The 57,671-nt window shown below is 64.5% G+C and carries 49 protein-coding genes, 1 tRNA gene and 2 rRNA genes (2 of these 52 running past the window's edge); 26 read left to right on the top strand and 26 right to left on the bottom strand.

What is annotated here, in order from left to right; all coding sequences use genetic code 11:
* From LAQ73_RS08105 to LAQ73_RS08090, 4 genes are all read right to left on the bottom strand, one after another.
* A 23S ribosomal RNA gene (locus LAQ73_RS08105) occupies positions 1-1,507 on the bottom strand; it reaches 1,409 nt to the left of the window's first position.
* A gap of 218 nt (positions 1,508-1,725) precedes the next feature.
* Positions 1,726-1,797 (bottom strand) — tRNA-Ala (locus tag LAQ73_RS08100).
* A gap of 137 nt (positions 1,798-1,934) precedes the next feature.
* A 16S ribosomal RNA gene (locus LAQ73_RS08095) occupies positions 1,935-3,407 on the bottom strand.
* The 16S and 23S rRNA genes sit together here with 1 tRNA gene alongside, the layout of an rRNA operon.
* Positions 3,408-4,180: 773 nt before the next feature.
* A complete protein-coding gene (locus tag LAQ73_RS08090) occupies positions 4,181-4,489 on the bottom strand; it encodes a non-histone chromosomal MC1 family protein (protein WP_224267781.1) in 309 nt (102 codons plus the stop codon).
* A 240-nt stretch (positions 4,490-4,729) separates the two neighbouring features.
* Here LAQ73_RS08090 and LAQ73_RS08085 point away from each other — a divergent pair, with 240 nt between their 5' ends.
* Both LAQ73_RS08085 and LAQ73_RS08080 read left to right on the top strand, forming a co-directional pair.
* Positions 4,730-4,927 carry an AbrB/MazE/SpoVT family DNA-binding domain-containing protein gene (locus LAQ73_RS08085; RefSeq protein ID WP_117593990.1) on the top strand — a complete coding sequence of 66 codons (198 nt, stop codon included), beginning with the start codon at positions 4,730-4,732 and terminating at the stop codon, positions 4,925-4,927.
* An 81-nt stretch (positions 4,928-5,008) separates the two neighbouring features.
* Complete coding sequence (locus tag LAQ73_RS08080; protein WP_224267780.1) at positions 5,009-6,064, top strand: quinone-dependent dihydroorotate dehydrogenase; 1,056 nt, start codon at positions 5,009-5,011, stop codon at positions 6,062-6,064.
* Between the two features lie 88 nt (positions 6,065-6,152).
* On the opposite strand, the gene LAQ73_RS08075 is transcribed toward LAQ73_RS08080, so the two are convergent.
* From LAQ73_RS08075 to LAQ73_RS08055, 5 genes are all read right to left on the bottom strand, one after another.
* Positions 6,153-8,744, bottom strand: coding sequence for a valine--tRNA ligase (locus tag LAQ73_RS08075; RefSeq protein WP_224267779.1), 2,592 nt, complete (start codon positions 8,742-8,744; stop codon positions 6,153-6,155).
* A gap of 92 nt (positions 8,745-8,836) precedes the next feature.
* Positions 8,837-10,090: a trans-sulfuration enzyme family protein gene (locus LAQ73_RS08070; RefSeq protein ID WP_224267778.1), complete on the bottom strand. Its 1,254-nt coding sequence runs from the start codon at positions 10,088-10,090 to the stop codon at positions 8,837-8,839.
* Between the two features lie 186 nt (positions 10,091-10,276).
* Positions 10,277-12,073, bottom strand: coding sequence for a phenylalanine--tRNA ligase subunit beta (pheT, locus tag LAQ73_RS08065; RefSeq protein WP_224267777.1), 1,797 nt, complete (start codon positions 12,071-12,073; stop codon positions 10,277-10,279).
* Entirely contained in the window at positions 12,073-13,575 is a 1,503-nt protein-coding gene (pheS, locus tag LAQ73_RS08060; protein WP_224267776.1) for a phenylalanine--tRNA ligase subunit alpha, read from the bottom strand. The genes pheT and pheS overlap by 1 nt, the downstream gene beginning before the upstream one ends.
* Positions 13,576-13,855: 280 nt before the next feature.
* Positions 13,856-15,016 (bottom strand): NAD(P)/FAD-dependent oxidoreductase, encoded by a 1,161-nt coding sequence (locus LAQ73_RS08055; protein ID WP_224267775.1) that lies wholly within the window; start codon positions 15,014-15,016, stop codon positions 13,856-13,858.
* Positions 15,017-15,119: 103 nt separating this feature from the next.
* Between LAQ73_RS08055 and LAQ73_RS08050 the strand changes: the two genes are divergently transcribed.
* On the top strand, positions 15,120-16,118 hold the full coding sequence (locus tag LAQ73_RS08050; RefSeq protein ID WP_224267774.1) for an ornithine cyclodeaminase family protein: 999 nt from the start codon (positions 15,120-15,122) through the stop codon (positions 16,116-16,118).
* Positions 16,119-16,143: 25 nt separating this feature from the next.
* Here LAQ73_RS08050 and LAQ73_RS08045 read toward each other — a convergent pair whose 3' ends face one another.
* From LAQ73_RS08045 to LAQ73_RS08030, 4 genes are all read right to left on the bottom strand, one after another.
* Entirely contained in the window at positions 16,144-16,509 is a 366-nt protein-coding gene (locus LAQ73_RS08045) for a hypothetical protein (protein WP_224267773.1), read from the bottom strand.
* 102 nt (positions 16,510-16,611) lie between these two features.
* The gene (locus LAQ73_RS08040; RefSeq protein ID WP_224267772.1) at positions 16,612-18,297 is read right to left on the bottom strand and encodes a tryptophan--tRNA ligase; all 1,686 of its coding nucleotides are present in this window, start codon (positions 18,295-18,297) and stop codon (positions 16,612-16,614) included.
* Positions 18,298-18,359: 62 nt separating this feature from the next.
* Positions 18,360-19,415 (bottom strand): tRNA-intron lyase, encoded by a 1,056-nt coding sequence (gene endA / locus LAQ73_RS08035; protein WP_224267771.1) that lies wholly within the window; start codon positions 19,413-19,415, stop codon positions 18,360-18,362.
* Positions 19,416-19,482: 67 nt separating this feature from the next.
* On the bottom strand, positions 19,483-20,232 hold the full coding sequence (locus LAQ73_RS08030) for a topoisomerase DNA-binding C4 zinc finger domain-containing protein (RefSeq protein ID WP_224267770.1): 750 nt from the start codon (positions 20,230-20,232) through the stop codon (positions 19,483-19,485).
* Between the two features lie 146 nt (positions 20,233-20,378).
* On the opposite strand from LAQ73_RS08030, the gene LAQ73_RS08025 reads away from it, so the two are divergent.
* From LAQ73_RS08025 to LAQ73_RS08015, 3 genes are all read left to right on the top strand, one after another.
* On the top strand, positions 20,379-21,404 hold the full coding sequence (locus tag LAQ73_RS08025) for an ABC transporter ATP-binding protein (RefSeq protein WP_317988500.1): 1,026 nt from the start codon (positions 20,379-20,381) through the stop codon (positions 21,402-21,404).
* Positions 21,397-22,260, top strand: a complete 864-nt coding sequence (locus tag LAQ73_RS08020) for an ABC transporter permease subunit (RefSeq protein WP_224267769.1) — start codon at positions 21,397-21,399, stop codon at positions 22,258-22,260. Before LAQ73_RS08025 ends, LAQ73_RS08020 begins: the two co-directional genes overlap by 8 nt.
* A gap of 64 nt (positions 22,261-22,324) precedes the next feature.
* Complete coding sequence (locus LAQ73_RS08015) at positions 22,325-22,921, top strand: TetR/AcrR family transcriptional regulator (RefSeq protein ID WP_224267768.1); 597 nt, start codon at positions 22,325-22,327, stop codon at positions 22,919-22,921.
* 50 nt (positions 22,922-22,971) lie between these two features.
* Here LAQ73_RS08015 and LAQ73_RS08010 read toward each other — a convergent pair whose 3' ends face one another.
* Positions 22,972-23,349 carry a PGF-CTERM sorting domain-containing protein gene (locus tag LAQ73_RS08010; protein ID WP_224267767.1) on the bottom strand — a complete coding sequence of 126 codons (378 nt, stop codon included), beginning with the start codon at positions 23,347-23,349 and terminating at the stop codon, positions 22,972-22,974.
* A 459-nt stretch (positions 23,350-23,808) separates the two neighbouring features.
* On the opposite strand from LAQ73_RS08010, the gene LAQ73_RS08005 reads away from it, so the two are divergent.
* Positions 23,809-24,147 (top strand): hypothetical protein, encoded by a 339-nt coding sequence (locus tag LAQ73_RS08005; protein ID WP_224267766.1) that lies wholly within the window; start codon positions 23,809-23,811, stop codon positions 24,145-24,147.
* Positions 24,148-24,415: 268 nt separating this feature from the next.
* Positions 24,416-25,072, top strand: a complete 657-nt coding sequence (locus LAQ73_RS08000) for an HAD family hydrolase (protein WP_224270698.1) — start codon at positions 24,416-24,418, stop codon at positions 25,070-25,072.
* A 15-nt stretch (positions 25,073-25,087) separates the two neighbouring features.
* Here the strand turns inward: LAQ73_RS08000 and LAQ73_RS07995 are convergent, their stop codons facing one another.
* The 3 genes from LAQ73_RS07995 to LAQ73_RS07985 form a co-directional block, all read right to left on the bottom strand.
* Entirely contained in the window at positions 25,088-27,424 is a 2,337-nt protein-coding gene (locus LAQ73_RS07995; RefSeq protein ID WP_224270697.1) for a DEAD/DEAH box helicase, read from the bottom strand.
* A 189-nt stretch (positions 27,425-27,613) separates the two neighbouring features.
* The gene (locus tag LAQ73_RS07990) at positions 27,614-29,008 is read right to left on the bottom strand and encodes an MATE family efflux transporter (RefSeq protein ID WP_224270696.1); all 1,395 of its coding nucleotides are present in this window, start codon (positions 29,006-29,008) and stop codon (positions 27,614-27,616) included.
* A 107-nt stretch (positions 29,009-29,115) separates the two neighbouring features.
* On the bottom strand, positions 29,116-29,787 hold the full coding sequence (locus tag LAQ73_RS07985; protein WP_224270695.1) for a helix-turn-helix domain-containing protein: 672 nt from the start codon (positions 29,785-29,787) through the stop codon (positions 29,116-29,118).
* 178 nt (positions 29,788-29,965) lie between these two features.
* On the opposite strand from LAQ73_RS07985, the gene LAQ73_RS07980 reads away from it, so the two are divergent.
* The 12 genes from LAQ73_RS07980 (at position 29,966) to glmM (ending at position 42,844) form a co-directional block, all read left to right on the top strand.
* On the top strand, positions 29,966-30,376 hold the full coding sequence (locus LAQ73_RS07980; RefSeq protein ID WP_224270694.1) for a hypothetical protein: 411 nt from the start codon (positions 29,966-29,968) through the stop codon (positions 30,374-30,376).
* Entirely contained in the window at positions 30,373-31,911 is a 1,539-nt protein-coding gene (locus LAQ73_RS07975) for an alpha,alpha-trehalose-phosphate synthase (UDP-forming) (RefSeq protein WP_224270693.1), read from the top strand. Before LAQ73_RS07980 ends, LAQ73_RS07975 begins: the two co-directional genes overlap by 4 nt.
* Positions 31,908-32,747 carry a trehalose-phosphatase gene (gene otsB, locus LAQ73_RS07970; protein ID WP_224270692.1) on the top strand — a complete coding sequence of 280 codons (840 nt, stop codon included), beginning with the start codon at positions 31,908-31,910 and terminating at the stop codon, positions 32,745-32,747. The genes LAQ73_RS07975 and otsB overlap by 4 nt, the downstream gene beginning before the upstream one ends.
* 68 nt (positions 32,748-32,815) lie before the next feature.
* Positions 32,816-33,748 carry a lipoyl synthase gene (lipA, locus tag LAQ73_RS07965; protein ID WP_224270691.1) on the top strand — a complete coding sequence of 311 codons (933 nt, stop codon included), beginning with the start codon at positions 32,816-32,818 and terminating at the stop codon, positions 33,746-33,748.
* Positions 33,749-33,869: 121 nt separating this feature from the next.
* On the top strand, positions 33,870-34,061 hold the full coding sequence (locus tag LAQ73_RS07960; protein ID WP_224270690.1) for a hypothetical protein: 192 nt from the start codon (positions 33,870-33,872) through the stop codon (positions 34,059-34,061).
* Positions 34,062-34,132: 71 nt separating this feature from the next.
* On the top strand, positions 34,133-35,500 hold the full coding sequence (locus LAQ73_RS07955; protein ID WP_224270689.1) for a M20/M25/M40 family metallo-hydrolase: 1,368 nt from the start codon (positions 34,133-34,135) through the stop codon (positions 35,498-35,500).
* Between the two features lie 378 nt (positions 35,501-35,878).
* Positions 35,879-36,982, top strand: coding sequence for a pyruvate dehydrogenase (acetyl-transferring) E1 component subunit alpha (pdhA, locus tag LAQ73_RS07950; RefSeq protein ID WP_224270688.1), 1,104 nt, complete (start codon positions 35,879-35,881; stop codon positions 36,980-36,982).
* Positions 36,982-37,974, top strand: a complete 993-nt coding sequence (locus LAQ73_RS07945) for an alpha-ketoacid dehydrogenase subunit beta (RefSeq protein ID WP_224270687.1) — start codon at positions 36,982-36,984, stop codon at positions 37,972-37,974. The genes pdhA and LAQ73_RS07945 overlap by 1 nt, the downstream gene beginning before the upstream one ends.
* A 3-nt stretch (positions 37,975-37,977) precedes the next feature.
* Positions 37,978-39,600: a dihydrolipoamide acetyltransferase family protein gene (locus LAQ73_RS07940; protein WP_224270686.1), complete on the top strand. Its 1,623-nt coding sequence runs from the start codon at positions 37,978-37,980 to the stop codon at positions 39,598-39,600.
* Between the two features lie 4 nt (positions 39,601-39,604).
* Entirely contained in the window at positions 39,605-41,032 is a 1,428-nt protein-coding gene (lpdA, locus tag LAQ73_RS07935; RefSeq protein WP_224270685.1) for a dihydrolipoyl dehydrogenase, read from the top strand.
* Between the two features lie 42 nt (positions 41,033-41,074).
* A complete protein-coding gene (locus LAQ73_RS07930) occupies positions 41,075-41,395 on the top strand; it encodes a hypothetical protein (RefSeq protein WP_224270684.1) in 321 nt (106 codons plus the stop codon).
* Positions 41,396-41,479: 84 nt separating this feature from the next.
* On the top strand, positions 41,480-42,844 hold the full coding sequence (gene glmM / locus LAQ73_RS07925; RefSeq protein WP_224270683.1) for a phosphoglucosamine mutase: 1,365 nt from the start codon (positions 41,480-41,482) through the stop codon (positions 42,842-42,844).
* A 39-nt stretch (positions 42,845-42,883) separates the two neighbouring features.
* On the opposite strand, the gene LAQ73_RS07920 is transcribed toward glmM, so the two are convergent.
* From LAQ73_RS07920 to LAQ73_RS07905, 4 genes are all read right to left on the bottom strand, one after another.
* Entirely contained in the window at positions 42,884-44,110 is a 1,227-nt protein-coding gene (locus tag LAQ73_RS07920; protein WP_224270682.1) for a DUF7118 family protein, read from the bottom strand.
* 3 nt (positions 44,111-44,113) lie between these two features.
* The gene (gene hisI / locus LAQ73_RS07915; RefSeq protein ID WP_224270681.1) at positions 44,114-44,473 is read right to left on the bottom strand and encodes a phosphoribosyl-AMP cyclohydrolase; all 360 of its coding nucleotides are present in this window, start codon (positions 44,471-44,473) and stop codon (positions 44,114-44,116) included.
* A gap of 49 nt (positions 44,474-44,522) precedes the next feature.
* Positions 44,523-45,572: an A24 family peptidase gene (locus LAQ73_RS07910; protein ID WP_224270741.1), complete on the bottom strand. Its 1,050-nt coding sequence runs from the start codon at positions 45,570-45,572 to the stop codon at positions 44,523-44,525.
* Between the two features lie 89 nt (positions 45,573-45,661).
* Positions 45,662-47,065 carry a GntP family permease gene (locus LAQ73_RS07905; protein WP_345778396.1) on the bottom strand — a complete coding sequence of 468 codons (1,404 nt, stop codon included), beginning with the start codon at positions 47,063-47,065 and terminating at the stop codon, positions 45,662-45,664.
* A gap of 452 nt (positions 47,066-47,517) precedes the next feature.
* Between LAQ73_RS07905 and LAQ73_RS07900 the strand changes: the two genes are divergently transcribed.
* From LAQ73_RS07900 to LAQ73_RS07890, 3 genes are all read left to right on the top strand, one after another.
* A complete protein-coding gene (locus LAQ73_RS07900) occupies positions 47,518-47,754 on the top strand; it encodes a hypothetical protein (RefSeq protein ID WP_224270680.1) in 237 nt (78 codons plus the stop codon).
* Complete coding sequence (locus LAQ73_RS07895; RefSeq protein ID WP_224270679.1) at positions 47,751-48,104, top strand: type II toxin-antitoxin system PemK/MazF family toxin; 354 nt, start codon at positions 47,751-47,753, stop codon at positions 48,102-48,104. The genes LAQ73_RS07900 and LAQ73_RS07895 overlap by 4 nt, the downstream gene beginning before the upstream one ends.
* 305 nt (positions 48,105-48,409) lie before the next feature.
* Positions 48,410-50,791 carry a PAS domain-containing protein gene (locus LAQ73_RS07890; RefSeq protein WP_224270678.1) on the top strand — a complete coding sequence of 794 codons (2,382 nt, stop codon included), beginning with the start codon at positions 48,410-48,412 and terminating at the stop codon, positions 50,789-50,791.
* Between the two features lie 234 nt (positions 50,792-51,025).
* Here LAQ73_RS07890 and LAQ73_RS07885 read toward each other — a convergent pair whose 3' ends face one another.
* Entirely contained in the window at positions 51,026-51,220 is a 195-nt protein-coding gene (locus LAQ73_RS07885; protein ID WP_224270677.1) for a hypothetical protein, read from the bottom strand.
* A 155-nt stretch (positions 51,221-51,375) separates the two neighbouring features.
* Between LAQ73_RS07885 and LAQ73_RS17735 the strand changes: the two genes are divergently transcribed.
* Positions 51,376-52,080: a tyrosine-type recombinase/integrase gene (locus LAQ73_RS17735; RefSeq protein ID WP_224270676.1), complete on the top strand. Its 705-nt coding sequence runs from the start codon at positions 51,376-51,378 to the stop codon at positions 52,078-52,080.
* A gap of 183 nt (positions 52,081-52,263) precedes the next feature.
* Here the strand turns inward: LAQ73_RS17735 and LAQ73_RS07875 are convergent, their stop codons facing one another.
* Positions 52,264-52,656 carry a hypothetical protein gene (locus tag LAQ73_RS07875; protein ID WP_224270675.1) on the bottom strand — a complete coding sequence of 131 codons (393 nt, stop codon included), beginning with the start codon at positions 52,654-52,656 and terminating at the stop codon, positions 52,264-52,266.
* A gap of 607 nt (positions 52,657-53,263) precedes the next feature.
* Here LAQ73_RS07875 and LAQ73_RS07870 point away from each other — a divergent pair.
* Complete coding sequence (locus LAQ73_RS07870) at positions 53,264-53,773, top strand: class I SAM-dependent methyltransferase (RefSeq protein ID WP_224270674.1); 510 nt, start codon at positions 53,264-53,266, stop codon at positions 53,771-53,773.
* A gap of 252 nt (positions 53,774-54,025) precedes the next feature.
* Here LAQ73_RS07870 and fer read toward each other — a convergent pair whose 3' ends face one another.
* The 3 genes from fer to LAQ73_RS07855 form a co-directional block, all read right to left on the bottom strand.
* Positions 54,026-54,415, bottom strand: coding sequence for a ferredoxin Fer (gene fer / locus LAQ73_RS07865; protein ID WP_224270673.1), 390 nt, complete (start codon positions 54,413-54,415; stop codon positions 54,026-54,028).
* A 102-nt stretch (positions 54,416-54,517) separates the two neighbouring features.
* On the bottom strand, positions 54,518-55,657 hold the full coding sequence (locus LAQ73_RS07860) for an inorganic phosphate transporter (RefSeq protein WP_224270672.1): 1,140 nt from the start codon (positions 55,655-55,657) through the stop codon (positions 54,518-54,520).
* A gap of 67 nt (positions 55,658-55,724) precedes the next feature.
* A complete protein-coding gene (locus LAQ73_RS07855; protein ID WP_224270671.1) occupies positions 55,725-56,912 on the bottom strand; it encodes an inorganic phosphate transporter in 1,188 nt (395 codons plus the stop codon).
* 152 nt (positions 56,913-57,064) lie between these two features.
* Between LAQ73_RS07855 and hisA the strand changes: the two genes are divergently transcribed.
* Positions 57,065-57,671, top strand: the 5' portion of a protein-coding gene (gene hisA, locus LAQ73_RS07850; RefSeq protein ID WP_224270670.1) for a 1-(5-phosphoribosyl)-5-[(5-phosphoribosylamino)methylideneamino]imidazole-4-carboxamide isomerase. The gene runs 116 nt beyond the window's last position; the window shows 607 of its 723 coding nt (coding positions 1-607); its start codon is at positions 57,065-57,067; its stop codon lies beyond the right edge, outside the window.

Here is a 57,671-nt window from a genome sequence, read left to right as displayed (position 1 = left end):
CACTGGAATATTAACCAGTTACCCTTTTGTCTCATTCGAGTTACGGTGAGACTTAGGATCGGCTAACCCTCGGCTGATTGGCAGTGCCGAGGAACCCTTGCTCATTAGGCCGTCGGGGTTTTCACCCGACTCTCGCTGCTACTGTGACCAGAATTTTCGTCACTGAGCGGTCCACGACGAGTTCTCACCCGTGCTTCCGCCCGCTCAGAGTGCCGACCTACTGGATTACTCTGTAAGAGTACCGCCGGGTCTCGGAAGTGGACTTGAGCCCCGATCATTTTCGACGCCTCAAACCTCGGCCGGTAAGCTGTTACGCTTTTCTTAGAGGGTTGCTGCTTCTAAGCTCACCTCCCGGCTGTTTAGGGCTCGAGACTATCTTCGATTGCACTTAGTCCACATTTTGGGTCCTTAACCCAGCTCTGGGTTGTCTCCCTTACGGTCCACAGGCTTACCCCGCAGACCGGACTCCCAACGTCTACGACGTCTGTAAGTTCGGAGTTTGACAGGGAGGCCGACTCCTCTCGGAGGCGGGTCTCCCAATCGGTCGCTCTACCTCACAGACTATCTCAGTTGAGGTCATGCTTCGACATGTTTCGGTCGGAACCAGCTGTTGCCGAGTTCGATGGGCCTTTCACCCCTACACATGGGTCACGAGAGGGTATTGTAGGACACCAACTCTAACAGGCCTCCACGTGGCTTTCGCCACGCTTCACCTTGCCCCCGTGTAGATCACTCGGTTTCGGGTCGTACCCACGCGGCTCCCCGCCCTTGAAGACGGTGACCCTGGCCGTGAGGCTGCGGTCGTATCGGTTTCCCTGTGCCTTCCTCGATAATCGAGTTAGACTCGCCGAATAGGTACACTCTCTGGTTCGTTTTTCAAAACGCACGACGCGACATCGGCTCCTCACGAGTTCTACTGCAGGATCGCTCCTGTGTCGTTTGTCGTGAGGCCTTTCATGCCCCGTCGTTCCATCGCCACCTGATTTCAAGCTCTATTGCACGGTCCTTCTCGGAGTGCTTTTCAGCGTTCGCTCACGCTACTTGTTCGCTATCGGTCTCGAGGAATGTTTAGTCTTGGCTGAGGATGCCAGCCAAATTTACGAGGGATATCCGACCCCCGCTACTCTGGAGTTGACCCACGGTCGTTCATTGACGATACGGGGTTGTCACCCTGTATCACGCTTCGTTCCAGAAGACTTCTCGTCAATGGCAGACCGATGTTGGTCAGTCCGAACACCACATTGCCCGTGAGGGCTTCGGTTTGGACTGTGTCGTCTTCACTCGCCGTTACTAACGACATCGCGGTTTGCTTTCTTTTCCTGTCGGTACTAAGATGTTTCAGTTCCCGACGTTCCCTATTGCGCGAAGGCAATTGTGAAGGGATTCCCATTAGGAGATCCTCAGTTCTTAGCTTCCATGCAGCTCCCTGAGGCTTATCGCAGCTTGGCGCGTCCTTCTTCGGTTCTCGAGCCGAGCTATCCACCAGATGGCAAAGTAGCCATACGATGGTATAGTGATGGACACTGTAATCCGTTCGATTGAACGGGTCCAGTGGACGTCTGGATTGCACGTACACACGGTTTCATGACACGCGCCGGAGTGAATGGTCACGTGTTCAACCCTTCCCACCCGCGCTTACACGGGGTGGTGCATCGGTCTTGCTTCGGACTTGAATCGAGTGGCGTCTCCCACTTAAGGGACACGGTCTCGGGTCGGTCCGAGTGATGGACCCACAGGGATTCGAACCCTGGGCATCCTCCTTGCAAAGGAGGCACTCTACCACTGAGCTATGGGCCCACTCCTGCTTTCAACCAAGCAGGAGCGTCTTTTGAGCCAACGTAGTTCTGAGGTGCCCGACCGACAGAGCGGTCGTCGGCGAACTCAGGATTGCAATGAAAGGTGTGCCACCCACGTCGGGGTGGTCACGGGTCAGTAGGAGGTGATCCAGCCGCAGATTCCCCTACGGCTACCTTGTTACGACTTAAGCCCCCTTGCGAAGCCCAGATTCGACTACCGTGTGGTAGCCTCATCCGGACCTCACTCGGGTGCTTTGACGGGCGGTGTGTGCAAGGAGCAGGGACGTATTCACCGCGCACTTCTGATACGCGATTACTACCGAATCCAGCTTCATGTGGGCGAGTTTCAGCCCACAATCCGAACTACGACCGGGTTTCTGAGATTACCGCCCTCTTTCGAGGTTGGAACCCTTTGTCCCGGCCATTGTAGCCCGCGTGTTGCCCAGCACATTCGGGGCATACTGACCTACCGTTGCCCGTTCCTTCCTCCGTGTTAGCCACGGCAGTCTCCTTAATGTACCCAGCCAGCCGGAGCTGCTGCTGGCAATTAAGGATGCGGGTCTCGCTCGTTGCCTGACTTAACAGGACGCCTCACGGTACGAGCTGACGGCGGCCATGCACCTCCTCTCAGTAGCTCAACATAGAGGTCATCAACCTGATGATCATCGCTACTGTCGATGCTGGTGAGATGTCCGGCGTTGAGTCCAATTAAACCGCAGGCTCCTCCGGTTGTAGTGCTCCCCCGCCAATTCCTTTAAGTTTCATCCTTGCGGACGTACTTCCCAGGCGGCCTGTTTAGCGGCTTCCCTACGGCACAGCACCCACTCGTAGTGGGTGCCACACCTAACAGGCATCGTTTACGGCTAGGACTACCCGGGTATCTAATCCGGTTCGAGACCCTAGCTTTCGTCCCTCACTGTCGAGTCCGTCTTCCCAAGGTGCTTTCGCCATCGGCGGTCCGTCCAGGATTACAGGATTTCACTCCTACCCCGGACGTACCCCTTGGGTCTTCCGGCTCCAAGCCGTGCAGTTTCCACCGGACGCCCATCCGTTGAGCGGATGGATTTCCCGATGGACTTACGCGGCCAGCTACGGACGCTTTAGGCCCAATAAAATCGGTCATCACTCGAGCTGCCGGTATTACCGCGGCGGCTGGCACCGGTCTTGCCCAGCTCTTATTCGTGTACCATCTTACGGTACACAAAAGCGAGGACTGTATGCCCTCGCACTCGGGGTCCCCTTGTCGCACTGTCGTGCAGTGTAAAGGTTTCGCGCCTGCTGCGCCCCGTAGGGCCCGGAATCTTGTCTCAGATTCCGTCTCCGGGTTCTTGCTCTCACAACCCGTACCGATTATCGGCACGGTGGGCCGTTACCCCACCGTCTACCTAATCGGCCGCAGCCACATCCTACAGCGCCGGAGCGTTTCGAGTACTCGGCATTCCAGCGTGAGTACGGTATGAACTATTAGCCTCAGTTTCCCGAGGTTATCGTTCTCTGTAGGGTAGTTTGGCCACGTGTTACGGAGCTATCCGCTACGAGTCTAAGCTCGTACAACTAGCATGGCTAAATCGGACCCCGATAGCAATGACCTCCGGCAGGATCAACCGGAATGTTCCTGACCCTGGTGGGTCAGGGGGTGGCGGGATTTGCTCCCTGACGGGAGCGAATCACCGTTATAGGTATTGCATGGTCCGAGTTCGGCGACGAGACCGTCGGTCGGTCGGGTGTCACCGAACTACGTTGGCTCACATCAGATTCCGTCTGTACGGCGGACCGCAGGGGCGGAATCCTCATTTCCTTCGGACTTAGGTGGAAGCAATTCGCGGGTATAAACCCGTCGGATTCGCTTCGACCCAGCCCGCGATTGATGGCCGAGTTGAACGGCCTCGCAATCGCGTCGTATCTTGTTTTTCCGCATTACCTCCGAATGCCCTGATACACTTAAGGGCATCGGATGTCGGTCGCCGTCGGAATCGATATCCGGCGGCGACCTCTGCGTACTTCGACTGAACGCCCTTAGCATATAAGGGCGTCGTCTCGGGATTGCCGCAGGGTCCGTGCAGAGCACGACTTCGGGGCAACCCCGGTCACCCCGTCGGGGCGACCTTCGCATTATCAGCAAAGACAGGGTCACATAAAAGACCGTCGAACCGAGACCACTTCGTCATGCGGTTTCACACCGTGAGAGAGTCAGAGACATGCGGGAGTGTCGAGTGGTGATGTGACTCGGAAAGAAGTATCGCACGGCAGGAGGTCGACCGGTCATCCCACGCGTCGCACGTGCGGTCTGGTCGAGTGGTAGCCGCGCGTCTGGGCCTCCGAGCACGCGGTTGAAAATCCTATCGGAGAACGACGCCTGCAAAAGATGTCCGGATGACGAATCCTTACTCTTCGATGTGTTCGATGCCTTTCTTCGAGACGTTCGCCTCGGTGATGTCGTCGGGCATCCAGTCGGGTTTGTTGTCGGGGGCGGTCTCGTTCCACGCCCAGCCGTCGTAGATGTGGACCTTGTCAGTCCCCTTCTCTCGGAGCTGAAGCTCCGTCCGCTCGGCGCTGTCCTCGGAACTACCCGGTTCGAGCCGTCTGGCCGCCTTCAGCGCCGCCTGACGGGGGGTGTTCCCCGAGAACACACTCGACTCTGTTCCACTCGAATCTCGAAGCGCGAAATTACGCTTACCGTCTTCACGTACCATGGTTTTCTGCTCTCCATGGCAATCGAACACACGGTTTGATATAAATATATCGGCTAAATGAGCACTATCCGACGAAACGCTTAAATATCGTCCCCCCGCGTGCTGGCGATTAGCGGTCGAAGGAACCATCATTCTGACCGAATACTCCGTCTCTGTTGTTGTTTTCGCTCGCGCGCATGCGAAGCGCGGTGAGACAACACTTATGTATATCCTACAGCGAGGTTCGAGTAGACAACCGCGATGGTTCGGAAAAAGAAGCTCAGCCCGAGTGGTGCCAAAGACGAAAACGGCGAATACCACAACGTACACGTTAACCTCCACGAAGACGAACTCGCGGTCGCCGGTCTCGAGATCGGTGACGAGGTGTTCGTCCGTGTCCGCGACAACAAGATCATCATCCAAAAAGCCGACCCGGACGAAGTAGAGCACGACTTCTGAGAGCGTCCGTGTCTCGATAACCCCACCCGCCGAGCGACGCGTTCGGCGGATTAATGCGCCAGCGTCGACAGGGTACGCACGATGCGACCGTACGACGCGACGAAACCGGCGCTGTTCGCGCTGCCGCCCGAGTCGGCCCACCGAGCCACCTATCGCGTACTCCGCGCCGTACAACACACCCGAGTGGAGGGCGTACTCGCACACCGGTACACCGTCGACGACGCTCGCCTAAACGTGAACCTGTTCGGCGAGCCGTTCTCGAACCCCGTCGGCGTCGCCGCCGGCTTCGACAAGAACGCCGAGATCCCCGCCGTTCTCGCCGCCCTCGGGTTCGGTCACGTCGAAGTCGGCGGTGTCACCGCGGAGCGCCAGCCCGGCAACCCCCGCCCCCGAATGTTCCGTCTTCCCGAGGACCAGGCCATCATCAACCGGATGGGCTTCAACAACCACGGGGCCGACGCGGTGGGCGAACGACTCGACGCGGGCGAGCTCCCAGACGTGCCCGTCGGCATCAACATCGGTAAGTCGAAATCGACTCCCTTGGCCGAGGCGGCCGACGACTACCGCTACACCTACGAACGCGTCGCCGACGCGGGCGACTACTTCGTCGTCAACGTCTCCAGTCCGAACACGCCCGGACTCCGCGAACTCCAGAACCGCGAATCCCTGGAACGCATCCTCGGCGCGCTCAAAGACGCCGGGGCGTCGCCCCTTCTGGTGAAGTTTTCCCCCGACCTGCCGGAGCCGGCTATCGAGGAAGCGCTCGCCGTCGTCGACGACCTGGCTCTCGACGGCGTCGTCGCTACCAACACGACGACGGAGCGACCCGCCTCGCTCCGCAGCCCGAATCAGGCCGAACGCGGCGGCCTCTCCGGGAAACCCATCGAGCACCGTGCGACGAAGATGATTCGCTTCGTCGCCCGCCGAACCGACGTCCCCATTATCGGCGTCGGCGGCGTCTCCGACGCGGAGGGTGCCTACGCGAAGATACGCGCCGGAGCGAGTCTCGTCCAGTTGTACACGGCGCTCGTCTACGAGGGACCGAGCGTCGCCCGCGACATCAACGCAGGACTCCTCGACCTGTTGGAACGTGACGGCTTCGACAGCGTCGAAGAGGCCGTCGGCGTCGACACGTAGACTTCAGCGTCGACCTGTAAAGTAGCAGTTCACGCACGCGGGCGTCGCCCGCGCGACGGTTACGGCTCTATTCCGCAGCGAGCATCGCTCAGTTCCGCACGATGACGATTGCGTCGCCGGCTTCGAGCATCTCTCCCTCGCCGGTGTACTGCCGTTCGCGGTCCACGCTGAACATCTCCGAGTCGAGTTCGACACCCGCGACTGACAGCGACTCCTCGCCGAGCTCGTACTCGCCGGCCTCCAGCCCGGCCTCTATCTCCGGCACCTGACTGCCGTACTCGGGACCGACGACCGAGTAGTCGAGGTCGATACCCGTCACGACGGACTCGATCTCGGGTTCTTCTTCGAGGGTTGACAGCGACTCGACGTGCATCACCCGCTGGATCTCCTCCTGGAATCCGGCGACGTTGCCGTACACGTCGACGCTGTCGATGGAGGCGTTCAGCGACAGTTGGGCGTCGCTCTTGTACTTGCGGAGCGCGCCGACGACGGCCATCGCCGTCTCGCCGGCCTCGTGGTCGGCGTCGAGGCCGAGGGGGTCGGGCCAGTCGGTGTTGTGGATGCTCCGGTCGTCGTACAGCTCCCGCCAGAGCTCCTCGGTGATGTGCGCGAGAAACGGCGCGAACAGTTTGAGGAAGCGCCGGTGCGCCGTCTGAAGCGCGTACGCCGCCGACTCGTCGTCGCGCTCTTTGGCGATTTCGAGGTAGTCGTCGCAGAACGTGTGCCAGAAGAAGCTCCGGAGGTGGTCTCTGGCCTTCGAGAACTCTCGCGATTCGAGCTTCTCGGTGACGAATCGGATGGTGTCGTCCATCTCCGCGAGCAACCAGCGGTCGATGGCCCGCAGGTCGTCGGGCTGGTCGAGACGCTCGTCGGGGGTGAGGCTGTCGACGAGTTTCGAGGCGTTCCACAGCTTTCGAAGCAACTTCTCGCCCGCGACGATACCCTTCTCGTTGTACGGCAGGTCGTCGCCGACGGCGCTCCCGGCCGCCCAGTAGCGCGCGGCGTCGACGGGGTACTCGTCGAGCACCTCGTCCGGCGAGACGATGTTGCCCAAGGATTTGGACATCTTCACGCGGTTCTCGTCGAGCACCATCCCGTTGATCATCACCGAGTCGAACGGCACCTCGCCGGTGTGCTCGTAGCACTTGACGACCGTGTGGAACAGCCAAAAGGAGATGATGTCGTGACCCTGCGGGCGCACGTCGAACGGGTAGATCTCCGGACGCTCCATCGCGTACTCCTCGCTCTCGGGGTCCCAGTCCCACCCGGCGTTGACGAGCGGCGTCAGCGAGGACGTCGCCCACGTGTCGAACACGTCGTCCTCGGGGACGAACTCGTCGTAGCCGCACTCCGGGCAGGCGTCGACCGGCGGGTCGTCCGACAGCGGGTCGACCGGCAGGTCTTCCTTGCGGGCGATGACCTCGTGGTCGCACTCCGCGCAGTACCAGACGGGAAACGGGATGCCCGAGGAGCGCTGTCGGGAGATGGACCAGTCCCACTGGAGCCCTTCGATCCAGTTTTTGTACCGGGTGAACATCTTCTCGGGGAACCACTCCATCTCTCTCCCGGCCTCCAGATACTCGTCGGTCTTGTCGAGCAGTTTGATGTACCACTGCTCGGTGACGAGGAACTCGACGGGCGTTCCGCAGCGCTCGTGGACGTTCACCACGTGGGTGATGGCGCGGCGGTCGAGCAGGTAGCCCGCGTCGTCGAGGTCCGAGACGATGGCCTCGCGGGCGTCGTCGCGGTCCAATCCGGCGTACTCGTCGGCTTCCTCGGTCAGCGTGCCGGACTCGTCGATGGCGATGCGGAGGTCCAGGTCGTGCGCCTGGTACCACTCGATGTCGTTCTGATCGCCGAACGTACAGCACATGACGATGCCGGACCCGGTTTCCATGTCGACGCGGTCGTCGGCGATGATCGGGACGGATTGACCGAATAGCGGAATCGTCGCCTCCTCGCCGACCAGATGCTGATTCTCGTCGTCGTCGGGGTGGACGAAGACGGCGACACACGCGGGCAGGAGTTCCGGCCGCGTGGTCGAGATGACGAAGGACTCCGCCGAATCCGTGACCTCGAACTCGATGTCGTGGAAGTGACTCGGCTGTTCGTCGTCCTCGGTCTCCACCTGCGAGATGGCCGTCTCGCACTCGGGACACCAGATGGCGGGCGCGCGCTGGCGGTATTCGCGGCCCTGTTCGTACAGTTCGATGAAGGAGAGCTGGGAGGCGCGCTGGACGCGCGGTTCGATGGTTCGGTAGGTGCGGTCCCAGTCGATGGAGATGCCGAGCGCCTGCATCTTCTCGGTGAACTCCGATTCGTACTCGGCGCAGACCTCCCGGCAGAGCTGTTGGAACTCGCGGCGCTCGTAGTCTTGGTGTTCGATGTCGAGTTCGTCCTCGGTCAGTCGCTCGGAGGCGATGCCGTTGTCGTCGTAGCCGAACGGGAAGAAGACGTTCTCGCCGCGCATCCGCTCGAAGCGGGCGACGAAATCCTGCAGGGTGAAGCCGTACACGTGGCCCCAGTGGAGACTCCCAGACACCGTCGGCGGCGGCGAGTCGATGGAGAAGACCGTGTCCCCGTCGACCGCGGCGTCGTCGTAGTCGTACGTCTCCTCGTCGAGCCACCGCTTCTGCCACTTTCGTTCCGTGGCCTCCGGGTCGTATGCTCCACTGGGCATTCTCGGACGTGTCTACTCCCCGGACCGCTGTTAAACGCCTCGGTTGTCCGGCAGGCGGTACTGCGTCCGAGGGCAGGGCGAAGCGGCGAGACTCAGTCGTCGGACATCGCCGCCGCGTCGCTGCCGGCCACCGAGTGCGACGCGAGCGCCGCGAAGCCGGCTTCCAGATCCGAGACGAGGTCGTCGACGTGTTCGACGCCGACCGAGAGGCGAATCAGGGAGTTGGTGATGCCGAGTTCGTCGCGTTCGGCCTGCGACAGCGGCGAGTGCGTCATCGTCGCCGGGTGTTCGACGAGCGACTCGACGCCGCCGAGACTCACCGCCAGCGAGAATTCCGAGAGGTGGCCGAGGAACTCGGCGGTGCCGTCGAGGTCGGCGTCCAGTTCCACGGAGAGCACGCCGCCGTAACCGGACATCTGCCTCTTCGCCAGGTCGTGCTGTGGGTGGCTCTCCAGGCCGGGGTAGTGGACCGACCGCACGCGCTCGTGGTCCTCTAAGAACCGCGCGACGACCATCGCGTTCTCGTTGTGCTGGCGCATCCGCAGCGGGAGCGTCTTCGTCCCGCGAAGCACGAGATACGAGTCGAACGGCGAGAGCATGTTCCCCATGCCGACGCGCTGGAGGAACGCGATCTCCTCGGAGAGAGTCGCGCAGTCGGTGATGGCCGCCCCGCCCAAGGAGTCGCTGTGGCCGTTCAGATACTTCGTCGTACTGTGAACCACCACGTCGGCACCGAGTTCGAGCGGGTTCTGACAGACGGGGCTGAGGAACGTGTTGTCGACGCCGAGGAGCGCGTCGTGTTCGCGCGCGACGTCGGCGATGGCTTCGATATCGCAGAGACGCAGGAGGGGATTGGTCGGCGTCTCCATCCAGACGAGCGTCGTCTCCTCGCGCATCGCGTCGGCGACGACGTCGACCTCGCGGGCGTCGACGAACGAGACGTCGACGTGCAGGCGCTCTTCGAACAGTCGAGTCAACATCGTGCGCGTCCCGCCGTAGAGGTCGTCGAAGGCGACGACGTGGTCGCCGGGTTCGACGGCGGCCATCACCGTGGCGACGATGGCCGCGGTGCCGGAGGCGAAGGCAAATCCGTAGGTTCCGCCTTCGAGCGCCGCCAGTCGGTGTTCGAGCGCGTTCCGCGTCGGGTTCGAGAGCCGAGAGTAGAGGAACTGCCCCTCGTCGGGGTCCAGATCTTCGAGGCCCACCTCGGGGTCGATGTCGGGAATCTCGTACGTCGAACTCAGGTGGAGGGGCACGACGACGTCCTCGACGCCCTCGGCGGGGCGCTGGTCGCGTTCGCCGTGGGTCACCGACAACGTCTCAAATTGTTTTTCGTGAGGATTCATGACGGTTCGATGTGCGACAATCAGCCACATATATCCATCGGAGCCTGACATTCCCAAGGAGAATAACGTAGAAGTAGATATTCGTTCGAGTTATCCGCCGTTCAGATAGCGAGAACGGAGTACACCTCGGTTACAGCCGCTGCGAGAACAGAGCGGTTCGAGAGAGAGAGAGAGGCGTTTGCGGACCTACGCCAACGCCGCCAGCTCGAACTCGAACGCCACGACGGGGAGTTCGAGGTCGTGTTCGACCAGCACCTCGGGATGAATCTCGCCGATTACGCCCGCCGGCTCGCCGTCGACGACGACGGCGGCGGTGCGGCCGTCGATGAACGACGGATGCTCGGCGGCGGGCGTCTCCAGCTCGACGCCGAAGTCGCGGCAGAGCGCCTGCAGTTTGGCCTTCGCGTCCTCGTACGTCGCGTCGTAGCGCGCGAGGACGCCCGCGACGCGGTGGCTCTCGGCGACGCCGGTGTTCGCCTCACTCTCCTCGTGGGCGACGAAGCCGACTTCCGAGAGCTCCTGCGGGTACGCGCGGTGGGTGTTGTTCTCCAGCACCGTCATCAGCGACGGGAGCGCCCACGTCCGCAGCATGGTGTAGTCCTCGCTGTAGGGTTCGACGATGCGGACCGGCGGCGTCGCGCCGAGGGCGGTGTCGTCCGTTCGAGACGCTTCCGGCGTCTCGCTATCGAGCCCCATCCGGTCGTAGTTCGTCGCCTCGTCGGTCATGTGGAAGTTCAGCATATCCTCGAAGCCGAGGCCGACGAGCCGCTCGCGCACCGAACGTTCGAGGTCCGAGCGGTCGTGGCGGCCGCCGACGGTCCCCACGTCGGGATAGCGCGGTTCGAGCGTGTTGAAGCCGTAGGCGCGACCCACGTCGTCGACGAGGTCCACAGGATGAAGAACGTCGACGCGGTACGGCGGAATCTCGACCTCGTAGCTCATCTCGTCGCCGAGATTCGTGGTGGCGTCGAGACCAGAGCGCTCGAACAGGTCGACGACCTCCTCGAAGTCGAGGTCGGTCCCGAGAAGCGTCTCGATGCGGTCGTGTTCGACCGTCTTGGTGTCGACGTCGAAGTCCGGGCGGACGAGCGTCCCTTCGGGCGTCTCGACTTCCACTTCCTCGATAGTTCCGCCGCGCGCCGACAGCGCGTAACAGATGATGTTACACATCTTGTCGATGGTCCACTGGTCGGTGCCGGTGAGTTCGACGAGCAAATCAGTAGAATCCTCGTCGACTTCCGTCCGCCGACCGTTGATGACCGGCGGGAACGAGAACAGGCCGAGTTCGTCGTAGATGGCCGGGTAGCGCTCGTAGTCGGCGACGACGTCGGCGTACTTCTCGCCCGTTGGATGCCGTTCGAGCACCTCGCCGGGCGTCAACTCGGCGTTCGAGTCGAGCGGGACGAACCGCTCGCCCTCGGGGTCGACCCCGCGGTAGGTGATGGAGTTACCCCTCGTTCGCGGACTCGACTCGCGTCGCTCGTTCACCTCCTCCGGGCCGCTGTCGGCTCCGACGTCGCGCTCGCCGAGGTTCGCCCCCTTCAGCATCACGAGGTCGTGGATGCCGATAGCGCCCTTGACGCGCTTTCGACCCATCGTCGCGTGGAGCTTCTCCTGGAGTTGGATGAACGAGTCGAGGGCGTCCTCGTCGAGGTCGACGCCGCGGACGATTGCGCCCGTCACGTACGGACGCTGCTCTGGCACCGACTCGTCGACGTCGATGGTCCAGTCGGGCGAGTTCGTCTGCGGGACGTACACGCCGCGGTCGTCGCCGTACTGGTAGCGAAGCGACCGGGCGACGCCCTCGACCGACAGGCGGTCGAGGCGGTCCGGGCCGAACTCGAACTGCATGAGCCCGTCTTCCGTCTCGCCCTCGTACTCGAGGCCGAGCGCGAACAGGTCGTCTTTGAGTTCGTCGTCCGATTTCTCCTCGTGGCCGGTCAACCGGCGAAGTTCGTCCGTGTCTACGTCTACGACTGGCATTAGCGAATCACCTCCGCGTTCCGCAGGAAGTCGAGGTCGGCGAGCGTTCCGTGCAGGTCCCGAATGTCTTCGGCACCGGTGACGAGCATCGCGAGGCGTTCGAGCGCGAGGCCCCACGCCATCACGTCGCAGTCGACGCCCAGCGGTTCGAGCACCTCGGGGCGGAACATCCCCGAGTTACCGATTTCGATGAGTTCGCCCGTCGTCGGGTGCCGACCGAACAGCTCGAAGCTCGGCTCCGTGTACGGGTTGTAGTGCGGTTTGAACTGGACATCCGTGATGCCGAACTGGCGGTAGAACTCCTCGAACGTCCCCATCAGGTCGCGCACCGAGAGCTCCTCGGCCATCACCCAGCCCTCGATCTGGAAGAACTCCAGCAGGTGGGTCGCGTCGAGCGTGTCGTTGCGGTACACCTTCTCGACGGAGAAGTAGCGCTGCGGCGGTTCCAACTCGCCCTCGGCGTCCCCCGAGAGGTAGCGCATCGACAGCGACGTGGTGTGTCCGCGGAGGTCGACCTCGCGCGCCACGTCCTCGGTCCACGGCGAGTGGTAGCCGTCGCCGTCGTCGCCGACGCCCTCGCGGTGGGCGGATTCGACGCGTTCGAGGAGGCCTTCGGGAATCTCTTTCATCGGCGGCACGTCGAGGGCGAACTGGTCCCAGTGAGTGCGCGCCGGGTGGTCCTGCGGCATGAACAGGCAGTCGTTGATCCAGAACTCCGAATCTGCGTGCGGTCCCTCCATCTCCTGAAAGCCCATGCCGACGAGCGTATCCTTCACCCTCTCGGCGGTCTGCCGAAGGACGTGGACCTTCCCGCCGCGCTCCTCGGGCGCGTCGGCCTCGACGTTGTACTCGGTGAACTCCACGTCGCGCCACTCGCCGGACGTGAGCAGTTCGGGTGTGAGGCGGTCGACCGTCTCCGCGACTTCGACGCCCTCCATCATCGCGGTCACGCCGTCGTCGGTGAGCGAGACGGAGCGAACCGTCGACTCGTCTCGGTCGACGAGGCCGCGGCGGTCGAGTTCGTCGAGCACCTGTTCGTCGTCGACGCTCTCGCCCGCGGCGAGCGCCGCCAGCGCCGTCACCTCCGCGTCGGCGTCGGGGTCGGCGTCGGGGTCGACGACCAACTCGCCGCTGTCGATGCGGCCGTAGCCCTTCCGCGCGAAGTTCGACAGCGCGATGTCGACCTCGGGACCCCCGAGGCCCGACGCGCCGATGACCCGGCCCATCGGGACCGCGCCGTCGGTACCGCCCGCGTCGACGGCGGCGCGGTAGAGGCGAACCTCGGGCAGCCCCGCCTCGACGTACTGTTCACCTTCCTCGGTGAGCGTCGTCGTCGTCTCGGTCCGCTCCTCGACGGCGACGAGGCCGTCGTCGCGCAGGTCGAAGACCGCCCGCGTCACCGTCTCGGGTTTCAATCCTGTCTCGTCGGCGAGTTCGCCGACCGTCTTTGCGTCCGTGCTCGCGGCTTCCAACACCGCGACCTGTGATTCCGGGAGTCGCATACTGAGTGCTGATTGTCGTGGACACCGTTTGCCCGCCTGTTAGCAGTTCCGAACGCCCGGCGTCCGTCGCGGGAGCGCCGAGCGCGTGGCCGACCCGAGCGGTTTCGTCGCCGGCGACGCTCTCGCGCCGTCGGAGAGTCCGCCGCCCTCAGGCGGCCGTAAAGAAGAAACCGAACCCGCGAAGCGACTGCGCTGGGCGTCTCCTCGGTCCGAGTCGGGGTTCGGATGCCATGTGCGTCAGATTGTGACACCCGAGTAAAAACGTTGCGAGGGCCGACTCTCAGGCGACGTTCCGCTCCTCGATGACCTCGGCCGCCTCGAACCGCGACGACGACAGCGCCGACACGTCGACGTGCGACGCCTCGCCGGCGAGACAGAGTTCGGCGACGACGCGGCCCGTCGCGGGGGCGTGCTGAAAGCCGTGGCCCGAGAAACCCGCCGCCGTGACGACGCCCGGCGCGCTCTCCTCGACGATTGGATGGTGGTCGGGCGTCACGGCGTACAGTCCGGCCCACCCGCGGACGACGCGGGTCTCGGGGCCGAAGTAGTCGGCGCAGTCGCCGGCGCGTTCGACGGCCGTCACCGCCCAGTCGAGGTCCATCGACTCCGAGAAGCGGTCGGGGTCGACGTCCGCGTCGTCCTCGTCGAACTGCCCGCCGACGAGCGCTTGGCCCTCGCGCTCGGGCCGGAAGTACGACCCCGTATCGAGGTCGATGGTGAGCGGTTCGGCGTCTGCGACCGGAATCTCGGGTTCGACGACCGCGATCTGTCGCCGCCGCGGCGAGACGGGCAGGTCGAGACCGACCATCGCCGCCACCTCGCCGGCCCACGCGCCCGCCGCGTTGACTACGTAGTCGACGTCGAGAGTCTCGGCTGCCTCGCCGCCCGTCACGATGCGGAAGCGGGAGCCGGACCCGACGCGCTCGATTCCTTCCACCGGTGTCTTCGTTCGGATGTCGACGCCCGCCTCTCGGGCCGCGGTGGCGTACCCCTGCAGCGCGAGGTACGGATCCGCGAAGCCATCGAGAGGCGAGTAGGTAGCGGCGACGAACGCCTCGCTCCGGACGTGCGGCCACCGCTCGGCCACCTCGTCCGGCGAGAGTAGTTCGCTCTCCGCGCCGCAGTCGTTCTGCATCGCCACCTGCTCGCCGAACGCGTCGGCAGTGTCGTCCTCGCGGGCGAGAAAGAGGTAGCCAGTCCGGTTGTGGGCGATGTCGACGCCGAATCGCTCCTCGAACGACTCCCAGACCGGGAGACTCGAAAGCGAGAGTTCGACGTTCACCCGCGTCGAGAACTGCGTTCGGATGCCACCGGCGGAGCGGGCGGTGCTGCCGCCGCCGAGCGTCCCCGACTCGCAGACGGTGACCGCCGCGCCGCGCTCGGCGAGCGCGAACGCGCAGGACAACCCGACGATTCCGCCACCCACGACGACGATATGCATGGTGTGCGCATCGGTGTCGTAGCGCAAGCATGTTTCGCCTTCGGTCGGCCACGCGCGTCCCCGTCCGCGAAACGTTCACCACGCCGCCGGAAGAACTGCCGCCATGACTCCCAGCCCGGTTCGCGTGCTCTCGGACGACGACGTTTCCCGCTTGCTCTCGCTCTCGGCCCTCCTTCCGGTCGTCGAGGCGGCGTTCGTCAAACAGGGCCGCGGCGAGGTGGAGCGCCCGCCGCGACCGCACTTTCCCGTCGGAACCGACGAAACGGGTGAGAATCCGGCGGGGACGGCGCTGACGATGCCCGCGTACCTCCACGGCTCGGACACCTACGCGACGAAACTCGCCGCAGTCCACGGCGGCAACGCGGAGCGAGGGTTACCGACCGTCAGCGCCCAAATCGCGCTGATGGACGCGAGAACGGGACTGCCGCTGTCGTACATGGCCGGGACGCGTATCACGAACGCCCGAACCGGGTGTATCGGCGGTCTCTCGGCGAAGTACCTCGCCGCCGGAGACGGGGTTCGACTCGGTGTCGTCGGCGCGGGCACGCAGGCGCGCTGGCAAACCCGGGCGATTGCGGCGGCGACGAATCTCGACTCCGTCAGAATCTACTCGCCGAGCGACTCGCGCGAGGCGTGCGCGGCGGACTTGCGAGACGAGGACGAACTCGACGGTGTAGAGGTACAGTCTGTCGATTCGCCCGAATCGGCCGTCTCGGACGCGAACGTCGTCGTCACCGCGACGACGAGCGAGGAGCCCGTCTTCCCGGGGTCAGCGCTCGAACCCGGCGCGCTGGTCGTCGCCGTCGGCGCGTACACGGTGGCGATGCGCGAACTCGACGCGGAGACGATGGCGCGCGCGGCGCAGGTATTCGCGGACGTGCCCGAGGAGGCGGCGGAGACGGGCGACGTCGCCGACGCGGGGCTGTCAGCGTCGGATCTCACGCCGCTGTCGGACGTGTTCGAGGGGAAATCGGGACGCGAGAGCGACGACGAGATACTGGTCGCCACGAGCGTCGGTACTGCGGTGTTGGACGCGGCGACGGCGGGGCACGTGTACGAGGCGGCCGAGCGCGAAGACGTCGGGAGAGAAGTCGAACTGTAGAGGGAAAGAACGTCGAAAACGGAACTCAGGGAGCGATTCGGCCGATAGTGAGTCCGTCGCGGTCAATTGTCACGTGCGAGATAAACGGTTGGGAGTGAAACTCGACGGTTTCGGTCGCCTCGGGGCCGTTCTCGACGGCGGCTTCGACAGTGTAGACGCCCGTCTCGGGATACACCTCGTCGACGGTTCTCTGGCGCTCGTCGTGGTTCGACGGGACGAAAAATCGACGGGAGATCAGTTCGTTCTCTCCCCGCACGACTCGGACGCGTATCGTCCGGTCGTAGCCGGAGAAGTTCCGAACCCGGAGGTGCGGCGGTGGATTGGTGGCGCAACCGCCGAGCACAGTCGAAACCGCGGCGGCACCGAGCCAGAGGACGTGTCGACGCTTCACTCGAAGAACTCTACAATAGGAATAAATATAATTTCTGCTGTAAATTCGGCTGGCTGGTTAGTTCGACGCTTCGCTAGTTCGCCGCGTCAGGAGACGACTCGCTCAGTGCTCGCCGCCGGAACCCCTTCGCTTCGAGTCGAGGTCGATATCCAGGGCGTCGAGCAGTTCTTCGGCCTCCTCGCGTTTCTCCTGGTGGTCTTCGAGGAACTCGTACATCAGTTCGGCCGCCTGTTCCTTACAGCCGCCGCAGAGGCGCTCGCCGCCGACGCACTCGTCGTACACCCTCTTGGCGAACTCGTCGTCGTCGCCCGACAGCAGGTAGGCGTACAGTTCGTAGACGGGACACTTGTCGGCCTCGCCGCCGAGTTCGCGCTGGAGGTCGGCCGTCTCGCGGCCGCCGGTCGTCGCCGACCGGACCTTGTCGTAGCCGTCCTGTGGGTCGTCGAGCAGACTGATGTGACTCGCCGGAATCGACGAGGACATCTTCCCGCCGGTGAGGCCGGTCATGAAGCGGTGGTAGATGGAGGATGGCGGCAGGAAACCGTAGCCGCCGTTCTCCATCTCGACCTGCCGGGCGAGTTCCTCGGCCTCCTCGGCGGAGAGCTCGAAGGCGTCGACGTGCTCTTCGAAGACGCGCTTCTCGCCGTCGACGGCCTCGATGAGCGCCTCGAACGCCTCCTCGGTGGCGTTGCGGTCGAGGAATCGGACGCGCGGCCGGAGCGGTTCCATCCCCGCCTCGTCGAGTTTCGCCTTCGCGGAGTTGACCGTCTCGGAGTCGACGACGACGCCGAGTGCGTCGAGTTTCTCGGGCGTCGCCTCGTCGAGGAACTCGGCGACGTGGACGCAACGCAGGTCGTGATCGTCGAAGTCGGTGGGGTCCAAGGTGTCGTAGCAGGCGGCGACCAGCGTTTTCTCTCGGTCGTCGAGTTCGAAGCTCGCGTACGCTTCGGTGACGCCGAAGAAGCGCATCCGAGAGGCGAGGTCGCGCGCGAGGCGGACGTGGGGATCCTGGTCGGGGCCGACCGGGATGACTGTCGGCTTCGGCTCGTCGAGTTGGGGGTAGAGGATGTCGGCCATCTGCGTGACTACCGACTGCATGTGCGAGACGCTCGTCTCGCCGCCGAAGCCGTAGATGGCCTCGAACTCGGAGAAGTTGGCTTTGGAGCCGAGTTCGAAGGCGAGATCCTGCAGCACGCGGTTGTCCGACTGCCGGTAGAGCTCGCCGTCCTCGGCGTCGAAGCCGAGTGCGATGAGCGACAGCAGGTAGTCGCGGGCGTGTTCGTCTATCTTGCCCCACGAGAGGCCGCGCGCGGAGTGGGCTTCGAGGTCGGCGATGAGGCCGTAGGCGTCGCCGCCCTGCTTTTGGTGCCAGATGATCTCGTCGAAGACGAGCTTGTGGCCGATGTGGGGGTCGCCCGTCGGCATGAAACCGGAGAGAACGGCGAACTCGTCTCCCTCGCGCATCGCCTCGGCGACGGGCCGGTAGTCGCGGTGGCCGAAGATGACGCCGCGGCGCATCAGGTAGTGGGGGTTCGGCACCTCGTCGAGCAGTTCGTCGAACTCCTCGATGCCGAACTCCTCGAACAGTTTGCGGTAGTCGGAGACGGTAGAGGAGCCCCACGGGTCGAGGGCCACGTCGTCTGCGCCTGCGGTCTCGGTCTCTCCACCGTCGGGAAGCGGCACTTCCCGACGGGCTTCCGACTCGCTCTGTTCGTCGGAAACACCGTCGGTGCGCGCGCGCTCGTCGTCGGATTGGGCGCTCGTCTCGGGGTCGGTGTCGCGTGTCATGGAAATCGAACTCGTGAATGTCGGTGTCCGTCAGTGAACCCGGTGAAATCGGTCGTCGAAGACTACGGTGTCAGGCGAGCGACCGACAGCCACTCTATGCCTTCGTTGGCGTCGGTCAGCGCAAAAACCATTCGCTTCCGGACCCCGCCGGCGAGGCGAACGTCCAGCGAGAGGTCCCGCGGCGCGAAGGAGTGGTCTGGTCGAACGACGCGAACGAGCGTCTCGGAGTGCCCGAGCTCCTCGACGGAGTCGACGGAGGCGTACGTCCGGAAATCCGCGCCGAACTTGAAGCCGGTCTTGGGAACGACGTTTCGCTCGCGCAGCGCGTCGTACACGCGGAGTCGACGGTCGAAGCGCTCGCCTTCGACCGTGCGGCCGCGTTCGACGACGGCGGCGTAGTCGTCGGCGGTGCCGAGCGCGAGCGCGTCGTCGGCGACGAGCGACGCCGCTTCGAGCAGCGAGAGCTGGACCGCGCCCTCGATAGCCGCGTCGCGGCCGGTCAGCGGCTGGCCGTAGAATCCGGACTCGAAGAGGTCCGCGGGCGCGTTCCAGCAGACCGCTCGGTCGTCGAGGAGGACGCCCTCCAGATTCGTCGGCAACTCGTACGTCGTCTCGCCGTCGTAGGTGTGCTCGGTCGCCTCCAGATACGTCAGTTCGCTCTCCTCGTCGACGACGGCGAACACGTACCCTGCCATCTCGGCGGCGACGACGGAGGCGCGCTCGCCGACGACGCGGACGCGGTGTTCGACGACGCCGTCGTCGGCGTCCTTGCCGCGGGGAAAGACGACGAAGTCGCAGTCGGGGTCGCCCGCGGCGTCGATCTCGACCCACGGCTCGCGGGCGGGCGAGAGGTAGAATCCCCGCTCGCGGAGGTCGGCGTAGACGAGAAACTGCAGCGCAAACCGCGGCTTTTCCTCGGCCGTCGAGACGAAAAACTCTCGGAAACCGTCGCCGTCGACGCTGTCGAGGTCACCCCGATAGAGGAGGTGAGCGGCTTCGACCGGCGCGAGGTCTATCTCGTTTCCCTCGACCGGAGCGCCGTAGCCGCGCGCGTCGTGGAACTGTTGGCGGGCGTTCCCGCCGACACGGACGGCGTCGTCGCGTGCGTGACCGTGCATACGCTATCGGCCGCGCGGCGACGACATAGTGTCTGCGGTCGTACGCCGCCGTCTTTCGAATCTCGACTCAGGTCTCGGGTCGAAACCGCTCGCACGTGCCGTCGAGACAGCGTCGCCCGCGCGCCGTTTCGAACACCGGGAGGCCGCAGTCGCAGTCGTCGACGACGACGCCCGCCGGAATCGTGAACGCGGTGTCGCAGGCGGGGTAGTCGTCGCACCCCGCGAGCAGGGGACCGCCGCCCGCCCGGCGCACCCGAAGGTCCGACCCGCAGTCCGGGCAGCTCCACTCGCGGTCGAACTCCTCGCGCACGAGGTCGTCCAGTGACTCGCACGAGTAGTCGATACAGCACTCGAAGGTGGTCCCCCGTTCGACGCGCATCAGCGGGAGGCCGCAGTCGTCGCACGTCTCGTCGAGCACCGCCGCACCCGCGGGCAGCGAGTGCGACGCCCCGCAGTCGAGACAGCGAACGTCGCCGCCGGTTCGGACGAGCGCACCGCCGCAGTCGGGGCAGTCGCCGACCGGGATTCCCGCAGGCGTGGTGGGATAACTCGCGCGACCGGTCGCCGCGTTCGAGACCACGCGGAGCGTCTGATCGTCGGTTCGGGCGGTGACCGCGAACCCGGAGTCGTCGGCTTCGACGGTGACCGAGTCGGCGCGGGTGAGCCACGCCACCGGCTGGTAGCCGTCGGCGTCGTGGACGAGGACGGTCCCGTCGGGTTTGACGAGCGCGACGACGTGCCCCCGCTGGGTCTGTTCGCGTGTGCCCTCGAACGTCGTGGTACAGTCACCGGCGAAGAGTCGCATCTCCTCGGACATACGACGGGGTGGTCCCGTCATCGGGTTTGAACGCTCGCCCGAATCGTCGTCCAGAACCGATTTCGGTGCTATCGGCGGGTCGACCGCCTCAAAACTGTGAAAACAAATTGTTCATGTATTCATAGCGTGTAGTGTCGCTGATAGCTATGCCAGCCATCGAACTCCACGGCCTGACGAAGCGCTACGGGGACGGGAGACGGCTCCCGGGTCGTCCCCGACGAGATCGGCGCGAAGAGCGCGAGGAGGAGAAGCCGGACGGAACGCTCGCCGTCGACGACCTCTCCTTTACCGTCGAATCGGGCGAGGTGTTCGGCTACCTCGGGCCGAACGGCGCGGGGAAGACGACGACCATCCGGACGCTGCTGGGTTTTCTGTCGCCCACCTCTGGGTCGGCGTCGGTGCTGGGCGCGGGCGTGACCGACGAAGCGGCGCTCTTGGAGGTAAAGCGGCGTGTCGGCTATCTCCCGAGCGAAGTCGAGTACGACCCCGGCGCGACGGGGCGCGAGATTATCGACTACCACGCGGCGCTGAAAGGTGACGTGCGGAGCGATGAGTTGCTCGACCTGTTCGACGCGCCCGTCGACCGCCGCGTCGAGGAGTACTCGACCGGTAACAAGCGCAAGCTCGGGTTGGTGCTGGCGTTCATGCACGACCCCGAGCTGGTCGTGATGGACGAACCGACCTCGGGGTTGGACCCGCTGATGCAGGAGCGGTTCTACGAGTTCCTCGCCGGCGAGAAGACCCGCGGCGTCACCGTGTTCTTCTCCTCGCACGTGCTCGCGGAGGTCCGCCGCGTCTGCGACCGAGTGGGAATCCTCCGCGACGGGCGGCTCGTCGCGCTCGAAGACGTCGAGACGCTTCTCGACCGCAGCGGCAAGCGCGTCCGGGTCCGCACCGCCGACGCGCTCGACGCGGACGCGTTCGCCCTCGACGGCGTCCACGACCGAGAGCGGCACGACGAAAAGGAGCTGGCGTTCACCTTCACTGGCGAGTACGACGCCCTCCTGACCGAGCTGACGCGTCACTCGGTCGTCGACATCGATGTCCGCGAAGCGCCGCTCGAAGACGTGTTCATGCGCTTCTACGGCGACGTGGACGCGAACGAGGGTGAGATCGAAGGCGGGCGGTCGCGTCCGCAGACGGCGACGGCCGGAGGTGAGTTCGATGGCTGAGACCGAGACGGGAGTCGCCGCCGAGTCCGAGATCGAGCGCGGGCGAACGGCGAGCGGAAACAGACTCCTCGCCGTCGCGCGCTACGAAGCGGGGCGAAAACTCCGCGGGAGCGTCGTACTCTCGGCGCTTCTCGCCTTCGTGGCCGCAATGTACGTCGGTCTCTACCCCTCCATCACCTCGTCGGGCGTCGACTTGGACGCGTACATCCAGTCGTTGCCGCCGGCGTTTCAGGAGGCGTTCGGCGTCGAGACACTCACCACCATCGAGGGATTCCTCGCCGTCGAACTGTACCAGTTCGCGTGGGTGCTCCTCCTGGGCGTGTACGTCGCCTACAGCGCGGCCTCTCTGGTCGCCGACGACGTGGAGCACGACCGGATGGACCTGCTGCTGTCGACGCCGACGCCGCGCGGCACCGTCGTCGTCGGCAAGTTCCTCTCGATGTTCGTGCCGGTTCTCGTCGTCAACGCCGTCGTCTTCGCGGCGGTGCTCGTCGGGACGACGCTCGTCGACGAACCCATCGCCGTGATGGATCTCTTGGCCGCGCACGCGCTGTCGGTGCCGTACCTGCTCGCCTGTTCGGCCATCGGCCTCCTGCTGTCGGTGACGCTCGACCGCGCGAGCACGGCCCAGCGCGGCGCTATCGGCGTCGTCTTCGGACTCTTCCTTCTGGAGACGGTGACGGCCAACACCGACTTCGAGTGGGTCGGCGCGCTCGCGCCGACGCGGTACTACGACCCGACGGCGATTCTCGTCAACGGCGAGTACGGCCTCGCCGGCGCGGCGGTATTAGTGGGTGCCACCGTCGTCCTCGTGGCCGCGGCGCGGGCGTGGTTCCGACGGAGGGACCTCGCGTGAACCGCTTCGAGCGTCCTCGGGCGAATCGGGGAGAGAGACGACGCGGAGGGACGGAGGCTGGGGGGTGAGAGGCTTCACCGACGCCGAACGCGAGCGCATCGAGCAGGGGCTCGTCGCCGCCGGACGCGAACTGTTCGCGCAGTTCGGTCTCGGCAAGACGACCATCGCCGACCTCACGGACGCGGTGGGCATCGCGCCGAGCACGTTCTACCAGTTCTTCGACTCGAAGGAGGCCCTCTACCTCCATATCCTCGAAGGCGAGGGGGAGCGACTTATCGGGACGCTCCGCGAAGCGCTCTCGGACGTCGACGACGCCGAATCCGGGATTCGGACGCTGTTAGACGTAATCATACGGGAGCTGGAGACGAACCCGCTGATTCGCGCGCTCGTCAGCGAGGACGAACTGGGTTGGTTGCAGTCGCAGTTCTCCGACGCAGAGGCCGCCGACGCCCGCGCGCAGAAGACGGCGCTGCTGCGGTCGTTCCTCCAGCAGTGGAAGCAAACGGGACTGTTGGCCGATGAGGACCCGGACATCGTCGCCGACGTGCTCCGCGCGGCGACGTTCGTGACGCTGTACCGCGAGGAGTTCGACGACTACGACCGCGTCCGCGACGCGCTCATCGACGTCGTCGCCGTCGGGGTGACCGCCGACCGCGGGTAGGTCGACGGCCGCGTTGGCTTCCGCGCCGGTCTCGATATCGGTACCGACGCTCACTCGCGCCGGAGCGCGAGCGCCGCGACCGCCAGCAACGCCGCGAGCGTGACGCCGACGCCGAATCCGGGGACGCCCGTCGAACTCGTCGTCTCGGGGTCGTCGGTGGCGACCTGCGACTCGGTGACGGTGACGGTGGCCGTCTGGTCGCCGACGCGAGCGGTGTGCTCGCCCGTTGCGAGGATGGTCCGGGTGAACTGAACCGTCGCCGTCCCGCCCGCGGGAACGGTGACCGTCTTCACGTCCGCGACTTCACCGAACAGGCGGAGGCGAACGGTGTGGTTCGCCGGTTGCGAAGTCGGATTCTGGAGCGTCGCGACGAACGTTACCGGCTCGCCCGAGGGGACCGTCGACCGGGTCGCCGAGAGGTTAACCACTCCGACGGTGCCCGACGAACTCTGGTTCTGGTCGGTGGTCGTGGGAGTGGACGTCGGCGAGTCGGTGGCCGTCGGGGTGCTCGTCGGGGTCGACGTCGGCGTACTCGTCGAGGTGGGGGTCGACGTCGGCGTACTCGTCGAGGTGGGGGTCGACGTCGGCGTGTTTGTCGGCGTTGACGTTGGCGTACTCGTTGGTGTTGAAGTCGGCGTGCTCGTCGGTGTCGAAGTCGGCGTACTCGTCGGTGTCGAAGTCGGCGTACTCGTCGGTGTGTTCGTCGGGGCCGACGTCGGTGTGCCCGTCGGCGTCTCCTGCTGTTTTGGTGCCGACTTCGGGGCGTTCGACTCGTCGTCATCCTCGTCTACCGCGGCGGCTCTGTCGCCATCGTCCCCGCCGTCTGGATTGTTGGCGTGGTCCGGCGGACCGTTGCCGCTACCGTCGTTCCCCGGTCCGTTTCCGGCGTGGTCAGGCGGGCCGTCTCCGTTCCCGTTGTCGCCCTGTCCATCGTCATCGTCGTCACCGTCGTCGTCATCATCCTCGTCTTCTGCTTCGTCGCCTTCTTCGTCACCGTCGTCGTCATCATCCTCTCCTTCGTCATCGCCACCATCTTCTTCGTCGTCTCCGTCGTCGTCCTCGTCTTCGTCGTCACTATCGTCGTCTCCTTCGCCACCGTCGACTTGCTGTACCGTCGGACCGCCGTCGGCGTCGGGGCCGAGCGTCGCCGTCGACACCGCAGGCGAGAGCGAGACGGTCAAACAGAGCAACACGACGAGACAGACCGTGATGAAGCGTGTTCGTGACATGAGTGGGCGCAGCGGGCCGGTGCGCGTCGTCGCACCGACCGGTCTCGATGTCTGCCAGAACCGGTGGAACGGGCTTTGTTATGGACAACCCCACATCTGCAACGCTGGGCGAAAAACCGATATAGAGCCGTTAAGAGTTTTGTTTTCAGGGTTTCAGAACCGCAGATGTTACTGAGATATACTGTTCCGAGCGAACGAACGAGTAAGCCCGTCTTATCAGGGGCCAGCCCCCAGAGCTATGAGTTCGGACCGTGACCTGAGCGGTATGGACGCGGTTCTGTTCGACATGGACGGAGTCATCGTCGACTCCGAGGAGTTCTGGCACGAGATCGAGGACGAGGTCATCTTCGCCGACGTCGTCGCCGGCGAGCCGCCCGAGCGCGACGAGATAACGGGGATGAACTACCGCGAGATATACGACTACCTCGCCGCCGAGTACGAGGTCACCGTCGACAGAGACGAGTTCGTCGCCATCTATGAAGACGCCGCCGAGGAGATATACACCGAGAAAGTCTCCGTGATGCCGCGGTTCGACGCGCTTCTGGACACGCTTCGTGACCGCGGCGTCGCCGTCGCCATCGTCTCCTCCTCGCCGCAGTCGTGGATAGCCATGGTCCGCGAGCGGTTCGGCATCGACCCGCTCGACCTCGTGTTGAGCGCCGAGGACATCGACGGCCCCGGCAAGCCCGAGCCGGTCATCTACGAGACCGCCGCCGAGCGACTGAACCTCACCCCCGAAGACTGCGCCGTCGTCGAGGATTCGACGAACGGCGCGCGGTCGGCCCAGCGCGCCGGGGCGCACGTCCTCGGCTACCGGACGGAGATAAACGCCGACGCCGACCTCTCGGCGGCGGACACGGTGGTCGAAGGCCCCACGGAACTCAGAAAGGAACTGCTCGCGCGAACCGACCCCGAACGCTGAGGCGAGAGAGCGAGGTCACTCGACGACGACGGTGCGCGAGTCGGCGACGGGCGCGAGCGGCAGTTCGGGGAACGCCGCCTCGATGCGGAACTCCAGTTCGTCCTGCGCGCCGAAGACGGCGACCGGCACCGTCGTCTGGTCCGAGAGGTAGACCGTCTTCTGGCTCATCTCGACGCCGTTAACGGTGACGCGCAGGCCCGTCCGCGCCGCGCCGCCGACGTTTCTCACCGTCACCTCGCGCATATCGTTTTCGCCCTTCGAGATGGATTTGGGGAACGCGCCCCACTCGATTTCGAGTCGCGGCAGCGACTTCGCGCGTTCGACGACGCGTTCGGCGACGCCGTCGGAGAGCCCCGCGCGGGTCAGTTCCTCGACGCCGGCGTCGACCACGTCCGCCGGCGACGCGAGGCCGCCGGTCGCTAACTTGCTCGCGCGGGTCGGGCCGATGCCGTCGACGGCGGTCAACGCCGCCGCGTCGCGGCTGACGCCGTGTTCGACCCGCGCCTCGATGCGACGGGCGAGGTTCGCCGTCCGCGGCCCCGAGAACTCGTCGAGGAACTCCCGCAGCGCCGCCAGCAGTCGCAGCGCGTTCTGTCTGATGACCCACGCGTCGCTTCTGAGGTCGGCGGGCGTCGACCCGGCCATCCCCGCGTGGAGGATGGCGAGCACTTTTCGATTCCCGTCTTCGAGGTGCGTGTCGACGCCGGTGAGAACGGAGTCGAGGGCGTCCTGTTCGGCCTGTCGCGCCGACACGCTGTCGAACTCGGACGCGCCCGCGACGGTTTCCAACACGTCGTCGACGGCGATTCGGTCGCGGTCGGCGAGGTCCGCGAAGCGTCGGGAGGTTTCGAGGCGAAGGTAGTACTTCGAGGCGAGGCGACCGAGCGTCGTCGGGTTCACGGCGAGGCTCTCGTCGGTCTCGACGAAGCCGCGGTCGACGAGCGTCTCCAGCGTGTCGCGCACGCGCTCGCGGAGTCCCTCGAAGTCGTAGTCGGCGGGTTTGGACCCGGCGCGGACGTAGTAGAACGTCGTCTCCAGCCACGACATCACGTCGTCCAAATCGGCGATGGTACCCATCGCGATTTCGGCGTTGAGATGCGAGTCGAGGTCGGAGGCGAGACGCGACTCGATCTCCTTTCCTTCCTTCAGCAGTCGCCGATACTTGTCGGCCTCTGAGCGGTCGCAGACGACCCAGCCGTAGCCCACGTCGTCGTAGCCGGGCCGTCCCGCGCGACCGAGCATCTGGAGCACGTCGAGGGGGCTGATATCCACGTCGCCCTCTAGCGGGTCGTGGTGTTTCGTGTCACGGATGACGACGCAGCGCGCCGGGAGGTTGACGCCCCACGCGAGCGTCGACGTCGAGAAGAGGAGCTGAATTTTCCCCTCTTTGAACCACTGTTCGACGCGGTTTCTGTCCTCCTTGGCGAGTCCGGCGTGGTGGAAGCCGACGCCGTCGAGCACGGCCTTCCGGAGGCTGTCGTTCTTCAGTTCCTTGGCGTCGGTGTGAAAGTCGTAGTCGCCGCGGGAGCCGATAGGGATGTCGCGCTGGCCGATCTCGTCGCGGGCTTTGGCGGCGGCCATCACGGCGTCCTGTCTGGAGGCGACGAAGACAAGCGACTGCCCGCCGTCGCGGATGTGCGGTTCGGCTAAGTCCAGCGCGCGGTAGAGTCGACGGTACTTGTCCGCGAAGGAGTTCTCGCCGTGGGTGTACGTCTGGACGCTCGCGTGCAGGTCGACGGGCCGGTAGTCGTCGCCGAACTCGAACGTCGTTTCGGGGACCGCGTCGAGCCACGCCGCCACGTCGTCGACGTTCGGCATCGTCGCCGACAGCGCGACGACGCGCGGGTCGCAGATGCGTCGCAGGCGGGAGATGGTCACTTCGAGGACGCCGCCGCGGGATTCGGAGTCGAGCAGGTGGACCTCGTCGATGACGCAGCAGCTCACGTCGGCGATGAACGAGTAGCGCGCGGAGTCGTGTTTCCGCGTCGCCGAGTCGGTTTTCTCGGGCGTCATCACGAGGATGTCGGCGCGCTCGGCGCGCCGCGGGTTCAGGTCGCGCTCGCCGGTGACGACGTACACCGAGTAGCCCATCGACTCGAAGCGGTCCCACTCCGCCTCCTTCTCGTTCGTCAGCGCGCGAAGCGGAGCGACGAACAGCGCCGTCCCGCCGTCGCGGAGGCACTTACAGATGGCGAGTTCGGCGAGGGCGGTCTTGCCGCTGGCGGTGGGCGCGCTGGCGACGAGGTTCTCCTCGCGCTCCATGATGGCGGGCAGCGCCTCCCGCTGCATCCGGTTGAACTCCTCGAAGCCGAACGCGTCGGCGAACTCCGGAATCGCCTCGGCGACCTTCATTCGGCGCTCACCATCGGGTTCGAGCACCGGAGCGGACGTGTCGGAAGACGCGGAGAGCGGGTCATAGCCGGAATCCGGCACCGCGGCGACAAAGGCGTTTCCTTACCGAATCCGAGGCGGAGCCCGTTCGGAGCGTCGGCGGGAGGTCGGTCGGGACGGAGCTGCAGAAGTCGCGCGAGGGGCGCTCGCTCAGTCCGCGCTGGCGACGGCGACGGCTCGCTCGAACATGCCGTCGCTCGTCGTGTAGTAGTAGTACGCACCCGCGCCGACGGCGGCCGTGACGTTCGAGAGCGTCACCGCCCAGAAGACGGCGGAAACACCCGCGCCGAACGCGTAGACGCCGAGGGCGGCGATCGGGAGCCGAACCCCCCAGTACTGGGCGAGCGAGACGACGAGACTCGTTTTCGTCTTCCGCGCCCCGTTGAAGCCGCCGAGGAAGAGGTACGTCGCGCCGAGCGCCCAGTAGCCGAGCGCGAGAATCTGGAGATACTGCACGGTCAGCGTGAGCGCGGCCTCCGAGATGTGGGGGACGAACAGCATCGTCAGCGGTTCGGGGACGAACCACTGCCCGGCACCGACGAGACCCAGAGCGACCGCGGCTATGGCGACGCCGGTCCACGTCGTCCGGTTCGCACGCTCGGGCTTCTCCGCACCGAGGTTCTGGCCGATGATGCTCTGGGAGGCCTGCTGGAGGCCGCCCGCGGGGATAAACGCGATGCTGGCGATGCGAGCGCCGACGGTGTAGGCGACGAGTCCGGCCGCACCCCCGGCGACGGCAACGATGCCGACGATGAAGACGCGGACGGCGTCTTGGGCGATTCGCTGACCGACCAGCGGCCCGCCGACGTCGAGGATCTCGCGGTACTCGGCGGGGTCGAAGCCGACGTCGGCCAGCGACAGCGAGAACGTGTCGCGCGGGCCGACGGCCAGCGCGATGGCGAGCGCCATACCGGCGGCGAATCCCGCCACCGTCGCCAGCGCCGCGCCCTCGACGCCCATCTCCGGAAACACCCAGAGGCCGAGGATGAGAAACGGGTCGAGAACGAGGTTCGTCACGACGGTGACGAGCGTGACGTAGAGGGCGGCGCGGGAGTCGCCCCACCCGGTGAACGCGCCTTCGAGCGTGTCGCTGACGGCGACGAACGGCATCCCGAGCGCGTACGTCGCCAGGTACACCGCCGCCATCTCGGCGAAGGTGGGGTCGGCACCGACGAGGCGGACGATAGAGGGTGCGGCGACGTACGTGACTGCGCCGACGACGAGGGCGAAGGCGAGCGCCAGCGTCGTCCCGTGGAAGGCGACGCGTCTCGCACCGGCGGTGTCGTCGCCGCCGACGCGCTGGGAGACGATGACCTGCGTGCCGACGAACGGCGCGAGCGTGACGAGGACGACGGCGATGCTGATTATCGGGTAGTTCAACCCGACGGCGGCGACGGCGTTCTCGCCGTAGCGGCCGAGCCAGAACACGTCGACCAACTGCTGGACGACCTGCGTGAGGCTCTGGATGACGAGCGGGGCAGCGAGGACGACCAACGCACGGGATATCGACCCCTCCGTGATGTCCTCTGTTGTGAGGTCGAACATCGTGTTATCGTTCTCTCATTCTTCATGCATAATAAATCTCTGCCGGTCCGTGGGTAACCGTTAGATATTCATGAACAAAAGAACGTAACGAAAAGAACAAGTTCGGCTCAGGAGTCGTCGCCGGACGCCGCGTCGCCGACGCGGAGTGCGCTCTCGACGAGCGTCTTGTGCCCGCGTCGGAGGCGTTCGGAGAGCGCCTGTTGGGAGACGTCGAGTTCGGCGGCGAGTTCGCCCATCGTTACGTCGCGCGGGACGTCGAAGTAGCCGCGTTCGACCGCCGTGACGAGTGCGGTGTACTGGTCCTCGGTGAGTCCGAACTCGCCGCGACCCGTCGACTGCTTCAGGTCGTAGATGTTCTTGATGGAGAACGTCAACCCCTTGTCGGTACAGAACTCGTGGGTCGCAGAGAGCGTGTCCCGGGTCGGAAAGAGGATGCGGAGGTGCCACCGGTTGTTCTGTCCGTACATCTCCATAATAGTCCCACCCTCGTCGAGGAGGACGTGCATGATGACGTGGATGTTGTCGATCCAGTTCATCCGGTAGAGGAGCTCGTCGCCGAGGTCGTCGAGCAGTTCGGCGTCTTCGATGCTCGGGTCGTCCTCCAGCGCCTCATTCATCGGATCGGCGTCGGTTCCGGAGACGCGGACGTACGGCATTACGTGGTCGGCGCCGTGGGCGGCGAGTCGGACGACCTCGAACTCGGCGTCCGGAACCGAATCGAGCGTCTGACAAAGCGCGAACTCGTTTGCGGGAAGTTCGACCTCCGCAATAGTACTCATGTAGATACGGTTGGTGCGCACGGAATTGAACCTGCTGGCGAACCCACGTGAACGACGAATGTCGCCCGGTAGGACAGTCACGTAGACATATATTCACTATTATTACCCTTGGTTGAAAGTGCGCGTATATACAGGCACAATCAGCATCCCTCTCGTCGGTGTGGTATATACTACCGTAATGGACGCACTCAGAGAGTTTATCGAGGGACGAGTGCCGAACGAGTGGGTACGTGCGCCGGGCAAGGCAATAGCGTTCGAACGAAACGGTCTTCGGGTGGAAGCCGAACGGGTCGCGACGCCGCAACGCTTCGGGCGGCGGTGGGAGATTCGGTGTCGCGAGTCCGTCGGGGAGGTAGTCGACCAACGGAGAGTCCGGTACGTCACCTCCAAAGAGGAAGCGCTCGACGCGGTGTACGACTGGATGCGTCGACTGGAGGGCGGAGCGACCGCCGACGCCCTCACCGACGGAGACGTCGCGGGCACGATGACGCACCCGGACGTCGGAACCGTCGCCAGCATCACAAACATCGCGGACGCCGCGAACGCCGGGAACGCCGCGAACGCATCACCGCGGGTGGAGCGAGGATGACTCCCGACGCTTCCGAGTCGACGGCTATCACCGAGACGCCCATCGATGCCTTCGAGTCCTCGCTGGTGTTGGTCTCGAACCGCCAGCCGTACAGCCACCGCCACGAGGACGGCGAAATCGTCGTCGACCGCCCGGTCGGCGGCCTCACCGCAGGACTGGACCCGGTAATGCAGCAGATAGACGGCACCTGGATCGCCTGGGGCGACGGCGACGCCGACGCCGAGGTGACCGACGAGAACGACTGCGTCCGCGTTCCGCCCGACGACCCCAATTACACGCTCCGCCGGGTGTGGCTCTCTGAGGACGCCGTCGACGAGTACTACTACGGCTACAGCAACCAGGTGCTGTGGCCGCTCTGTCACGACCTCATCGGAAAGACGAACTTCGAGGACCGCTTCTGGTCGCGGTACAAAACGGTGAACGAGCAGTTCGCCGAGGCCGTCGTCGAGCAGGCCGACGAGGAGTCTGTCGTCTGGTTCCAGGATTATCACCTCGCGCTCGCTCCCTCGTACGCGAGAGCGGCGCTTCCGGAGACGACGCTGTTCCAGTTCTGGCACATCCCGTGGCCGACGTGGGACACGTTCCGCGTCTGTCCGCAGCGGCACGAACTGCTCGACGGGCTGCTCGCCAACGACCTCATCGGCTTTCACACCGAGCGCTACGTCGAGAACTTCCTCGGCTGCGTCGACGCGTGCTTCGAGGACGCCCGCGTCGACACCGACAGCGGCGAAGTCGAGTACGACGGCGAGACGACGCTCGTTCGAGCGTTCCCGCTCGGCGTCGACGCCGAACGCATCGGCAGGTTGGCCGGCGAGCGAGACGGGTCGTTCTGGTCGGAGTTCAAAGCCGAGTACGGAATCCCGGAGGGCTCCCACGTCGCCGTCGGCGTCGACCGGCTCGACTACACGAAGGGGATTCCGGAGCGCCTCGACGCGCTCTATCACCTGTTCGAGACGCGTCCCGAGTGGCGCGAACGGCTGACGTACGTCCAGAAGGCGACCGAGAGTCGCTCCGACATCCCCGAGTACCAGCGCCTCCAGTCGCAAGTCGACGAGCGCATCGACCGCCTCAACGAGCGGTTCGCCACCGACTCCTGGCGGCCGGTCGTCCGCATCGACGAACACCTGACGAATCCGGAACTGTACGGCCTGTACGCCCACAGCGACCTCGCGCTCGTCACGCCGGTGCGCGACGGGATGAACCTCGTCGCCAAGGAGTACGTCGCTGCGCAATCCGACAGCGACACCGAGGACGGAGTTCTGGTGTTGAGCCGGATGACGGGCGCGCACGGCGAACTCGGCGACACGGCGGTGACGATCGAGCCGTACGACGAAGCGGCGCTGGCCGACCAGATAGAGGAGGCGCTGACGATGCCGGACCACGAGCGCGAGCGACGGATGGACGCGCTCAGGGAGTCCGTCCTCGAGAACGACCTCGACACGTGGCTGGCGTCGCTTCTGGGCACCGTCCAGGGCCTTCGACGGATGAACACCGAGCAGGCCGACGACCGAAACCGACAGGAGACGAAATCGTGAGCGACCCGACCGACGGAGAGCGGTTCCGACCCGAAGACGGCGTTACGCAGACGATAGCCGTGCTCCAGACGCGGTTGCCCGACCACGAGGGGCTCCTGCTCTGTCTGGACTTCGACGGGACGCTCGCACCCATCGTCGACGACCCCGAGGAGGCGACGATAACGCCGACGAACGCGGAGTTGGTCGAACGGCTCCGCGAATCCCACGGGGTGAAACTCGCCGTCGTCAGCGGCCGCGGCCTCGAAGACGTGCGCGACCGTGTCGACGTGAAGGACGTCACCTACGCCGGTAACTACGGTATCGAGACCGACTACGGCGACGGCGACATCGAAGTCCACCCCGAGGCCGAGGCGGCCGAACCGGTCGTCGAGAAGGTGCGCACGAGACTCGAAGACGAACTGGCCGACGAGGAGGGCGTCGCCGTCGAGGACAAACGCTGGACGACGACGGTCCACTTCCGCCGCGCCGAAGACCGCGCCGAGGAAGTGACGGAGCGAGTGGAGGACGTCGTCGACGAACACGGCGACGACCGGTTGGTGACGGCGTCGGGGCGCGCCATCGTCGAGATAAAGCCCGACGTCAAGACGAGCAAGGGCGCGGTGGTCGACGCCTTCGCGGCCGACGCCGAGGGCTACCTCCCGATGTACGTCGGCGACGACGTCGGCGACCGGTCGGCGTTCGAGACCATCGCGTCCGCGGGCGGCGTGAGCGTCTACGTCGGCGACGAGGACATCGGCGCGACGGCGACCGTCGAGAGCCCCGTGGAGGTCGCGGCGCTGCTCCAGTGGATAGCCGACGACGGCGTCTCCTACGTCAGCACGAACGCGTGGGACTGACCGAAGCAGGACCCCGACGCCACCCCGACAATCATCACGTTTTTGCACGCCCACCCGTAGGGGTACGTATGGCTTACAGGCGGAAACCGGACTGGCTGAAGATGCGGCCGCCGTCCGGTCGCCGGTTCACCGAGATCAAGCAGACCCTCCGCGACCGCGACCTCCACACGGTCTGCGAGGAGGCGAACTGCCCGAACCTCGGCGAGTGCTGGAGCGGCCGAGACGGCCCGGGGACGGCGACGTTCATGCTGATGGGCGACCGCTGTTCTCGCGGCTGTAACTTCTGCGACGTGCAGACGGGAGGAATGGAGTCGCTGGACCCCGACGAACCCGCGAACGTCGCCGAAGCCGTCGCCGAGATCGGCCTCGACTACGTCGTCCTGACTTCCGTGGACCGCGACGACCTCCCGGACCAGGGCGCGGGCCACTTCGCGCAGACGATTCGGGAAATCAAGCGACGCGACCCCGAGGTGCTCGTCGAGGTGCTGATTCCGGACTTCCAGGGCGAACCGCGACTCGTCCGGAAGATAATCGACGCCGAGCCGGACGTCGTCGCCCACAACATCGAGACGGTCGAACGCCTCCAGTGGCCGGTTCGGGACCGACGCGCGAACTACGAACAGTCGCTGTCGGTGCTCGAACAAGTGAAGAGAGAGTCCGACATCTACACGAAGACGAGCCTGATGCTCGGTCTCGGCGAGTACCACCACGAGATTTATCAGACGCTGTCGGACCTCCGCGAAGCCGACGTGGAGATCGTCACCTTCGGCCAGTATCTCCAGCCCTCTCGCTCGCACCTCGACGTGTTCGACTACGTCCACCCCGACGCCTTCGAGACGTGGCGGCGCGTCGCCGAGGACGAGTTCGGCTTCCTCTACTGCGCCTCCGGGCCGATGGTCCGGTCGTCGTACAAGGCGGGCGAGCTGTTCGTCGACGCGCTCCTGCGCGACGGCAAGAGCGTCGAACAGGCGCGGGCCGCCGCACGAGCGGCGGCCGAATGAGCGAACGGCGACCGGAAAGGGCCGTGAACCGGGCGGAGGCGCGCGGCAGAGAGCAACTGAGCCGCCTCCAAGACCCCTCTCGTGCATCAACAGTCATATACGCCGAGACCGAAGTCGAACTATGGCAAGCACCCTCCTCCGCGTCGCACTCGTCCTCCTCCTGCTGTTCGTCGCCGTGAGCGTGCTGGGCTTTCTCGTCGGACTGGTCACGGCCCTCGTCAGGACGGTGCTGATGCTCCTCGTCCTCGGTGCGGTGCTCTACGGGGCGTACTGGCTGTTTTCGAGTGGCGGCGGGTCGAAGAGTCGTCTCTGAGTCCCGCGAGAAGCGGACCGAATCGCCGCCGCGTGAGCGTTTATCACACCCCGACGCGAGCGTAGCGGCAGATGACGAACGAACCCGGCGAGTACGTCGGCGACGGCGAGCCGACAGTCGACGCCAGCCTCTGTGACCGCCCGGCCGAACTCCTCCAGGAACTGATTCGCTTCGACACGACGAACCCGCCCGGCGCCGAGCGCACGTGCATCGAGTGGGCCGCCGACCTGTTGGCCGACGCCGGTATCGACTCCGAGCTCTACGCGCAGACGCCGGACCGGCCGAGCCTCGTCGCTCGCATCGAAGGTGGCGATTCTCCTGCATTGATGCTGTACGGCCACGTCGACGTGGTGCCGACGAGCGACCAGGCGTGGACGCACCCGCCGTTTGCGGGTGTCGAGGAGGACGGCTACGTCTGGGGCCGCGGCGCGCTCGACATGAAGTCGGGTGTGGCGATGTTCGTCGCGGCGTTTCTCCGCGCGGCCCGCGACGACGTCGACCTCGCCGGTGACCTCGTGCTCTGTCTGCTCGCCGACGAGGAAGCCGGCGGCGACGAGGGGGCGGCGTTTCTGGTGGACGAACACCCCGAACTGTTCGAGGGCGTCGAGTTCGCCCTCGGCGAGTTCGGCGGTTACCCGATGGAGTTGGCGGGCGCGCGCCTCTACCCCGTGCAGGTCAACGAGAAACAGGTGTGTTGGGTTCGCGTGAGCGCGACGGGGAACGCGGGTCACGCCTCGCGGCCGAGTCGCGGCGACGCCGTCGGACGTATCGGCGAGGCGCTCGTGAAACTCGACCGCGAGCGACTCCCGTACCACCTCACGCCGCCGGTCGAGGAGATGCTCGACCGGATGGCCGAAGAGGTCGACGACGAGACGGCCGCGGTTCTTCGGGGACTGAAAGACCCCGAGGCGGTCGACGAGTCGCTGGCGGCGCTCGGCGACGAAGCCGGGACGTTCGAGGCGCTGTTGCACAACACGGCGAACGCGACGATTCTCCGCGGCGGCGACAAGATAAACGTCGTCCCTGCGAGAGCCGAGTTCACCGTCGACAGCCGCCTGCTGCCGGGACAGACCGACGAGGACGTGGCCGCCGAACTCCGCGATCTGCTGGGCGACGGCGTCGACGTCGAGGTGGAACGCTTCGAGAAGGGACCCGAGGAAACGGATCTGGGGCTGTTTCCCCTCTTGGACGAGGTGCTCCGCGACGCCGACGAGGAGGCGGTTCCGGTGCCGTACGTGCTCCCGGCGGCCACGGACGGGCGCATCTTCGCGCGAATCGGCGTCCAGAGCTACGGCTTCACGCCGATGGATCTCCCCTCGGAGTTCGACTTTCAGTCACTCGTCCACGCCGCCGACGAGCGCATCCCCGTCGAAGCCGTCGAGTTCGGCACCGACGCCGTCTTCGACGTCGTCCAGCGGTACGACGGTGCGGTAGAGTAGCGACCGAGACGGGAGCCGTATATAAACGGAGCCCAGACGCGCCGAATCGGCCGTCGCGGGTCGGGGGTCGGAGGCGAAAGTGGGGTGACCGTCTTCGGGCGGTAGGCACCGTGAGACGGCCTCTCGCGTGAGTCGTTGTCGTGGCACCTCGCAGATGCGAAGCAATCCTTCCCATTTGTCCATTATACTCCGGAATGTGGAGAGATAATCACTGGAATCGGCTAGTCGGCCCGACAGATATTTTGAAGTAGAAATTTTTCTGCGGCGTCGTGGACAGATTCGACGTGGGAGGCAGAATTTCTGACTATAGTAAATTATTTACGAAAACCCTATAACTCGGGCGGGAGACTGTTCGACCATGTGCAGGTGGGTTCTCCCGTGAGCACGTTACAGCGTGACCCCGACGAGATGGTTCGGGTACTGGACGAAGACGGCTCCGTCGTCGGTGAGGTTCCCGACCTCGAAGACGAGGAGTTCGTCGAGATATACCGGCAGATGCGGTTGGCGCGGCATTTCGACCAGCGCGCGGTGAGCCTCCAGCGACAGGGGCGGATGGGGACGTACCCGCCGCTGTCGGGCCAAGAGGGCGCGCAGATCGGCAGTTCGTTCGCGCTCGCGGAGGACGACTGGATGTTCCCGAGTTACCGCGAACACGGCGCGGCGGTCGTCCGCGGCCTCCCGCTGAAGCAGACGCTGTTGTACTGGATGGGCCACGAGGCCGGCAACAAGATGGACGAGGGCGTCAACATCTTCCCCGTCGCCGTCCCCATCGCCAGCCAGATTCCGCACGCGACGGGCGCGGCGTGGGCCTCGAAGCTCAAAGGCGAGAACAAGGCCTTTATCTGTTACTTCGGCGACGGCGCGACCAGCGAGGGGGACTTCCACGAGGGCGTCAACTTCGCGGGCGTCTTCGACACGCCGAACGTCTTCTTCTGTAACAACAACCAGTGGGCGATTTCGGTGCCCCGCGAACGGCAGACCGCGAGCGAGACCATCGCCCAGAAAGCCGTCGCCTACGGCATCGACGGCGTCCAGGTCGACGGCATGGACCCGCTGGCGGTGTACCAGGTGACGAACGCGGCCGTCGAAAAGGCGAAGAACCCGGAGGAGGGACAGCTTCGCCCGACGCTCATCGAGGCGGTCCAGTACCGCTTCGGCGCGCACACGACGGCGGACGACCCCACGGTCTACCGCGACGACGACGAGGTCGAGAAGTGGAAGGCGAAAGATCCCATCCCGCGGCTGGAGGCGTTCCTCCGCGAGACGGGCCGCCTCGACGACGAGTCCGTCGACGCCATCCGCGAGGAGGTCGAGGCGGAAGTCGCGGACGCCATCAAGGCCGCCGAGTCGGTCGAGCGACCGGAGCCGACCGAGATGTTCGAGCACGTCTACGCCGAGATGCCCCGCGACCTCCGCGAGCAGATGGCCGAATTCGAATCGATTCGTGAACAGTACGGCGACGAAGCCTTCCTCGAAGACTGATGGCACAAGCAACACAATCGCAGAACCTCACGCTCGTTCAGGCGGTACGGGACGGTCTCTACACCGAAATGCAGGCGGACGACGACGTCGTCGTCCTCGGCGAGGACGTCGGCAAGAACGGCGGCGTCTTCCGGGCCACCGAAGGGCTCTGGGACGAGTTCGGCGACGACCGAGTCATCGACACGCCGCTGGCCGAGTCCGGCATCATCGGCACGGCCGTCGGCATGGCCGCCTACGGCATGAAACCGGTCCCGGAGATTCAGTTCTCCGGCTTCATGTACCCCGGGTTCGACCAGATCGTGAGCCACATGTCGCGGCTCCGGACCCGCTCGCGCGGTCGCTACACGCTGCCGATGGTGCTCCGCGCACCGTACGGCGGCGGCATCCGCGCCCCCGAGCACCACTCCGAGTCCAAAGAAGCGTTCTACGCGCACGAGGCGGGCCTGAAGGTCGTCATGCCGTCGACCCCGCACGACACGAAGGGCCTTCTCATCTCCGCGATTCGAGATCCGGATCCCGTGATCTTCCTCGAACCGAAACTCATCTACCGCGCGTTCCGCGGTGAAGTCCCCGAAGACGACTACACGGTGCCCATCGGCGAGGCCGCGGTCCGCCGCGAGGGGTCGGACGTCTCCGTGTTCACCTACGGCGCGATGACGCGCGCGACGATGGAGGCCGCCGAGAACCTCGAAGGCGAAATCGACATCGAAGTCGTCGACCTCCGCACCGTCTCGCCGCTGGACCGCGAGGCCATCGTCGACTCGTTCAAGAAGACCGGCCGCGCCGTCGTCGTTCACGAGGCCCCGAAATCCGGCGGCCTCGGCGGCGAAATCACCTCCATCATCCAGGAGGAGGCGCTTCTGTACCAGGAAGCGCCGGTCGAGCGCGTCACCGGCTACGACGTGCCGTACCCGCTGTACGCGCTGGAGGACTACTACCTCCCGAACGCCGCGCGCGTCGAAGAAGGTATCCGCAACGCGGTGGAGTTCTAACCGATGGGAGTCAAGGAGTTCAAACTACCCGACGTCGGCGAGGGCGTCGCCGAAGGCGAACTCGTCTCGTGGCTCGTCGAGCCCGGCGACACCGTCACCGAGGACCAGGCGGTCGCCGAGGTGGAGACGGACAAGGCGCTCGTTGAGGTGCCGTCGCCGTACAACGGGACGGTGAAGGAACTGCTCGCCGAAGAGGGCGAAATCGTCCCCGTCGGCGACGTCATCATCACCTTCGAAGTCGAGGGTGAGGGCGACGAAGCAGCGGACGAGGAGCGCGCCTCCGCGGAGATGGAGGCTCAAGAGAGCGAGGCCGACGAGCGCGAAACCGGCGACGAGGCGGTCGGCGAAGGCGACGGAGAAGCCGTCGCCGGCGAGTCCGCCGAGAAGAGCGCCGACCGAAAGGCCGAGACGCCGAAGGGTCGCGTCTTCGCCGCGCCGAGCGCCCGCCGCCTCGCGCGCGAACTGAACGTCGACATACAGTCCGTCGACGGCAGCGGCCCCGGTGGTCGCGTCACCGACGCAGACGTCCAGACGGCCGCCAACGGCCGGATGGACAGCGACGTCGAAGGAAGCGATTCGGGCCCGCGCGAAACCGCTATCGGCGAGAAGAAATCGGCCGTGAGCCGACGCGACGACGGAGAATCCGTCGACGGGTCGGCTGCGAGCGTGGAGGCCGCCGGGCGCGACCGGACGCTCGCCGCGCCCGCGACGCGCCGCATGGCCGAAGAGGAGAGTATAAACATCGACGACGTGCCGACCGACGAGACGCGCGACGGCCAGGCGTTCGTCACGCCCGAAGCCGTGACGCAGTACGCGCAGGCTCAGCGCGAGGCGCGCGAAGCCGAGGTGCAGGCCGACGCCGAGGCGGCGGAAGCGAGCGAGGCCGAAGGCGCGTCCGCGACGGACGCCACCGAAGACGGTGTCGCCGAACGCATCCCGTATCGGGGCGTCCGGCGCACCATCGGCCAACAGATGGAGAAGTCGCTGTACACCGCCCCGCACGTCACCCACCACGATACGACCGTCGTCGACGAACTCGTCGACGTGCGCGCGGAGTACAAGGAGCTCGCCGCCGAGCGCGACGTGAAGCTCACGTACATGCCGTTCGTGATGAAGGCCATCGTCGCCGGGTTACGCGAGCACCCGATACTGAACTCGACGCTCGACGAGTCCGACCCCGAGAACGCCGAGATACTCGTCAAGGACGAGTACAACATCGGCATCGCGGTGGCGACGGACGCCGGGCTGATGGTGCCCGTCGTGAAGAACGTCGACAAGAAGTCCATTCTGCAGCTCTCGCGGGAGGTGAACGACCTCGCCTCCCGCGCCCGCGAGCGCAAAGTGACCCGCGAGGAGATGCAGGGCGGGACGTTCACCATCACGAACTTCGGGGCCATCGGCGGCGAGTACGCCACGCCGATAATCAACTACCCCGAAACGGCCATCCTCGGACTCGGTGGCATCGAAAAGCGGCCGGTCGTAGACGGCGACGACGTCGTCGCCACGGAGACGCTGCCGCTGTCGCTCTCCATCGACCACCGCGTCATCGACGGCGCGGACGCCGCAGCGTTCACGAACACGGTGATGGAGTACCTCCGTAACCCCAAACTCCTGCTACTCGAATAATCTCATGGTCGTCGGAGACATCTCAACCGGAACGGACGTACTGGTCATCGGCGGCGGACCGGGCGGCTACGTGGCCGCCATCCGCGCCGCACAGCGCGGCCTCGACACGACGCTCGTCGAGAAGGACGACTACGGCGGCGTCTGTCTCAACCGCGGCTGTGTCCCCTCGAAGGCGCTCATCACCGGCGCGGACCTCGCCCACGAGGCGAGCCACGCCGAGGAGATGGGCATCCACGCCGACCCCGCCGTCGACATGGCGCAGATGGTCGACTGGAAGGACGGCATCGTCGACCGCCTCACCGGCGGCGTCGAGAAACTGTGTAAGGCAAACGGCGTCAACCTCGTAAAGGGAACGGCAACGTTCAAAGACGAGAACAGCGTCCGCGTCGCCCACGGCGGCGAGGGCCAGGGCAGCGAGAGCATCGAGTTCGACTCCTGCGTCGTCGCCACCGGCAGTCGAACCATCCAGATTCCGAACTTCGACTACGCCGACGACCCGGTCATCGGGTCGAAGGAGGCGCTCGACATGGACTCGATTCCCGAGCGACTCGTCGTCGTCGGCGCGGGCTACATCGGGATGGAGCTCTCGACGGTGTTCGCCAAACTCGGCACCGACGTGACGGTCGTCGAGATGCTCGACGACGTGCTCCCGACGTACGAAGACGACATTTCGACGGTCGTCAAGCGCCGCGCGAAGGACCTCGGTGTCGACTTTCAGTTCGGCGAAGGCGCGTCGGAGTGGCGCGAGTCGAGCGACGGCGGCATCACCGTCGTCACCGAGACCGAAGACGGAGAGGAGTCGACGTACCCCGCCGACAAGGTGCTCGTCGCCGTCGGGCGCTCGCCCGTCACCGACACGCTGGGGCTCGACGCCATCGGCCTCGAACCCAACGAGCGGGGTTTTCTCGAAACCGACGACTACGCGCGGACGGAGATCGACCACATCTTCGCCGTCGGCGACGTCGCCGGCGAACCGATGCTCGCGCACAAGGCGTTCAAGGAGGGCATCGTCGCCGCCGAAGTCATCGCGGGCGAACCCGCGGCGCTCGACTATCAGGCCGTCCCGGCGGCCGTCTTCACCGACCCCGAAATCGCCACGGTCGGGATGACGGAAGCCGAGGCCGAGGAAGCCGGCTTCACGCCGGTCGTCGGCCAGATGCCGTTCAACGCCAGCGGACGCGCGATGACCACGGGCCACACCGAGGGGTTCTGTCGCCTCGTCGCCGACGAGGATTCGGGCTTTATCCTCGGCGGCCAGATCGTCGGTCCCGAGGCGTCCGAACTCATCGCCGAAGTCGCGCTCGCCGTCGAGATGGGCGCGACGCTCGAAGACGTCGCGGCGACCATCCACACGCACCCGACGCTCGCCGAAGTGGTGCAGGAGGCCGCCGAGAACGCCGAGGGACAGGCGATTCACACACTGAACCGCTGAGCGAACACGCAGTTTTTTGACGGGTCGGTGCGCGTGTCGCGCATGGGTCTGTTCGACTCCCTCCACGACGCAGACGAAGACGTGAGCGACCGGTTCCAACCGGTCGAGTCCGCCACATCCGCCGGAACTGCCGGCTCCGAGGCCTCCGACGACGCCGAGGCGGCCGGCGAGAACGACCGCGAGCTCAGGTTCGCCTCGGCCCGGCCCCGCGACGCCGGCTTCAGCGGGACGCTGAAGCGGGCCGTCGACGAGGAAGCCGGCGTCGTCATCTACGCGTACAAGAGCGGCAACGGCGCGGGGGTGACCGCCGTCCCCCTCTCGCAGACGAAACTCGACGGCGACAGCGACGACGCGGTACGGTAACTCATCCCGACGTTCGTCGCGCCCGGACAGTCTCGTGAGTCGTCTCCGGAACGGCTTTCTTCCTGCCCGCAAGAGCAACTGCTCATGAAGTTGTTCGGGTCGAGTGGGACACGCGGGGTGGCGAACGAACAGCTCACCCCCGAGTTCGTGCTCCGAGTGGCGAAAGCCGCCGGGACGGTGTGGAAAGTCGACCGTGCCGCCATCGCACGCGACACTCGGACGACGGGCGAGTTGTTCTCGAACGCCGCCGCCAGCGGACTGGCGAGCGTCGGCGTCGACGTCGACCGCCTCGGCGTCACGCCGACGCCGGCGGTGACGCGCTACTGCGAAGTCGAGGGCGTGCCGGGCATCGTCATCACGGCCTCGCACAACCCGCCGGAGTACAACGGCGTCAAACTGGTCGGTCCCGACGGCGTCGAACTCGTCGTCGAACGGCTCGAACGCATCGAAGACCACATCCTCGCCGAGGAGTTCGACACCGTCGCGTGGGACGAGGTCGGCGAGACGCGGCGCGTCGAGTCGGCGAACCGCGACTACGTCGACGAGATGCTCGCCACCGTCGACCGCGAGAAGATCGCCGCCGCCGGCCTCAGAGTCGCGCTCGACCCCGGCCACGGCGCGGGCGCGCTCACCAGCCCCGACTTCTACCGCGAACTCGGCTGCGAGGTCGTGACCGTCAACGGGCAGGCCGACGGCCACTTCCCGGGACGGAAACCCGAGCCCGTCGAGAAGAACCTCGGCGACCTCGGACGACTGGTCCGCGCGGCCGACGCCGACGTGGGAATCGCCCACGACGGCGACGCCGACCGGGCCATCTTCTTCGACGAACGCGGCGGGTACATCGAGGGCGACGCCTCGCTGGCGGCGCTTTCGGCCGCCGGCCTCTCGAAGGGCGACACGACCGTCGCCGCGGTCAACGTCTCCCAGCGGCTCGTCGACGTCTGCAACGACGTGGGCGCGACCCTCGAACTGACGCCCATCGGCAGCACGAACCTCATCACCCGAATTCGAGAGCTGTGGGCCGAAGGCGAGACGGTTCCCGTCGCCGGCGAGGGCAACGGCGGCGTCTTCTTCCCCGACTACCGCCTCGTCCGCGACGGCGCGTTCATCGGCGCGAAGTTCCTCGAACTCGTCGCCGAGAAACCGCCCTCCGAGATCGTCGCGCCGTACACCGACTACCACAACGTCCGCGTCAACCTCGTGTACGACACGGAAGCCGAGCTGAACGCGATGCTCGCCGCCGCCGAGAAGTACGCCGAGAGAGCGGACGCCGACCCGAACATCATCGACGGCTACCGCCTCGACTACGGCGACGCGTGGGTGCTCGTCCGCCCCTCCGGCACCGAGCCCAAAGTCCGAATCTACGCGGAGGCCCGCGAGACCAACCGCGCCGAGGCGTTAGCCGAGGACGCCCGCTCGGCGCTGACGGCGGCGCTTCCGGACCCCTGAATCGAACGACAACTACCGAGGAGAGAGTACTGAGCCGGGTTACGCCGACGAGGAGACGTCGAGCGGCGCTTCCGAGTCGTAGCCGTGCCGGTCCAGCGTCGTACGCAGCCGGTCACGAGACGTACGGAACGCATCGAGCGACGCGGTCACTTCGCCGCGCTGGAGTTTCGCCTGTTCGGCCTCGGTGAGCGACCCGCGGGCCGCCGCCGCCGTCCGGAGACGGTCGTAGTCGTCGTTCTCGACCAGATACCGAAGCTCTCGACACCGAGCGACGACCTCCTCGGGGGCGAACCGCGAGACGACCGAGACGAGCTCGGGGACCAGACATCGGAACTCGGCGGCCGGCGGCGGCGGCCACGACACCGTCAGCGGCCCGCCGTCGAGGCGATCCAGATAGGTTCGGTTCACCGCGACGCGCGCCTTCAGCTCCGCCGGGTCGGCGACGAAGTGCGAGAGCTTCGAGTTCGAGTAGTCGGCGTACTCCAGCAGGTCCGGAATCGGTTCCGCGCCCACGTCGGCCGACGCGACGTACTCGCGGAGGTCGGCGGGCGGCGCGTCGTAGTCGATTAACGGATACCCTGCGGCCGTCGAGACGAACGAGAGCGCGTCGCGGGCGCTCGCGTCGCCTTTGTACGCCTCGAACGCTTCGCCGACGGCGTCGTTGTACGCCCGGATCGGCTCCCGAAGCCGGTCGACCGGAGCGTCGAGGTCGGCCTCGCCGAGTCGTTCGAGGCGTCGGAGTTCCGAGAGACGCTTATCGACGTTCGAGAGACACCGCTCGGCGTCGCGGGTCGCGGTCCGGTGTCGCTCGCGGGCGGCGTCTCGTTCCTCCAGTAATGCGGCGACGTCGGCGGCGGTATCGAGTGCGTCGCGGGCAGCGTCGAAATGTCTCTGGCTCAGGCGGCGACGGTCGAGGATGTCGTTGGCCGCGTCGAACGCGTCGGCGGCGGGAGCGTCGTCGTCGACCCCCTCGACGAGTTCGAGGAACTTCCGCTCGAACTCGACGAACGCGCCGAAGTCACCGGTGCCGGTCGCACGGTCCTCGTAGCGGTCCAGAAGTGCCAACGCTCGGTCGTAGGCGTCGGCGACCGACTCGACGGTCTCCGTTCCCGCGTCGGTGACCGCCGCCTCGGCGTCTCGACGAGCGTCGAACGCGGCTTCGAGTTCGTCGGCGACCGCCTCGGCGTTCGAGGGGTCCGTAGGCGAGTCGACGGCGACGCCGGGTTCGCCGCTCTCGCCGGTCGCCGGGTGGTCCGTGTCGGTCATAGCTCAGTAGACCTCGTCGGGGTCGAACACGCGTTCGCCGACGCTCTCGCCGTCGACGGTCCGGTAGAAACAGGAGCGGTGGCCGGTGTGGCACGCGCCGCCGGACTGGTCGACGAGATACAGCAGCGTGTCGGCGTCGCAGTCGACGCGGACTTCTTTCACATCTTGGGTGTGGCCGCTCGTCGCACCCTTCTCCCAGAGTTCGTCGCGGCTGCGCGAGTAGTAGTGCGCGCGGCCCGTCTCCCGGGTGCGTTCGAGCGCTTCGGGCGAGACGTACGCCAGCATCAACACCTCGCCGGAGTCTGCGTCCTGGGCGACGGCGGGGACGAGGCCGTCCTCGCCGAAGTCCACGTCGACGGTCATAGTCGCACAGAAGCGGGTCCGGCCGATATGTCTTGTGCGTTTTCGACGGTCACACCAGTCCGACCGCGCCGAGCAGGCCGAACAGGATGTCGCCGTAGACGAGCGCGACGAGCAGGCCGACGAACATCGGGACGATGAACGGGAGACCGGGCATCACCCACACCTGCTCGCGGGCCGACACGAGTTCGAGGCCGTCTCTGAGTTTCTCCGGTGTCGTCCCGTAGGCGCTCCAGTCGAGCGAGTCGAGAAACGCCTCGGCGGCCCACGGGTCGTCGAAGTCGGCGGACTCGTCGAGGTCCGGCGTTCCGTTTTCGCCGCGTTCTGCGGGAACCGTTCCGCCGTCAGATGCCCGCTGTGGCGCCGACGAGACTTGCTTCGCGGTACTCGACTCGCCCCCGTCGGTGACGGCGGCGTGGTCAACGGAGCCATCACCGACGGGGTGCGTCTCGACGACGCTCGCCGGGTCGCGGTGTGCGCCGGCGTCGGCGCGGAGGTCCGCGAGCGTCGCGCCCCGCCATCGGAGGTACATCCGGAGCGCGTCGAGATCGAGGCCGTCGCGGGTGTAGCCGCGGGGCGTCTCGAAGAGGCTGCCGTGGCGGGTCGAGAGCGAGTCGACCGGGACCACCCGGCCGACGAACATCACCGGCGAGAAACGCCGCGCCGCGAGGTTTCGAAGGCCGAGCGCGACCGGATACGCGACGGCGACGAGCACGGCGTTCGTGAGGATGGTGAACGAGAAGACGCCGAGCGTCGTCTCTACGAGGGGAAGTTCGACGCCCGAGACGGGATAGGAGGGGAACGTCGGAAACAGCAGCGCGAGGACGATGAGCGCCTTCGCGTCCGCCGCGCCGAAGCCGCCGATGTACCAGAACGTGTAGCCGATGGGGGCGACGAAGAAGACGCTAATCGCGACCTGCAGGAGGAACAGCGAGTCGAGCGGGCCGAAGAGATACGCCGCCCACAGTTCCCACGCGAGCAGGACGATACCGAGCGTCGCCAGCGGCGGCCACATGCGATTGGGGAGGCGGCGCGTCTCCACGTCCCGCCACGCCGCCCACGCGAAGACGGGGACGACGAGCAGGCGCAACAGGTCGGGCATCGTACCGAGCACGGTTCGCCCTTGCGGGTAGGAGAAATAGGTGTTGTGGTCGTGCCGGGCGAGTCAGCAGGAAAAACCGTCCGCCGAGCTTACGTCAGCGGAAGGACCCACGAGAGCAGAAGCACCATCAACAGACCCATGACCGAAACGATAGTCGTCAACGCGGTCCACGTCTTCAGCGTCTCCGTCTGCGTGAGGCCGCCAATCTCCTTGACGAGCCAGAAGCCGCTGTCGTTGTACCACGAGAAGATGTTGCCGCCCGCGCCGATAGCCATCACGAGGTACGCCGGGTTGACCGACAGCGAGGCGACTGCCCCCGACCCGGCCATGATGCCGGCCGTCGTGAGCATGGCGACGGTCGCCGACCCCTGCGCGATGCGGACCGTCGCGGCGATGAGCCACGCGGTGACGAGCACGCCGATGCCGAGTTCCGAGAGGATGTTGGTGATGTAATCGCCGATGCCGGCGGCAGCGAGCAGCGCGCCGAACGCGCCGCCTGCGGCGGTGATGGCGGCGATGTTACCGCCCGATTTCAGCGCCTCGGTGAGTTCGTCGCCCCACGCTTCGTCCGAGAGCGCGCGCATCCGGCGGTAGGTGAGTGCCGCGGCGATGGCGGCGACGGTCAGCGCGAAGTTCGGGTCGCCGAGGAAGCCCGTGACCGAGCGAATCGGCGCGTTCTCGCCGAGGAACGTCGTCGCCGCCGTGTCGGAGGCGACGAGGACGACGGCCAGAAGGATCGGCAGCGACGCCTCGAACACGCCGGGAAGTTGGCTATTCGACCGCTGGGCGAGTTCGCTCAGTTCGTCGCCGCTGGTGTCCATCGCGTCGCGGAGCGGGATGTCTATCCGCTTGTTGATCCATCGGCCGTAGCCGATACCGCCGACGAACGCCGACGGGAGCGCGACCATGAGGCCGACGAGAATCGTCACTCCGAGGTTCGTACCCGGAATCTCAGCCGCGACGGCGAGCGGGCCGGGCGTCGGTGGAACGAACACGTGCGTCGTCGCCGCGCCCGCGCCGACGACGACGAGATAGAGCGCGTAGTTCTTGCCGACGCGGGCGCGCATCGACCGCGCCAGCGGCGCCATCAGGTAGAAGACGTTGTCGAAGAACACCGGGATGGCGAGAAAGGAACTGCTGCCCCAGAGCGCGAAGTCGGAGTTCTCGCTGCCCGTCAGCGATGTGAACCCGCGAACGATGCGTTCGGCGGCGCCGCTGGCCATCATCGACTTGCCGATGACCGCCGCCATCAGGATCGGGATACCGATCTCGGCCATTCCCTCACCGAACGCTTGAGCGATCCGCGACGGAACTTCGGCGAACGCCACTTGCGGCGCGACGATACCGACGACGAGCGTCGCGATGATGAGACCGACGAACGCCGGAAGGTCCCAGTACACCAACAGCGCGATGACCGAGATGAGTCCGACGACGAAGGCGATCAGCGGACTGTGCGCACCGCCAATCTGCGTCAAATGTGGTTCTACTAGCATAATTATGTGAAACTACGATAGTAGTGGGCAATACACTCACACTTATCTATTATGTATTATAAGATACAATCCACTAGTTTAATAATTATTTTACAATAGAATAATAGGCGTAGAAGACGGTCTGCACCGCTAAGACGCCGTTCGACACCTGCGGTGAGTGGAGAGAAGAGATGCCGAAAGAGGGGATTGCAACTCCGGGGTACCCCACGAGAAGAATTCACCGCGGCAACGAGGCCGACCAGTGAACCGATCGTAGGCTGCGGGAAGCGAGCGCGGGCGCTCTCGGGCGGAGAGCAGAGACTGCAGCTACCGCGGATGCGGCGAAAATATACTCGGTGAGAGCGCGTTGCGCTTTAGATGACGCGGTTCGTTCGGCAAGTGGCTCATCAGTCGTGTTTTGTGGGTAATAGTGTGTAAGTGTTATCAGACCGTGGGTCATAGTGGGCAACACGGTGAAAGTAGACGCCCGAGACCTGCGAACCAACGACACCGACGACCGGGGTCGGATTTACCTCGGGACGGAATACGCAAACAAGCGCGTGACCGTCGCGGTGGTAGAAGTCGAAAACGACCGACCCGACGGAGACGAACTCGCCGCTGCCTATCGGGAAGCATCCGAAAGTGCGGAGTCGTTGGCCGGGGAGTGGGACGACACGTCTGACGAGGCGTGGCGTGGGCTGAGTGAATGAACGAGAAGACGAACGTTCGACGCGGTGATGTCGTCATCGTCCGGTTGGACCCCGCCGAGGGTCACGAGATGAAGAAGACCCGCTCGGCGGTCGTCGTCCAGAACGACGTCGGGAACGCAAATTCGAGTACGACCCTCGTCGCACCCGCGACTGGTACGTACCGAGGCTACCCGTTCGAGGTACTGGTCGAAGCGGACGACTCGCCGTTCGGGAGGGACTCGTCGGTTCGTCTCGACCAGATTCGAGTCGTATCTATCGAGAAGCGGATTCACTCGGTCGTCGGGAGTCTGGACGCAGGAACGATGAGTCAGGTAGACGACGCACTGAAACTGAGCCTCGGACTCAACTGAGCGGTTCGACGCAGGCGGCGTGGGAAATCGCAGTGGGCTGGTTCTTCTCTTGGAGTTCTTCGGAGTGTCTTCCTGTGCGTCTCTATCAGCACGTTCTCGTGGTGTCCACTCCGGCTTCGGTGGACCCCTAGGAAGTCGACAGAAATCGCGTGCTGAATACAGAGGATGTATACCGCAACCGACCGCAACTTATTCCAGCCCCTCTCTGTCGGTATAATCTCGTCTCCGGAAATCGACAAGGGTAAACCAATTCTGAGAGATAGACTGATAGAATGAGCCATGGTGGGCAACACTCTATTCACGCAGTGATAGGAGAAGTCACCCGAGCGTTAATCACGACCACCAAAAACGAGATACGGCAACGCATTTGTGAGCAGTTCGTAGCATCGGAGTTGTACTCCTTTGCGTGGATTGACCGCTATAACCCAGAGAAAGAGGAGAAGATTCCGACAGCCTCCGCCGGGATCGCGGAGAATACACTCAATGGAGAGACTATTACCGAGGAGTCACCTCAATCGGAACTGACAAACGAGGCAGTGCGCACGCAAGAGATCACAGTTGTACAGAATCTCGTTACCGACCCGCCTTGCGAGGAATGGCGCGAGCATGCCCTCAAACATGACTATCGAACCTGCGCGGTCATTCCCCTCGTTTACGAGGAGGCTATGTACGGAGTCTTGCATCTGGCTACTAACCGGTCGCAAGGATTTGGCGCGCTTGAGCGAGAATCGCTCGCAGAGTTTGGAGTAACAATCGCATACGCCTTCGAAAATGCGGAGTCGCCTGCGAATACTGATAGCACCGAGCGCACGGAAGCTGAGACGGGGATGACGAAAGTGGCCGCTGAGTCCGAGCAGGAACGGCGGCTTTACGAGACCATCATTTCCAGTACTCCCGACCTTGTATACGCGTTCGACCTCGACTACCGCTTCATATTCGCCAACGATGCACTGCTAGAGATGTGGGGTCAAACCTACGAAGAGTCCATCGGAAAGACCCTACAGGAAAACGGCTACGAGCCGTGGCACGCGGAGATGCACGAACGCGAGATTAACCAGGTCGTAGAGACGAAAGAACCCATCCGCGGCGAGGTAGCGTTTCAACACGCCGAGCTCGGTCACCGAATCTACGACTACATCTTTGCGCCTGTACTCAACGACGAGGGGGAAGTCGAAGCCGTCACCGGAACGACACGCGATATCACCGAGCGCAAGGAAGCCGAAGAGGCGCTTCAGAAGAGCAAGGAGCGATTCCGGACGTTGATCAACGCTAGCTCGGATGTAGTATATCGCATGAGCCCCGGTTGGAGCGAAATGCACCGCCTTGAAGGCAAGGAGTTCATGAACGATACACACAAACCGACCAGCAATTGGCTTGATAAATACATTCACCCAGACGACCAGAAGCGCGTAACGGAGGTCATTGACGAAGCTATCCGAACCAAAAGCACCTTCGAGATGGAACATCAGGTGGAGCAGGTCGATGGGAGTTTGGGCTGGACGTTCTCGCGTGCGGTGCCGATACTGGATGAGGACGGTGACATCGTCGAGTGGATCGGTATGGCGAGCGATATCACCGAGCGCAAACAGTATGAGTGGGAACTCAAACGGACGCTGGATTTGCTCGAAAAGACCGAGCAAATCGCTGATGTCGGCGGTTGGGAGATTGACGTGAATACAAAGGAAGTATTTTGGACAGATCATCTCTTCGATATCTTGGAAGTGTCCTACGATGAGGAACCGCCATTGGATGAGGCGCTCGATGTCTATTACGAAGAGGACCGGCCGATCGTCAAGAATGCAGTTGAGGAGGCACTTGACGCCGGCGAACCATTCGATATAGAATCTCGAATCCGAACCCCTAGCGGAGAGATACGCTGGCTCCGTATCCAAGGGAGTCCGGAAGTTGAGGATGGGGAAGTTGTCTCGCTCCGCGGGGCAGTCCAAGACGTTACCGAACGTAAACACCGAGAGCAGCGGTTAGGTGAGTTGATCGAGGAACTTGAGGAATCGAACGAGCGTCTTGAGCAGTTCGCCTATGCCGCCTCTCATGATCTTCAGGAACCGCTCCGGATGGTGTCAAGCTACCTCCAACTGGTCGAGCAACGGTACGCCGGCGAACTTGACGAGGCTGGACGTGAGTTCATCGAGTTCGCGGTGGATGGCGCTGATCGAATGCGTGATATGATTCAAGGGCTCCTAAAATATTCCCGAGTCGAGAGCCGTGGTGAGCCCTTTGAACCAGTTAGTCTGGATGACGTCCTCGCGAACGTCCGTACCGACCTTCAAGTGAAAATAGCGGAAACGGATGCTGAGATCACCTCTGAATCCCTCCCTCACGTTGAGGGGGATCAAGGACAACTCCGCCAACTGTTTCAGAACCTCCTAGACAACGCATTCGAGTATAGTGGTGACAAGCCGGCGCGAGTGCATGTTGCCGCAGAGGAACGTGGCCAGAAGTGGGCCGTCTCGGTAAGCGACGAGGGAATCGGTATCAATCCTGACGACAGCGAGCGAGTCTTTGAGGTCTTCCAGAGGCTTCACACCGCCGACGAGCACCAGGGAACTGGCATCGGCCTCGCGCTCTGCGAGCGAATAGTAGAGCGTCACAATGGCAATATCTGGGTTGAGTCTGAGCCCGGAGAAGGCGCAACGTTTTGGTTTACTCTTCCCCCGGTGAGAACTTGAACTTCTGAGCTTCAACCCTGACGGTACACTAAACGGCATTTCCGCTGCGACCCTGCGCTGTCGTAGAGGTCGCATTAACTATCGGATGAAGTCACCGGGAGATTCGGAGCAATCCAGCCTGATGAATATGCGCTTTCTATTCAGCACAGTCGCTGAAACCCATTCAAATGCTGTCACAAACGACGTGGTGAATACAGAGGGTGTGTCCGATAAAATCTGAATCCTCAGGGTCTACTAATCGTCTGTGAAAGACAAGAAGAGAGAAACGGCTACGAGGAACCCGAGAACGATGAGAGCTGGTCCCATAACATCCCCACGCGGGGGGATTGAGTAGTTGCTTACTGCGGTATAGTAGACCTGAACTATGAGCAGTAACGAGATGAACATGAGCCACCGACGTATTGCCACTAGTGACGCTTCGGTATCCATGGCCACTACTTCTACAGGTTCTATATAAATTTGATTTATCGAGAATATGGTTGACTAATTAATTTCGGACAAGCACCGAATAGGTAGGACATACGCGCGCTGTTGCAGCACGACCGAACGATACTCCCAACCCACCAGCATGAGCATGGCACCGGGTGTCCCATCACAACCAACCTGCGACTGAATGGGCGGATCGCCACCGGCGGGCGCTCACGACCCGGCACACCCATGAGGATGTCCTCACCGACCGTCAGTTCGAACTCTTGCTGGAAGCGTGTTCGACACTTCCAGCGCTACACAATTTTGAGGCGCGATTTATCTGTCTCATCGCAGGGCGACTCGGGCTTCGGGCTGGTGAAATCGCGCACTTTCAGACCGCGTGGGTGAACTGGAACCGCCGAACGATTCGTATCCCACAACACGAACCGTGCCGGTGCGGGTACTGCCGACGACAGGCCCGACAGGAAGCCACCCACAACGACGACCTCTCTGTCGAGGATGCTGTCGCGTCCCGCTGGCATCCAAAGACCGTGGCCTCGGCTCGACTCATCCCATTTGACCTCTCGCTTCGGCTGGAGCTGTGTGTTGAACGCTTTGCCAACCGCTACGATAGGTTTCCTCGGTCGCGGTCAACAATCAATAGACGAGTGCAGGCTGCCGCGAACGCGGCTGACCTCTCGGGTCGGATCTATCCACACTGTCTGCGAGCGACCGCCGCCAGCTATCACGCCTACAAGGGTGTTGCCCCGGTGCCGCTCCAAGCTCTGATGGGGTGGAGCGATCTGGCGACTGCACAGAAATACATCCGTATCTCCGGGACAGCGACCGCTGATGCGCTGCGTCGAGTCCACCACCGGTAGAAACTCCTCAAACGCCCCTCAGTAATAGCGTGCTGAATACAGAGGGTGTATTCAGCGCAACAGTAGCTTTGGCCGTAAAGACACTCTGACGGGGAGAGCAGGATGGTGTATGTTTCTGGTATTGTAGCACTCGCGACAGTCCTCACTGCTCCATTTGCACGTACAACTGCCAGCAGGAGCATCTCACGGACAATCAATTGAGAAATTCGCATAGTAGTCACCCTCAATAGAAATGTAATACTTTGGAGACCAGCAATTTGGGACAGGAAACGTATTTGCTGCCATCGCACTCTCTGTGCCGTCGATGACTAACTCTACAGTATATTGTTTCCACCCCAAGATATCTGACTCAGTGGCCGCTTCACCGGACGGGAGTTCATATGTTTGATCAAAGACGACTTCATCACTAGGATTTTTTACTGCCATCCGAATTTCACGGTTCTCCCCAGTTCGATTTATGAGAAGAATATCTCCTCTACTTCTGAAGGAGTTCATACAACCGCTTAGACCCAAGAGAAGCGAGCTGAGAAATGGGAGGAGCGAACGGCGAGAAAGATATTGCTTTTCCATAGTCATTGTCTGAATGCTAATCTTTGTGAAGAAAAGCATTCGGGTAGCTACTGTGGTGTCATGGAGTAACGAATTGGAGGTCACCATCTCTGTGCCAAGTCAGTCGCTATTCACTCAGGAGGATGTTATTCAGATTGAGAAATAGCGGTAGTCATGTCAAGAATTGCCTAGCAATAGTTCTCTCATCACATCGTCTTTCGGTGGGAAGACATAGTACTGGCTAAGACAGAGAAAGTATTCGTGAAAACCCAGCATCTGACCGGAAAACGCTTGAACTGTCCGACGCTAGCCGATACGCGCTCTCTATTCAGCAGCATCTCTGTGAACTACCAAGGATGTGTCAGAAACAGCGTACGAGATACAGAGGTTGTATGCAGTGGGAACCACGGTCGTCCCCGCGGCAAGGAATCAAGCCACGAACCAGCCTATTGTGTGTATGGCTCAATATTCATGACTGGCGTAGATCGTCAACCCGAAGCCGAAACGGAGTATGATTCCCATCTCCAACGCAGTGAGACCGTTTGGAACCGCTGGAGCAATTGGTATCGAATGAGCGAACAAGATTTCGAACCGCTCCGTAAAGAACTAATCACACAACTCAATCTTGAAGATGGTGATAGGGTACTGGAAATCGGCTGTGGACCAGGGGGTGAATTTCGGTACAATTCGGGAGGCAATCGGTGAGCGAGGTTCCCTGATTGCAATCGACTATAGCCCCGAGATGATCGAAAAAGCCGAAGAGCGTGTCGAGAATCATGGGTGGGAAAATATCAAGGTCTTCCGCGCCGACGCAACTACGGCTGACCTTGACGGCCCGTATGATGCAGCAATCACAACGCTCGCGTTGAGTGTAATGCCTGACGTTGAACGGGCCGTCCGGAACGTTCACTCTGCACTTAAACCGGGTGCCTCACTTGGAGTTCTTGAGATACAGGAATTTCAGACCGGACCACTGCGTGTCTTCAATCCGCTACTGAAGAGGTTCTTACGTTGGTACGCAAATTGGAATCCGAATGAAAACGTTCGTCTGGTTATCGATGATGTCTTCGAAGAAGTTGAACCCCTCGACACATTCATGCTAGGCACAGTACATACGATGATAGCATCACGGACGACTCCATAATCCGTTCTCTTTCCGAGAAGCTTTGCTGGATCTGCGCGCAGAATTCAGCACAGTCTCAACAGAGTATCACCGACCAGCGATTTCAACTGGCTCGGTATCGATTGAAGTAGTAGACGAGGACGGTTCTGCGGGGAGTCCGTCGCTTACGCTAACAGCTACGCAGCAGCCTCGAAATGTTCGGATATGGGGGCTCGGTTCTCGGCCCGAGGCCGAGAACGGGCGTCACGTTAAACGCTCGTCGTACGGCGTTTGTTAGATGACGCGGTTCTGCAGGTAGTCGAGGTGCTTCGCGTTGTAGACGATGCGGACCTCGTCTGCAGTGGGCGAACCGATACAGGTGAGACGGACGTTCTTGTCGTCGACTTCCTCGTCGGAGAGGATCTGCTGCATGTCCATCTCGATTTCGCCCTCGTACAGGATAGCGGCGCAGTTTGCACACGCGCCTGCACGGCAGGAGAAGGGCCAGTCGTAGCCCTGTGCCTCGGCAGCTTCGAGGATGTACTCGCCCTCGTTGACGTCGAGCGACCCGTAGTCTTCGTCGTCGAGGCCCGCGTCGGCCGCGTTGTCGAAGAGGTCCTCGTCGTCCATTTCCCAGCCCTGGTCGTCCAGTACTTCGTAGTTAAGGTATTCTACCGTGGGCATCACCCGGTGGTTCGATACCCATACCATTAGACTTTGCTGTTCAGCCCGAAGTTGCGTGGCGGTTCGGGCCACAGAACTCGGAACCCCGGCGGCGAACGGCGGTTACAGTGGGACGAACGTGAAGAGGAGAAACGACGCGACCGCAGACAGCGACGGCGTGAGAATCCAGAAGAAGATCACTCGCCCGGTCGTTCCCGGATTGAACAGGTCGTTGGCGGTGAGTTCGTCGCTCTCGTCGCCGACGCGAGGAACCGTCTCCTGTCGCTCGGCCGCCAGCGCGTTCACCGAGACGTTCGGCCCCTCGCCGCGAACCGCCTGCCCGAGCGTCACCGTCCGGGTCGCCCGTCCCCACCCGAGACCGACGATACTCATCGTCGCGCTCACGGCGAGACTCGCCGGGATGCCCAACGCCGACAGCACGGCGATGAGCGTGGCGCTGACGACTTCGACGATGAGCGCCGCCAGGATGGGGAGGTCGGTGAGGTCGTTGCCGACGGTGTCGAGCGTCCGCCGCGCGATGGTGAACGCGCCGAGCGCGATCGCGCCGCCGGCCAACAACACCCCCTGGTCGATGGGGACCGCGCCGTTGCCGACCAGCGGGGCGACGGCGTTTGCGGCGTTCGACGCCCCCGCCGAGAACGCCATGTAGCAGGCGATGGCGACGACGAGCACCGTCCCCCCGAGTTCACGCATCGTCGTCCCCGGGCCGAGGCGCGGCAGCGGGGTGTACTCTATCAGCGGGCCGTCGCTGCTGTCGATGACGAACCGAGCGTCGAGATACGGGTAGATGTAGCGCCCGATGACGGCACAGACCCAGAAGGCCAGAATCGGCGCGACGACCCACCACGAAATGATTTCGAGCATCTTCGGCTGGTTCAGCGTGTCGGTCGCCAGACCCAGTCCGGCGATAGCGCCGACGGCCGTCATCGACGTGGAGGCGGGAACGCCGAACGTGTTCGAGACGAGCAGCGCCAGACCGACGAACAACAGAACGGCGACGCTGGCGACGAGGGTGAACTGGCTCTGCGGGACGATTTCGCCGCCCATCGTCTGGACGACTTCTCGGCCGACGGTCCACCCGCCGAGCAACGCGAACACCGCCATCAGCGCGGCGGCGACGAGTTTGTTCACGACGCCGCTGCCGACGGCGGGACCGAACGCGACGCCGGTGGAGGAGCCACCGATGTTGAATCCGACGAAGACCGCGACCAGAACTCCGACGACGAGAAGCGCTTCTACCACGGTGGTGGGTGTACTCCCGTTCGACTGTTAAGCCGTCCGCATTCGGACGAGAGACGTGAGAGACGGATTACACGAACGGCGCGAACCGGAAGACCGCGTAGGCCGCGGCGGTCGCAAGCGCCGGAACAAGGTTCTGCAGCAGTACGATTCGCGCCGTCGTCGCCGGCCGGTACAGCTCGGCCGTCGCCGCCGTCTCCGTCGGCGCGAGCGGCGGTTCCTCGGCCAACTCGCCGGAGGTCCCGAACCCGGTCGCGGCCGCCGACTGCGCGGCCCTCTCCGTCGAGGCAGTCGCCGCGGGTGCGCCGACGCCGTCGGCGGGCGCGCCCGGAAGCGTCGTCCCCTCCGCGCGGGTCGCCCGCCCCCACCCGAGGCCGACGATGCTCATCGTGGCGATGACGACGAAACTCGCCGGGATGCCCAACGCCGACAGCACGGTGACGAGACTCGCGCTGACTGTGGCGACGACGAGCGCCGCCGCCAACGGGAGGTCGGTGAGGTCGTTGCCGACGGTGTCGAGCGTCCGCCGCGCGATGGTGAGCGCACCCAGACCGATGGAACCGGCCGCCAAGAGGATGCCCTGATCCATCGTCAGCGATCCGTTGCCGACCAGCGGGGCGACGGCGTTGGCGACGTTCGACGCCCCCGCCGAGAACGCCATGTAGCAGGCGATGGCGACGACGAGCACCGTCCCCCCGAGTTCGCGCACCGTCGTGTTCGGTCCTAACTTCGGTCGTGGGGTGAACTCCAACAGCGGCCCCTCGGACTGTCTGACCGCGATACGGGCCGCGATCTCGGCGTAGCCGTACCGGCCGACGACGGCACTCACCCAGAAGCCGACGATGGGCGCGACGAACCACCACGAGACGATTTCGAGGACGACGCCCGTGTTCAACCGGTCGGACGCGAGACCGAACCCCGCGATGGCCCCGACGGCCGTCATCGACGTGGAGGCGGGGACGCCGAACACGTTCGAGACGAACAGCGCGAGCCCGACGAAGAACAGCATGGCGATGCTCACCGACAGGGTGAACGGGTCGCCGGTGACGATGTCGCTGCCGAGCGTATCGACGACGCGTCGGCCGACGGTCCAGCCGCCGAGCAGTGCGAACACCGCCATCAGGCCGCCGGCGGCGAGTTTCGACACCGCACCGCTGCCGACGGCGGGACCGAACGCGACGCCGGTGTTGGAGCCGCCGATGTTGAACCCGACGAAGACGGCGACGAGAACCCCGACGCCGAGGAGGAGGGTCGACACGCTGCGAAGCTTCGCGTGAAACCCACATAAGCGTCCGGTTCCGGCGTGGTTGCCGCGTTCGGGCGCGGACGGGTGTGCGATAGATGCGCGGCTCGTTCGGCCGAGTATCGACGACCGAGGCGTTTTACTCGCCGTGGTGCGGAGCCTCGGCCATGACACAGTTCCCCGAGTTCGAGGTCGTTCCGGCCGTCGACGTGCAGGACGGCGAAGTCGTCCAACTGGTTCAGGGCGAACGCGGCACCGAGAAGCGCTACGGCGACCCCGTCGAAGCGGCCCGGCGGTGGGTCGACGAGGGCGCGGAGACGCTCCACCTCGTCGACTTGGACGGCGCGTTCGAGGGCCAGCGCGAGAACGCCGCGGCCATCGAGGCCATCGTGGAGGCGACGGACGTCGACGTGCAGGTCGGCGGCGGCATCAGAACCGCGGCGGACGCGGTTGCGCTGCTCGACGGCGGCGTCGACCGGGTCATCCTCGGCACGGCGGCCGTCGAGAACCCCGACATCGTCGGCGAGATAAGCGACGAGTATCCCGACTCGGTGATGGTGAGCCTCGACGCGAAAGACGGCGAAGTCGTCGTCTCCGGGTGGACCGAGGGGACGGGTCTCGACCCGGTGGAGGCGGCAGGTCGGTACGAAGCGCTCGGTGCCGGAGCCATCCTGTTCACCGACGTCGACGTCGAGGGACAGTTAGGGGGCGTGCAGGCGAATCGCGTACGGCGTCTCGCCGACGCGGTCGACGTTCCGGTCGTCGCCAGCGGCG

The sequence above is a fragment of the Haloprofundus salinisoli genome (assembly GCF_020097815.1).
Classification (GTDB): domain Archaea; phylum Halobacteriota; class Halobacteria; order Halobacteriales; family Haloferacaceae; genus Haloprofundus; species Haloprofundus salinisoli.
This window is presented reverse-complemented; position numbering and strand designations above follow the sequence as displayed.

What these genes read in the sequence shown, in the direction of transcription:
- LAQ73_RS08090 (WP_224267781.1), bottom strand. Translation starts at nt 4,489, where the DNA reads ATGGTACGTGAAGACGGTAAGCGTAATTTCGCGCTTCGAGATTCGAGT.
- LAQ73_RS08085 (WP_117593990.1), top strand. Translation starts at nt 4,730, where the DNA reads ATGGTTCGGAAAAAGAAGCTCAGCCCGAGTGGTGCCAAAGACGAAAAC.
- LAQ73_RS08080 (WP_224267780.1), top strand. Translation starts at nt 5,009, where the DNA reads ATGCGACCGTACGACGCGACGAAACCGGCGCTGTTCGCGCTGCCGCCC.
- LAQ73_RS08075 (WP_224267779.1), bottom strand. Translation starts at nt 8,744, where the DNA reads ATGCCCAGTGGAGCATACGACCCGGAGGCCACGGAACGAAAGTGGCAG.
- LAQ73_RS08070 (WP_224267778.1), bottom strand. Translation starts at nt 10,090, where the DNA reads ATGAATCCTCACGAAAAACAATTTGAGACGTTGTCGGTGACCCACGGC.
- pheT (WP_224267777.1), bottom strand. Translation starts at nt 12,073, where the DNA reads ATGCCAGTCGTAGACGTAGACACGGACGAACTTCGCCGGTTGACCGGC.
- pheS (WP_224267776.1), bottom strand. Translation starts at nt 13,575, where the DNA reads ATGCGACTCCCGGAATCACAGGTCGCGGTGTTGGAAGCCGCGAGCACG.
- LAQ73_RS08055 (WP_224267775.1), bottom strand. Translation starts at nt 15,016, where the DNA reads ATGCATATCGTCGTCGTGGGTGGCGGAATCGTCGGGTTGTCCTGCGCG.
- LAQ73_RS08050 (WP_224267774.1), top strand. Translation starts at nt 15,120, where the DNA reads ATGACTCCCAGCCCGGTTCGCGTGCTCTCGGACGACGACGTTTCCCGC.
- LAQ73_RS08040 (WP_224267772.1), bottom strand. Translation starts at nt 18,297, where the DNA reads ATGACACGCGACACCGACCCCGAGACGAGCGCCCAATCCGACGACGAG.
- endA (WP_224267771.1), bottom strand. Translation starts at nt 19,415, where the DNA reads ATGCACGGTCACGCACGCGACGACGCCGTCCGTGTCGGCGGGAACGCC.
- LAQ73_RS08030 (WP_224267770.1), bottom strand. Translation starts at nt 20,232, where the DNA reads ATGTCCGAGGAGATGCGACTCTTCGCCGGTGACTGTACCACGACGTTC.
- LAQ73_RS08025 (WP_317988500.1), top strand. Translation starts at nt 20,379, where the DNA reads ATGCCAGCCATCGAACTCCACGGCCTGACGAAGCGCTACGGGGACGGG.
- LAQ73_RS08020 (WP_224267769.1), top strand. Translation starts at nt 21,397, where the DNA reads ATGGCTGAGACCGAGACGGGAGTCGCCGCCGAGTCCGAGATCGAGCGC.
- LAQ73_RS08000 (WP_224270698.1), top strand. Translation starts at nt 24,416, where the DNA reads ATGGACGCGGTTCTGTTCGACATGGACGGAGTCATCGTCGACTCCGAG.
- LAQ73_RS07995 (WP_224270697.1), bottom strand. Translation starts at nt 27,424, where the DNA reads ATGAAGGTCGCCGAGGCGATTCCGGAGTTCGCCGACGCGTTCGGCTTC.
- LAQ73_RS07990 (WP_224270696.1), bottom strand. Translation starts at nt 29,008, where the DNA reads ATGTTCGACCTCACAACAGAGGACATCACGGAGGGGTCGATATCCCGT.
- LAQ73_RS07985 (WP_224270695.1), bottom strand. Translation starts at nt 29,787, where the DNA reads ATGAGTACTATTGCGGAGGTCGAACTTCCCGCAAACGAGTTCGCGCTT.
- LAQ73_RS07980 (WP_224270694.1), top strand. Translation starts at nt 29,966, where the DNA reads ATGGACGCACTCAGAGAGTTTATCGAGGGACGAGTGCCGAACGAGTGG.
- LAQ73_RS07975 (WP_224270693.1), top strand. Translation starts at nt 30,373, where the DNA reads ATGACTCCCGACGCTTCCGAGTCGACGGCTATCACCGAGACGCCCATC.
- lipA (WP_224270691.1), top strand. Translation starts at nt 32,816, where the DNA reads ATGGCTTACAGGCGGAAACCGGACTGGCTGAAGATGCGGCCGCCGTCC.
- LAQ73_RS07960 (WP_224270690.1), top strand. Translation starts at nt 33,870, where the DNA reads ATGGCAAGCACCCTCCTCCGCGTCGCACTCGTCCTCCTCCTGCTGTTC.
- LAQ73_RS07955 (WP_224270689.1), top strand. Translation starts at nt 34,133, where the DNA reads ATGACGAACGAACCCGGCGAGTACGTCGGCGACGGCGAGCCGACAGTC.
- LAQ73_RS07945 (WP_224270687.1), top strand. Translation starts at nt 36,982, where the DNA reads ATGGCACAAGCAACACAATCGCAGAACCTCACGCTCGTTCAGGCGGTA.
- LAQ73_RS07940 (WP_224270686.1), top strand. Translation starts at nt 37,978, where the DNA reads ATGGGAGTCAAGGAGTTCAAACTACCCGACGTCGGCGAGGGCGTCGCC.
- lpdA (WP_224270685.1), top strand. Translation starts at nt 39,605, where the DNA reads ATGGTCGTCGGAGACATCTCAACCGGAACGGACGTACTGGTCATCGGC.
- LAQ73_RS07930 (WP_224270684.1), top strand. Translation starts at nt 41,075, where the DNA reads ATGGGTCTGTTCGACTCCCTCCACGACGCAGACGAAGACGTGAGCGAC.
- glmM (WP_224270683.1), top strand. Translation starts at nt 41,480, where the DNA reads ATGAAGTTGTTCGGGTCGAGTGGGACACGCGGGGTGGCGAACGAACAG.
- LAQ73_RS07920 (WP_224270682.1), bottom strand. Translation starts at nt 44,110, where the DNA reads ATGACCGACACGGACCACCCGGCGACCGGCGAGAGCGGCGAACCCGGC.
- hisI (WP_224270681.1), bottom strand. Translation starts at nt 44,473, where the DNA reads ATGACCGTCGACGTGGACTTCGGCGAGGACGGCCTCGTCCCCGCCGTC.
- LAQ73_RS07910 (WP_224270741.1), bottom strand. Translation starts at nt 45,572, where the DNA reads ATGCCCGACCTGTTGCGCCTGCTCGTCGTCCCCGTCTTCGCGTGGGCG.
- LAQ73_RS07905 (WP_345778396.1), bottom strand. Translation starts at nt 47,065, where the DNA reads ATGCTAGTAGAACCACATTTGACGCAGATTGGCGGTGCGCACAGTCCG.
- LAQ73_RS07895 (WP_224270679.1), top strand. Translation starts at nt 47,751, where the DNA reads ATGAACGAGAAGACGAACGTTCGACGCGGTGATGTCGTCATCGTCCGG.
- LAQ73_RS07885 (WP_224270677.1), bottom strand. Translation starts at nt 51,220, where the DNA reads ATGGATACCGAAGCGTCACTAGTGGCAATACGTCGGTGGCTCATGTTC.
- LAQ73_RS07875 (WP_224270675.1), bottom strand. Translation starts at nt 52,656, where the DNA reads ATGACTATGGAAAAGCAATATCTTTCTCGCCGTTCGCTCCTCCCATTT.
- fer (WP_224270673.1), bottom strand. Translation starts at nt 54,415, where the DNA reads ATGCCCACGGTAGAATACCTTAACTACGAAGTACTGGACGACCAGGGC.